Genomic DNA, 52256 nt, shown 5'->3' with positions numbered 1-52256 from the left:
TTTTCTTCTACCACTCAAACTGCAAACCTCCAGCAATCGTAGGCATCATGGAAGTCGTCAAAGAAGGTTATGTTGACCATACCGCTTTCGACCCCGACCAAAAGTATTACGACCCCAAAAGTAATCCTGATAATCCTCGCTGGTACATGGTTGACGTAAAACACGTTCGTGATTTGAAGCGGGAAATTCCATTGGATGAGTTAAAACAGTACCCAGAACTTGCTGACATGAAGCTAGTACAAAAAGGTAACAGACTTTCAATAATGCCGGTCACCAAGGAAGAATGGGACTTTATTTTAAGTATTGAAAAACAATAGGAGCCTCTATGACACAGGATGAATTAAAAAAATTAGTGGGTGAAGCCGCGCTGGAATATGTCGTCGAAGATTCCATTGTTGGCGTCGGTACGGGCTCAACCGTCAATTACTTTATTGATGCACTGGCCACCATGAAACATAAAATCAAAGGCGCTGTGTCCAGCTCAGAAGCCTCAACCGAGCGACTCAAGCAACATGGCATCGAAGTCTTTGAACTCAATGAAGTGGATAAAATTCCGGTCTATATTGATGGTGCGGATGAATCAAACCATCTACTGGAACTCATCAAAGGCGGTGGCGGCGCCTTAACCCGCGAAAAAATTATTGCCGCAGTTGCCGATCAGTTCATCTGTATTGCTGATGAATCTAAGCTGGTTCGTCGCTTGGGTGAATTCCCACTGCCCGTTGAAGTTATTCCGATGGCACGCAGTTATGTGGCTCGACAAATTGTCAAGCTTGGTGGTGACCCGGTTTACCGCACAGGCTTTGTCACCGATAACGGCAACGTCATTCTTGATGTGCATGGGCTAATCATTAATGAGCCAATTAAACTTGAGCGCATATTGAATAACATCGTCGGTGTTGTAACCAATGGTTTATTTGCTGAAAGAGCAGCCGATGTGTTGTTGCTTGGTAAAGACGGTAAAGTGGAAACAATTACGCGTTAGGGTATTTTTTTCGCCTTAAGGCGACCTACTTTTCTCTACCAAATCCCTATATTCCACAATAAACAGCGTCTACTTTGGACGCTGTTTATTTCCTCTAAAGCTTCATAATTTTTAATAAACTCTCAATCGCATATTCCCGTCGTTTATAGTCAAGTAAGTACAAACCTTTTAAACAGGTCGGTTGTTGGATGGCATTACTAAACGACTAATCCAACCCACTACAAATCTTCTTTGTGCTCCTTTCGCAATTTATCCACCCACTTAAAAAAATACATAAAAAGAATTAGTGGTAAGTAAATCCATAGAGTAACTTTTAAAATAGTCTCCCAAAAGGTAGTTATTGAGCTTTGCCTAAAACTAAGCTCAATCAAGCTAAAAAGTATGAACCAAACAATAGTGATACAAATAGCCCTTAACCATATTGGTTTTGTTTCGGCTAGTTTGCTGTTAACTAAAATTACAGCTAACCCTCCCCCAACAATACCTTCAAATATGCCTAGCATTTGTTAGTCCTATCTTTTCTATTATTTAAAAATTTTTGACAGCCACAAATTATGCCGTACGAGATTACCATCATTTAACCACTAACTTTGAATAAACTCTCAGAACCATATTTCCATTATGGGTATGATCGCTTCCTTTGTCACTTTGCCTTATACGCCTGATGTATGACGATATTCAGAATCCCCCGCAGCAACTGACCCAATCTAAATTTAAACCATGGTTCTGGCTTTTAATCCTGCCGCTATACCTGTTCGGCTGTCTTTGGGCTCTTGCAGGTTCCGTTGCTGGCTGGCAAGAATTGCTGCAACTATCCAATCTTTCAGTGTTTTCTCTGGTAGTTATTGTATTTGCCCTATGCATGTTGATCTGGCTGTCCTATAAATTAATTCAAGGATTTAACAAGCTGACAGAATGCTCACGTTATGAAGTGTATCTAGCCGAAGTCTTCGAAAATCGAGACCGGCAGCGACCAGCTCAAAATGCCATGCGACTGGATTATCTGAGAAAGTTACGAAAACAGAATAGCGAAGTTCGAGGCATTACAGAATCTGGCCAGAAGCAGTTATTAGTTCTGGCAATGGTTGGCTTGTTATTGATGTTAGTTGGGTGTGTTGGTCAGTTAGTGAGTCACTTGGTTTTTTCTTAGTTTTTGAGCCTTACGGCGACCTACTTTTAGAAATCAAGGTTATTTATCTCTAAAGTCATTGCAAAACGACCATAGCTGAAACGAGCACCACTTATCCCCCTAGATTGAGCTGAGTAGTAGTCAAGACACAGCAATTCAAATCGTGGATGATTTGAATAGTAAAATTCGGGCCAAGGATGGCTCGTATTTTACGGTGCGTTAAGTGGCTTGGCGGATACGAAGGGAGTTTCGCTTGCGAAACCTCAATCTCCGGGGTGGCCTTCTTTTGGTTCCTTTTCTTGGCCACGCAAGAAAAGGAACTCGCTGAGTAGCGAAAAAAATTATTGGATATTGTTTGAAGTGTCGGATGGCGTCGCCAGGCGATTTATCCGACCTACAAACACATAACCCTTAACTACTAATACTATATTTATCCATTAAGCTGTAGAGGGTTGGTCGAGTCAGGCCCAACAGTTTTGCGGCTTGGGAAATGTTGCCGTCAGATAGCACGATGGCGCGTTGAATGGCGCGGGTTTCGGCGGCTTCTCGAACCTGACGTAGGTTCAATGGCATTTCGCGTAACTGAGCTTCGTCAATCTGCAAGTCTTTGGCGGTAATTTGATTGCTGTCTGACATTACCACCGCACTTTTGATTTTATTCTCCAGCTCGCGAACATTGCCTGGCCAGCTGTAGGCTTCCATGGCCTGAACGGCATCTTTTGAGAAACCTCTGATATTGCGTGAGTACTGGCGGTTAAATTTTTCCAGTAGCGAGCGGGCAATCAACACCACATCACCGTTGCGTTTTGCCAGCGCTGGAATATTGAGTACAACCTCACTGAGTCGATAGAAAAGATCTTCTCTGAATTTGCCTTCATTGACCAGATCTTCAAGCGTATGATGGGTCGCTGCAATGATGCGTACGTCTACCGGGATCGATTCACGCCCGCCCACCCTTTCAACCACACGTTCCTGTAGGAAGCGAAGTAACTTGGCCTGCAGTGCCATTGGCATATCGCCAATTTCGTCGAGGAACAAAGTACCGCCATTGGCATATTCAATTTTACCCATGGTGGTTTTGTTAGCGCCTGTGAAAGCTCCCGCTTCGTAACCAAACAACTCGCTTTCAAGCAGGTTATCAGGGATAGCGGCACAGTTGATCGCTACCATGTTTTTGCTGCGGCGAGGGCTGATGTCATGAATGGCTCTGGCCAGTAATTCTTTGCCAGTTCCGCTATCACCCAGTAACAAAACGCTTACGTCAGTAGGAGCGACTTTTTCAATTTTCTGGCAAACGCCCATCATCTCCGGGCTGGTGGCAATGATGCCATGAAAGCTTTCTTTCTGTTGTTGGAAGTGACGACGATTGTCATCTTCTAACTTTGCAAGCTCAAATGCACGCTTGATAATCAGCGTCAATTCTTCCGGCTGAATCGGTTTCTGATAATAATCATAAGCACCGGCGTTAACCGCCTGCATGGCAATTTCACGCTGGTCATTACCGGTCACCACAATGACTTTACTGGTCGGTGATAAAGACAGGATCTCTTCTAGAAGCTCAAGCCCTACGCTGGCATTAGCAGGATCTGGCGGTAAGCCAAGGTCAAGGGTTATGACCTGTGGCTGGTAACGCCTTAATTCTACTAAAGCACTGTCGCGGTCTTCTGCAAGAATTACGTTATATTGATCGAATGACCACTTGAGCTGTTTCTGGAGCCCTTTGTCATCCTCAATAATTAATAAGTCGGGTTTATTTGTTTGTGCCATCCTGTCCTCTTTATTTTCTAATCGCCGGGCGTCAACGTCTGCAAAATGACTATGCAACGTGTTCCTTTCCCCAATTCACTTTGTATTATTAAATCACCACCAAAGCTTTGGAGCAAATAGCGGCATTGATAAACGCCAATGCCCATGCCTGCATTGCCCTTGGTTGTGGCAAATGGTTTAAACAGTTGCTTGCGTACAAAGTCCGCATCCATGCCTTTGCCCTTATCGACAATATGCCAGTGTAGCTCCTGACCGAGCTGGTCAAATCGGTGGTGAATTCTATCACTCTCGTTACTGGCATCAATCGCATTCTGATGTAGATGCTGAATGATATTAAGCAGTTGCTCCTGATTAGCATACACCTCTACTTCCGGAATATCTCCTATCAGATTAAGGCGGCTTGCTGCTTCTTTAAATTTGGCAAAAACCTCCGGAATATAAGCCTGTAAGACTTCTTTTTTCGGTAATTGCTTACGTTGCAGCTGTTCCAGCATCTTATTCAAACGCTGAGTCGCGCTGGCGACGGTTTCAAAGCTGTCATCGACAAATTCAGGGTTATCACGGTAGCGATGAGCATTATGGGTGATCAACTCCAGCTGGGCGGTCACATTTTTCAGGTCATGAACCACGAATGCCGATAACCGATTAAACGCATCAAACTGTTCGCGCTCATAAATTTGCGTGGTCGCTTCAAACAGCGCCAGATAACTGGCCATCTGCTGACCTGCAGCTTTGAGCAAGTCATGATCTTCCCAGTTCAGGCTCGGTTTAGAGTAGCTACTACGCAGCCCAACAACCGCTACCAATTCTTCGCCGCGACGTAAGGGGATAAAAATCTGATGCTGCTGAAAGAGCGGGGAGTGATGATCGAGCTTGAGCCCCTGATAGACATTTCGATTGTTCTGATACTCTTTGATATCCACGACCCAATTGGTACGCTCGATAAAATCAATCAGTTCGGTCGGCAACTGATAAGCCAGCTCATTATTCAATGGTGAGTTCAGTGGCGACTGCCAGTTGTCGGTATAAATAAAGAGATCGCCTCGACGGCTCCATAGCTTTCCGGCAGGGCTGCTGATGATATTGGCCAGTGCTTTAATCGATAGTTGGTAGAAATCGCCCTGTACATTAGCTTCATCCAGAGCACGGTTAAATCCCAGCCAGCTTTCACGATAATCATATTTATAGCTGGCGAACAGCTTGGTAATCATGATCTTAAGCTGACTGAGCAGTTTTTTCTTATAGGCCAGCCAGACAAAGGCAATAACCGCCAGGGCCAGTACTGCCGCTCCGATCAGTGGCTGCTGCCAAGCCACACCTATCAACATATAGCCAACCACCGCCAGCCAGCACAAAATGGCAAAGATATTGAGGCTGCTTTGCGGACGGTAGGTTTGTTGAATGTTTTCCAGATCCAGACGCGACTGGTCAATGCGCTGAATATGGACCAGACTGAATGCCATGGCGATGCTGGCAATAATGGCCCGCGACACATCCAGTGCTTCAGAATCAACATTCAGGCTAAGCATCAATATCAGCATCGATAGCAGATCCCAGATCAGAACAATGCCCAGCGCACCGCCCAGTGTGGAGATTTCCGCTCTTAAGGTTTCTGCAAACTCATTACCCGCCCGCTCCATCATCTGCATCATTAATAATAATATGAAGCCTGCTATTGCTGGATTGATAACTCGCTGCATATCACCTTCATAGAGAATGATAAAACTCCCCCAGCTAATAAAAGCGACCAGAATAGCCAGACTTAACAGCTTATGGTGATTGGCAAAATAGAATAAAAAGAAGGTTAAGGCGGCATAGATCCCAAATAAACGAACCCACTCAACCATCCAGTTATTGAGATCAAGGCCGGTCTCCACCAGTTCCAGACCGCTCCAGCCAATAAAAGTCATAGCCAGCAATAGAATAGGCCAGCCAAGCTTGGAGCCTCGCCAGCGCAATAGAACCGTCATGAACAACAAGCCTGCCAATACGATACAGGCGATAAATCCGGCCATTTTTCTGCTTACTTGAATTGTTTGAAGTCTATGGGTGTTATAAAAGAAAAAGGCCGAAAAAGCTACTTTTCGGCCTTAAAAATCAATTATCTATGGTGCGTTTTAAATAGCAGTCGCGGCCTGCTGTACTTCAACAAACTCGGTCAGAGTGGCCACTGACTCAAATACTTCGCCGGTCAGCTCATCATCAGATATTTCTATGCCGAAGTTTTCTTCAATTTGCATCAGAATAGAGACAATCGCCATTGAGTCAAACTCTGGCAAATTTCCCAGCAGCAAAGTATCAGCCGTCAGCTGATCGGCATCAATTGATAGCGTATCGCTTAGCAAAGCTATCATTTTATCGATGTTGGTCTGGTATGCCATTCGGCCAATCTCCTCAAGTCATGCTCTGACGCTCATTTCAGGCGCAGTATCGCTTCGTGCCGCACCTTCTGCGACGCAAGGCGGCAGATTGTAGCAAAAATGCCCCTTTTAGACACCTATTTTGCAACTGTGCATGATATTTATAGTGAATAACTATTAGCTACTTTTACAAGCTGATCGGATCTGTTTTAATAGACTTTCGTTGCCTATTTACCGCTGAACACATCAAGATGGCGAACACATCATTCGATAAACACCAACTGAAAGTTTTACTCCTCGAAGGAGTCCACCCTAAAGCAGAACAACTGTTCAGGCAAGATGGCTACCATCAGGTAGAGAGTCTTAAAACCGCCCTATCTGCCTCAGAGCTGAAAAGTGCGCTGCAAGACTGCCATTTCCTGGGTATTCGCTCGCGCTCACAGATTACTCCGGATGTGCTGGCCGAGGCCAATAAGCTAGTTGCCATTGGCTGTTTCTGCATCGGCACTAATCAGGTCAACCTTAATGCCGCCCAACACAAAGGCATCCCGGTTTTCAATGCCCCTTATTCCAATACACGCAGTGTAGCGGAGCTGGTACTTGGCGAAATTATTATGCTGTTACGCGGTATTCCAGCCAAGAATGCCGCTGCCCATCGTGGTCAGTGGCTGAAAACGGCCAGCAATTCGAATGAAGCACGTGGCAAGACCTTAGGCATCATAGGATATGGGCATATCGGAACACAGCTTGGCATTCTGGCCGAAGGCATTGGCATGCAGGTCAAGTTCTACGATATCGAAACCAAGTTAACGCTTGGCAACGCCAGTCAAGTTGCCGATTTACATCAGCTGTTAGCCGAATCCGATGTGGTGACTTTACATGTTCCAGAAACACCACAGACCAAAGGCATGATGGGTAAAGCCGAACTGGCGGCGATGAAATCCGGCAGCATCCTAATCAATGCTTCACGCGGTACGGTTGTTGATATTGACGCTCTGGCCGATGCACTTAGAGCAGAGCAGATTCTGGGAGCAGCCATTGATGTATTCCCGACCGAACCCAAATCAAACAGCGAAGAGTTTCAATCGCCCTTACGCGAATTTGACAATGTAATATTAACGCCCCATATCGGTGGCTCAACGCTGGAAGCGCAGGAAAATATCGCCATCGAAGTCACTGAAAAGATGATCAAGTACAGCAACAACGGCTCCACCGTCTCAGCAGTCAACTTCCCGCAGGTGGCATTACCGGAACATGTTAATACTCACCGGATTCTGCATATTCACCACAATAAACCCGGTATCCTGTCGCAAATCAATCAGATCCTGTCGCACAACGACATCAATATTTCGGCACAGTATCTACAAACCCAGGGTGATATTGGTTATGTAGTTACCGATATTGATCAAAGCTCCAGCCAGATAGCACTGGAGAAAATGCGCGAAATTGAAGGGACTATTCGAGCACGGGTGCTCTATTGATCTGAGTTTTGACCATAAAAAAGGCCAGCAAATGCTGGCCTTCTTATTTACGATGGAATTACTTAACGCGTGGGTCAAGCTTACCGGCTTTATAGTCTAACGCCATCTGCTCCATATTGATTGGCTTGATTTTGCCAGCGTTTCCGGCAGTACCAAAGGCTTCATAACGTGCTTTACAGATTGCCTGCATCGCATCTTGCGCTGCCTTGTTATATTTGCGTGGGTCAAATTCTTTCGGGTTGTGCTTCAAGAATTTACGCACTGCACCAGTAGCAGCCAGACGTAAGTCAGTATCAATGTTTACCTTACGAACGCCGTGTTTGATGCCTTCCTGAATTTCTTCAACCGGCACACCATAAGTTTCACCCAAGTCACCACCGTATTCATTGATGGTCGCCAACCAGTCTTGCGGCACTGATGAAGAGCCGTGCATAACAAGATGTGTGTCAGGAATACGGGCGTGAATTTCTTTGATTCGGTCAATCGCTAATACATCACCTGTTGGTGGGCGTGTGAACTTGTAAGCACCGTGCGATGTACCGATAGCGATAGCCAAAGCATCCACTTTGGTATCTTTCACGAACTGAGCAGCTTCTTCTGGGTCAGTTAGCAACTGGTCATGGCTTAATACACCTTCTGCGCCTGAGCCATCTTCTTCACCAGCCATGCCGGTTTCAAGTGAACCCAAGCAACCTAGCTCACCTTCTACAGAAACACCGCAGGCATGAGCCATCTCAGTGGCCAGCTTGGTTACGCGAACGTTGTACTCATAGCTTGCTGGTGTTTTCATGTCTTCTTCCAATGAGCCATCCATCATCACTGAGCTGAAACCCAGTTGAATTGATTGCTGACACACTGCCGGCGATGAACCATGATCCTGATGCATACAGATTGGAATATGCGGGAATTCTTCGGTTGCCGCCAAGATCAGGTGACGCAGGAAGTTTGAACCTGCGTATTTGCGAGCACCCGCAGAAGCCTGAATGATCACTGGGCTGTCAGTTTCATCCGCTGCCTGCATAACGGCACGCATCTGTTCAAGATTGTTTACGTTAAATGCCGGAATACCATAATCATGCTCTGCTGCATGATCGAGTAACTGACGTAATGTAATTAGAGCCATTTTCTTTCCCCTTAACTTTGTATCCTGTTCGACAGTCTTTAAAAGCTAGCCTTTCGCTCGCTCTTCTAAGATTGCCACTGCTGGTAATTCTTTGCCTTCCAGGAACTCCAGGAAAGCACCACCACCAGTTGAAATGTATGAAACCTTATCTGCAATACCATACTTATCGACCGCAGCTATGGTGTCGCCACCACCTGCAATTGAAAAGGCATCACTGTCAGCAATTGCTTTAGCAATCACTTCTGTGCCGTGACCAAACTGATCAAATTCGAAAACACCAACTGGGCCATTCCAGACAATAGTTTTCGCTTCTTTTAGGATCTTGGCAAGATGCTCGGCTGACTTTGGGCCAATATCGAAAATCATATCATCTTCTGCCACATCATTAACCGACTTAGTTTCCGCGGCTGCCGATTCTGCGAACTCTTTACCGGTTACCACGTCGACCGGCACCGGAATGTCGCCACCTTTCGATTGCGCTTGTTCGATTAGGCGTTTTGCTTCTGGAATTAAATCTTTTTCATACAAGGACTTGCCAACCGAATGTCCTGTTGCGGCGATAAAGGTATTAGCAATACCACCGCCGACAATCAACTGATCAACAATGCGTGATAGCGAGTCCAGTACGGTTAGCTTGGTCGAAACTTTTGAGCCACCAACAATCGCCACCATAGGACGGGCTGGATTATCCAGTGCTTTGCCTAAAGCTTCCAACTCACCGGCTAACAATGGGCCTGCGCAGGCAACTGGTGCAAACTTAGCAACTCCATGAGTGGATGCCTGAGCGCGATGAGCGGTTCCAAAAGCGTCATGCACAAATACATCGCACAAATCGGCGTACATTTTAGAAAGACGATCATCATTGGCTTTTTCGCCGACGTTACAACGAACGTTTTCGAATAAAACCACTTCGCCGTCATTAACCTCAACGCCATTTAAATATTCAGTAACCAGACGTACCGGAACATCCAAAACCTCGTTTAAGTAATCTGCCACGATTTGCATGGAATCGTTTTTAGTCAGCACACCTTCAGTCGGACGGCCACGGTGCGACATCACCATCAGCTTAGCACCTTTTTCCAGAGCCAGCTTGATGGTCGGCAAAGCCGCCTGAATACGAACATCACTGGTGATTTTGCCATCTTTCACCGGCACATTGAGATCTTCACGAATTAAAACACGCTTTCCCTGAAGATCCAGATCAGACATTTTCAACACATTCATAGTCTTAAACCATTCATGGTAAATTGGTTATCTGGGTAATGGTTCCCAGCCTTTAAAAACACAAACGGTGCGTCATGACGCACCCTACGAAACATTTCCAGTCAAACAGCGAACTGGATAGTGTAGCTCAGAAAATTGCTCCTGCATTTTCTGCACTCCTGCCATCCCTGGCAGTCGTTTTTCTTGTAAGACGCACTGCATACTTCGGACTTACATGAAACAGTGGTTAGTAAGCAATACGGCAAGTAGACCGCTAATCTAAGCTAGGATTTTTGGTTTTAGGCAACACCTTCAACCAAGTTATGCGCTGGATAGCTTAGATTTTTCTTGTAAGACGAGGCATGGCTAATTTTTTGAAAGCGACGCGTATTCAAATACGCCAGCTTGATAAAAATTAGCCATAACAAAGTATTACAAGAAAAAGATTGCTAGACAGACATCATCTTGATGGCAACGTCTAACATTCTGTTCGAGAAACCCCACTCATTATCGTACCAGGTAACTACTTTCACGAAGTTGCCTTCCTGTACACGAGTCAGGCCGGCATCGAAAGTTGATGATGCTGGGCTGTGGTTGAAGTCGATAGAAACCAGCGGCTCGTCGTTGTAGCACAATACATGGCCGTCTGCTGCTTTCTTAACGATTTCATTAATTTCTTCGGCTGAAGTATTACGACCGGCTTCGAAAGTTAAATCAACACACGATACGTTGATGGTTGGTACGCGCATAGCGAAACCATCCAGCTTGCCATTCAACTCCGGAAGCACTAAACCTACTGCTTTAGCAGCACCCGTTTTAGTTGGGATAATGCTTTGTGCTGCGGCACGCGCACGACGCAAGTCTGAATGCTGGTTATCAATCAAGCGCTGGTCGTTGGTATAAGCATGAATAGTGTTAACCAAACCTTTGTTGATGCCCACTGTGTCGTTAAGAACTTTAGCCAATGGCGCCAAACAGTTAGTGGTACAGGATGCGTTTGATACCACGCGGTGCTCTGGCTTAAGAATGTCATCATTGACACCGAATACAACGGTTGCATCAACGTCTGCCGCACCTGGTGCTGAGATAAGAACTTTCTTTGCGCCACCTTTGAAGTGCTTTGATGCACCAGCCTGATCTTTAAATACGCCAGTACATTCAAAAACTACGTCGACGTCCTGCTCGCCCCAAGGAATTAGCTCTGGGTTACGCTCGGCATACAACTTAATTTTATCGCCGTTAACGATCATGTATTCGCCATCGGTAGTAACGTCGGCATTAAAACGACCGTGAGTAGTATCATACTTTGTCAAATGAACGGTAGTTTCAGCTGGGTGTGAAGAGTTGATCGCTACCACTTGAATGCGATCACGGTAACCGTGCTCATAAATCGCACGAAGGGCGGTACGTCCGATACGACCATAACCATTAATTGCAACTTTAACTGTCATCTTTATCTCCAGAAATTACTCAGGCGTTTAATCTAAAAGTTCTTCGGCTACAGCAACCACATTGTCTACTGTAAACCCAAAATGTTTGAACAGGTCACCAGCTGGCGCAGACTCGCCAAAGCTGGTCATGCCAACGATGCGACCATCAAGGCCAACGTATTTGTACCAGTAGTCTGCAATACCCGCTTCAATAGCCACACGGCTCGGTACATCACTTGGCAGTACCGCTTCTTTATAGCTGGCATCCTGTGCTTCAAAGACATCGGTCGATGGCATCGAAACCACACGAACCTGCTTACCTTTTTCGCTTAATGCTTTTGCTGCCTGCACCGCCAGCTCAACTTCGGAACCGGTAGCGATGAAAATCAATTCTGGTTTGTCAACACAATCCACCAACACATAACCACCGCGTTCAACATTAGCTAATTGCTCGCTATCACGCTGCTGATGCTCAAGATTTTGACGGCTCAGACTCAATGCTGTTGGGCCATTACGACGTTCAATTGCTGCTTTCCAGGCCACTGCGGTTTCTACCGCATCGCATGGACGCCAAACCGACATGTTCGGCGTAGTGCGTAAATTCGCTAATTGCTCGATTGGCTGGTGCGTAGGGCCATCTTCGCCCAGACCGATTGAATCGTGCGTGAAGACGTAAATCGCCTGCTGCTTCATAAGCGCTGCCATACGAAGAGCATTGCGCGCGTATTCCATAAAAATCAGGAAGGTGCCGCCATAAGGCATCAAACCGCCATGTAGCGCCATGCCATTCATGATGGCGCACATACCAAATTCACGGACACCGTAATACACATAGTTACCGTTGGCGTCTTTGGCTTCGATGCCTTTAGAGTGGCTGTGAATGGTCAGGTTTGAACCTGCCAGGTCAGCCGAACCACCAACTAACTCAGGTAACAATGGTGCATAAGCGTTGATTGCCATTTGCGAGGCTTTACGTGAAGCGACCACCGGGCCTTCTTCCTGTAACTTAGCAATATAGGATTGCGCCTGTTCAGCAAAATCTACTGGCAGGCGACGGCTTAAACGACGCTCCAGCTCATTGGCCAGCTCTGGGTAAGCTTCTTTATAAGCAACAAATTTTTTGTTCCAGGCAGCTTCCTGCTGTTGACCAACTTCACGCGCACTCCATTCCTGCTGAATGATTTCAGGTACTTCAAATGCGGCATGCGGCCAATTGAGCTGCTTACGTGCCAGCTCAATTTCATCATCACCCAGTGGTGCACCATGACATTCTTCTTTGCCTTGTTTGTTCGGTGAGCCGAAACCAATAATGGTTTTGCAGCAAATCAGGGTTGGTCGTTCAGTGTTAGCACGCGCTTCTTCAATCGCTGCCTTGATGGCTTCCGGATCATGTCCATCAACCGCAGGAATGACCTGCCAGCCATAGGCTTCAAAACGTTTTGGCGTATCGTCAGAGAACCAGCCATCTACTTCACCGTCAATCGAAATGCCGTTGTCGTCATAAAACGCGATCAACTTGCCCAAACCTAAGGTGCCGGCCAATGAACAGACTTCATGCGAAATGCCTTCCATCATGCAACCATCCCCCATGAATACATAGGTGTAGTGATCAATGATGTTATGCTCGGGTTTATTAAACTCTGCTGCCAGTTTCTTTTCTGCAATCGCAAAGCCAACCGCATTGGCAATGCCTTGGCCTAATGGACCAGTGGTAGTTTCTACGCCAGGAGTGTAGCCATATTCTGGATGGCCAGGAGTTTTAGAATGCAGTTGACGGAAGTTCTTCAGATCATCAATTGAAATGTCATAGCCGGTGAGGTGTAGCAGCGAATAAACCAGCATGGAACCATGGCCATTCGACATCACAAAGCGGTCACGATTGACCCAGTCAGGGTTTGCAGGATTATGAACCAGATAGTCGTTCCAGAGGACTTCAGCGATATCAGCCATGCCCATGGGCGCTCCGGGGTGGCCGGATTTGGCTTTCTGGACAGCATCCATACTCAATGCGCGGATTGCGTTAGCAAGTTGAAAACGGGTAAGCATGTCGTTACCTGACAGTGACATGAGGTCTCCTCAAAAGGCAGCATTTTTTAGGCCGCATATTGTCGCAGACCCGCCCTGACCAATCAAATGATTTGCCTGTTTTTTACTCAGTTTTTTCCTCTAGAAGGCAATAAATTCGGGCTTTGTGGCTAAATTAATGCAAATCCGAGTTATGCATTAGTAGAATTAGTCCGATTCATTCTGGGTAATAAACTCGTCCAGATCAAAGTCTTTAATATTGAGCATGGTCTCAATATCCCAGGGCGGAACCGGGCGACTGAAGATGAAACCCTGAATTTCTTCACAGCCCATTTCGCGAAGAGCCTCCACCTGATTACGGTTTTCCACCCCTTCGGCTACGACCTTAATGTCCAGGTTATGAGCCAGAGTCACAATTGAAGCGACAAGATTACGATCGCGCTCAGAGTCCTCAAGATCCCAGACGAATGTCCGATCAACTTTCAAGGTATCAATAGGAAAGTCCTTGAGGTTACCTAACGATGAGTAACCCACCCCAAAGTCATCCAGTGCCAGACTGATACCCATCTCACGCAAGGTGCGCATCTGTTGGATTGACTGGGTCAAATCTTCCATCACCATGCCTTCGGTGATTTCAAACTCCAGCGCATCAGGTTCAATTTTAGCCAGATGTAGTGCATTCTTAACCGTTTCCCACAGATTTTCATGGTAGAACTGAACTGCGGACAGGTTAACCGCAACCTTGCCATGGAAAATGCCACGATTTTGCCAGTCACGAATCTGCAGACAGGTTTTCTCAATAACTCTTTGGCTGATCGGAATAATAAAACCCGCTTCCTCAGCCAGAGGAATGAACTCGTTCGGCAGCACCAGACCGCGACGTGGGTTACGCCAGCGTACCAGCGCTTCCATTCCGGTAATCTTGCCGGTTTGCAGGCTGACCTTGGGCTGGTAGAACATGACAAACTCATCTTTCTCAATCGCCTGGCGCAGCTCGCCCTCTAAGGTAATCCGCAGTTTAGCCTGTTCATTCATCTGGCGGGTATAGAACTGATAGGTGTTCTTGCCTTTCTTCTTGGCGTAATACATGGCGGTGTCGGCATTTTTGAGCAGCTCCTCGGCAGTCAGGCCATTTTCCGGATACATCACAATACCAATACTGGGCGACACCACCACTTCCGCTGTAGACAGCGGCAGTGGTTTGGCAAACTCATCCAGGATCGCCTGAGCGATCTTGGCGGGCTTGTTCCAGGTATCTACTTCCTGCAACAGCACAGTAAACTCGTCACCACCCAGACGCGCCACCACGCCGTGCTGTTCGCTGATTATTTCCTGCAGGATTTTTGCCACATAAATCAGTAGCTCGTCGCCAATGCCATGGCCTAAAGAATCATTGATTCGCTTAAAGTTATCAAGGTCAATAAATAATAATGCATGTTGATCGCCACGCTCAGAGTGCGCGATCAGATGCTGAAAATGATTTCTGAAGCTGGTGCGATTTTTTAGATCGGTCAGTTGATCGACCGTAGCTAACCGGCGCAGTTCTCTTTCCGCCTGCTTGCGGAAGGTAATGTCCGAGAAAACGCCGACATAATTGATCACATTGCCATCATTATCGCGCACTACATCGATATTAATTTCAATCGGATAGGTAGTATTATCTTTTCGCTTTGCTACCAGCTCACCGTACCAGCAGCCCTCATCGGCCAGTTCCTGACGTAACTCCATAAACTCTTCATCAGTGATCTCATGTAAGGCGCTGACGTTCATCAGCTTGCCCAGTACTTCCGACTCTTCGAAACCGGTAATTTTGGTGAAAGCCTTATTGACAGCGATATAGTGAAAGTTCTCATCCAGAATCCAGACACCATCCGAAATGTTATCGAACGACTTCACGATCATACTAAGCTGCTGCTCAGTGTTTTTCAGCTCGGTTATATTCTTCAGGGTGCCCGCCATCCGCAATGGCTTCTGGTTAGCATCGCGGCTCACCACCTTGCCGCGATCCAGCACCCAGATCCAACCACCCTGTTCATCGCTGATACGGTAGGTGCTTTCATAGTGCATGGACTTATCGGACAGATGCGCATTTAAAGCCTGTCGAACATAGGGCAGGTCATTTGGGTGGATATTCGAATTTGCCATTGAATACCCGCTTCGGACTCCATCTCGCGGAAAGTCATAAGGCCATTCATTGGAAAGGTGTAAAGCGCCTGATGGTATTTGCCAATCCCACAGCTCATCACCACTCCCCCATAGTGATAGCTTGAGACGCTCCTCACTTTGCGTCAGTTGTAGAGCTGCAGTTCTTCGCTCACGCACCCGCGCCCAGATCAGATAAGAGAAGGCCAAAATAATCAAGCCCAGCATAAACCCATACAGGGTGAAAGCCGAAGGACTCAGCCAGCCTGAGGTTTTTACCTTCACTTTTAGCTCCACCGGAGTTTCACTCCAGACACCATCTTTGTTTGATGCTTTGACCAGAAAACGATAATCGCCGGGCTGCAGGTTAGTGTAGGTGGCACGGCGTCCCTTGGCATCAGTTTCAATCCATTCCTTATCGTAGCCTTCGAGCATAAAGCGATAGCGGTTATTTTTTGGGTCAGCGTAATTCAGTCCAGAAAACTCAAAACTGATGCTGGTATCCTCGGGAAAGAATGTCACTTCGCTGGCGAGATTCGCTGGTTTGTTCAGGCGAGCTTTATGCTCATCGGCCACCAGTACCGGATTATTATTGATTAATATTTCGGTGATCACTGGCGTGGGAGGAATTTCATCTGCCTGATAAGCCTCGGCGCGGAAGTTGATGATGCCATTGATACCACCAAAATAGAGATTGCCATCTTGATCATGGGTGCTGGCGCCGGTATTAAATTCGAGGATTGGCTGATCTTCTGCCAGCGTGAACTGAGTCAGACTAAAATCAGTGGGTGAAACCCGAAACAGGCCTCGCCCGGTACCAACCCAAACATACTTGTTAGTATCCAGCTCCATGCTGTAAATACTGTCATGGATACCTGAACTGGTGCTATTAATGGTAGTAGCGATCTGACGAGTCAGATCAACGACCACCAGTCCATTACCGAAAGTACCAATCCATAAACGCTGAAACTGATCCAGCCCCAGGCTTAGTACAACGTCATTCGCTTCTTCCGGCACCTCTTTTATTAACTGGTTAAGGTTCTTAAAGCTGGTATTTTCAATATCAAAAAGATGAACGCCGCTTTCAGTCCCGATCCATAGATGGCGACCATCATCACTGGCAATTATCGTGTTAATCCGGTTGTTGCGGTGAAAGTCAGCATCGATCACACGATAGCGATTGACCTTGAAATTCTGATCAAGTCGCCACAGCCCCTCGGTTGTTCCTATCCATAAGTCGCCATCTTGATAATGTGCAGTCAGTAACTCAGCCGTATAGCTTTCATTCTCGAATACCTGCCGCAACTCCTGGTTTTTGATATTCAGCAACCAGACTGCATCAAATGTCATCACCCAGGCCTTGCCTGCACTGGCGGAGCCAATATAGTTAATGGTTTTATCTTTCAGTTCAGGCGGATCAATAATGGTAATTTTTTTCAGATCGAGTGGATCACGAGCATCCATCAAGGTAATTCCGTGCCCATCGCTGCCTATCAGCAGCTGGTCGTCTGCGGTGACGTGAAGAGCAAAAGTAAAGTCTGCTGCCAGCGAATCGAATGAATCCGGCTGAAAATAATTATGATTGAATAAAATTGCATTCGGGTTGATTTTATTCAGATAAGCAGAGGTACCGACCCACAGAATTCCGTTGCTGTCCTCATATAAGGAGTTAATGGTATTACTGCCGATCGAGCCTGGGCGGCCATAACGATAATGATTAGAACGGCCAGTTTGACGATTAATTGAATAAAGCCCCTCTTTTACCGTGCCGAGCCAGAGGTTGTCGTTTTGATCAAAAAAGACGGTGCTGGCCTGTAGATTGGCATCTCGTAGCCCAAGATCTGAATACAGGATTGGGGTAAAGGAATTATCATCAGGGCGATATTCGATGATACCCTGCTGGTAGGAGACCAGCCAGATATTGCCCTCTGGAGTTTCTTCAATATCACCGATGCCTCCCAGCTGACCGCCGGTGGTGGAGTTGATGATAAAGAACTGTTCACTATTCGGATTAAACTGCGCCAACTCTCCGCGAGTAGTGACTGCCCACACCCGCTGCTGACTGTCCACATAAATTTTACGAAGTTCACTGACCGTTGCCGTTACTCGACGGCTCAACATGATAGGGTAGGTTTTAAAGCCTTCAATAGCAGGGTCGTAATAAGAAGGGCCATTATAGGTCGCCACCCAGATACCGCCCTTATCATCTTTAGCCAGGCTGGTTACAAAATCATTGGCTAATGTGAAAGGCTCCAGCGGATTGTGGTGAAAGTTAATAATCTTGCCGGTCTGCTGCCGAAAAATATTCAGACCATTCTCAGTAGCAATCCAGATATCGCCATCATCAGCCACCAGCAGATCATGAATGGTCGGGTGGGAAAGATTGCTGTTCTGTTTCTGAAAGACTTTAATCTGGTAGCCGTCATAACGGTTAAGGCCATCTTCGGTTCCAATCCATAAAAAACCCTGCTCGTCTTCCACAACTGCAGTGATCACGCTTTGTGATAACTGGTCCTCAACGCCAATAGCATCCACAAGCTGTTGGTTAGCTTGTGACTGTTGGCTTAAAAAAATTGTCCCAATTAAACAGAAAAGAAAAAGAAATCGTGTCACCATTCATGGCCCTTTGCGACGTTATTTTCGCCTTTGTGCATTCCTACCCGGCAGGCTGTCCTCTAGTTTCGGTTAAAACGTCGCAAAAATCAAAATTCTTACGCCTGACAGCTAATTTTGCTTATATTATGATGGAGTTTTAACTTCATTCGACTGAACCAAGCAGGGAGAATTATGAAAAAGATTGCAGTGATTTTATCCGGCTGTGGCGTCTACGATGGCGCTGAAATCCATGAAAGCGTGCTGACCTTGTTAGCGCTGGAACAAAATGGTCTCGACTACCAGTGCTTCGCGCCAAATATTGAGCAGATGCATGTCATTAATCATCTGACCGGCGATGTTGCCGAGGGCGAGTCACGCAATGTGCTGGTTGAAGCTGCGCGCATTGCACGCGGCAATATCAAGGACCTGGCAGAAGCCAAAGAATCCGACTTTGATGCTGCTGTGCTGCCTGGTGGTTTTGGTGCAGCCAAGAACCTCTGCGATTTTGCGGTTAAAGGTAGTGATTGCACAGTAAATTCTGACGTGGAGCGATTTATCAAAGCCATGGCCGCAGCCAAAAAACCGGTTGGCTTTATCTGCATTGCACCAGCCATGATCCCAAGACTGTATGGCGAAGGCAGCAAGCTGACGATTGGTAATGACAAGGATACGGCTAATGCCATCGAAGCCATGGGCGGCGTGCACATGGCCTGTCCGGTGGAAGATATTGTCTACGATGAAGAACGCAACCTGGTGTCGACACCCGCTTATATGCTAGCCGGAAGTGTCTCGGAAGCTGCCAGCGGAATCAGTAAACTGGTCGCTAAACTTGCTAGCCTGCTGAAATAATCAGCAACTTAGTTTGTTTGCAAAAATTCTTGTATTGCATCCAATGATTCCAGTGCAGGGAAGCACTGCCGATTGCGACAACAATAAGCGACTGCCTTTTCTTGCAGCGGATATTTATCGGTTAATAAATCACTGTCAGCTTTAAGGCTAAATACCCAGCGATTGCCATATTGACCAGTGGTCAGATACTCCTGCCAGGCAACCGTCTGATGCAGGTTCCCGCGTAACACCCAGATTTCGGAGCCTTTATCAAAAGCTTGTAGCAGCCGCACTACCGATGGATACTGCAAAGGCGCCTTGATAGCCTCCTGACTGGCATCGGCTAAACTCTTCTCAATAAACTCCTGCCAGTCCAGCTTGCCGGTCAACTCAGAAACCAGCCACAATACTTCCAGTGCCTGACAGGCGCTATTAGGCATGGCATCATCGCTCCAGCTTTTATGACGTGTGATGACCGTTTCAGCGTCATTGGCCGTGTAGAAAAAGCCGCCGTTCTGCTTATCGGCGAATTGCACCCAGAGTCCATCGCACAATTGCAGCAACCACTGCCAGCCAGCCTCATCAAAATCAAAAGTCAGTCTCATCAATAATGCTTTGGCCAGATAGGCGTAATCATCTAGAAACCCCGGCTGATAAGCTACACCGTCACGATAGCATGCCATCAACTGCTTATCGTTCCATATTGTTTGCTCTAGTCCCTGCTGGGCATTTTTGGCCTGTTGCAAAATATTTTCGTTTCCCAGCTGACGGGCCGCACTGAAGAGCCCCTGCAGAAGTAATCCATTCCAGCTGGTCAACTGTTTATCGTCGAGAAAGGGTAAGGGTCGCGCATCACGCTGACTTTTAAGTTGTTGGCGCACAGACTCAATGACCAGTGGCAACTGTTTAGGATGAACCCCTGTTTTTTCTGACACTTCAGTCAATGAGCTGCGACAGATCAGATGCCACTTTCCTTCGAAATTGGCTTTGTCATCCATGCCATAATAGTGTCTGGCAACCGCCTGTTCATCACTACTCAAACCCTGTAAATCATCTTGCGCCCAGACGTAATAGGCTCCTTCTTCGCTATGCCCATCTTCATTCAAACTGTCGGCATCCAGCGCCGAGTAATAGGTCGCCTGTTCGCTCTGCATCTGTTCCGATAACCAGCTGATGCTTTGCTTAACGCACTGCATCCAGTCGCCGCAAGCATAATAATGACCCGCTTCAGACATCAGCCTGATCAGCTGCCCATTGTCATAGAGCATTTTTTCGAAGTGCGGAATATCCCAGCCTTCATCCACGCAGTAGCGGAAAAAACCACCGCCCAGATGATCGTAGAGACCATAGTCTGCAAAGGCGCCGAGGGTTTTCTGCAGCTGGTCGCTTAATGCTTTGTGTTGGCTTTTCTCATTCAATACCAGCTCAAACACAGTTTGCCAGATTGCTGCCTGCGGAAACTTGGGCGCGCCCTGAAAGCCACCAAAATCCTTATCGGCGCGTTTCAATACCTCATCAATAAAGGCAGTGCTCAACTCATCAGCCGTTACCTCAGACGACGCCTGCGAGCGACTGATTGAGCCAGAGACAAACTGCAACGCTTCCTGCAATTGGCCATTCTGTTGCCTGATTTCTTCGCGCTTTTGCGCAAAGACATGGGCAATATTCTTCAATAAGTCGGTGAATGCCGGCATACCGTATTTGGGCTGTTTCGGAAAATAGGTGCCGCTGAAAAAGGGCGTTAGAGTATGTGGGTCAAGAAAAGTGGTTAGTGGCCAACCGCCAGCCTGACGATTGAGAAGCTGGTGAGCCAATTGATAGGTCTTATCCAGATCCGGGCGCTCTTCGCGATCCAGCTTGATGTTAATAAAAAGCTCATTCATGACTGCAGCAGTTGCATCATCCTCAAATGACTCATGAGCCATGACATGACACCAATGACAGGATGAATAGCCCACCGACAATAGAATCGGCTTATCCAGCTGCCGTGCAAGCTCCAGTGTTTCTGCTGTCCATTGCTGCCAGTGCACAGGGTTATCCTGATGCTGCTGTAAATAAGGACTACTGGCATCCTGTAGATTATTCTTAAGCTCTGTCTGCTGTGTCATAAAGTTATGCAGCCATATCATAAAGTTGCTTGAACTGAACTTCAAAGCATGTCACTTTTAACCACACTCCTGCAACCACTTATGCCTAAGTTTGAGGATTTCTCATGGCCTTATCTTTTTTGCCGTTACTCGACTGGATTGCGCTGGTCTGGTTTTTAGTTTGCTGGGTCGGCTACACGCAATACGCTAGAATACAACATGGCAAACGGCCAACCATTGCCAACCAACTGGCTGCCAATCGGGAGCAATGGATTGAAAAGATGCTGAAACGCGACGTGAAAATTTCCGATATGACCGGACTTGGCATACTTCAGCGTAATGTTACTTTCTTTGCATCCACCACTATATTTATTATCGCAGGTTTGTTAACGGTTCTCGGCTCAACCCAGCAGGCTATCAACCTGTTATCCGCCCTGCCCTGGATAGAAATCGCCTCACGTGCGGCATGGGAAGTTAAAATTATTTTGCTGGTGATTTGTTTTGCTTATGCATTTTTCAAATTCACCTGGTCAATGCGCCAGTACAACTTTGCAGTGGTTCTGTTTGGCGCAGCGCCCGATCAATCCGGTGATCCGGAAGAGCATAAGCTTTTCATCAAACATACTAACTGGCTACTAAGCCGCGCCTCCAATTCCTTTAACTATGGACTGCGTGCCTACACATTCGCCATCGCTGTGCTCGGCTGGTTCTTCAATTCCTGGATTTTTATCCTCTGTTCAAGCATCGTCGTACTTGTTCTCTATCGACGCGAGTGTCGCTCAGCAACCCTCGACGCACTCTATAACGCCAGCCATCATAGCAATGAAAAAACCTTACCGGATTATTGGGGGTGATTTGTACTAACTCCTGCTCAGACATGCACTAACAACCCCTTTTTGATTGAGCTGAGTAGTAGCTAAGATATAGCAATTCAAAACAGGAAGTTTTGAATTGCACACGTAGACTGGAAAAAAAGGATTTACTAACACCAATCAATTAAGAGCAATACTAAATATTTGCTTCGTCATTCCCCAGCCTGACTGGGGAATCCAGATCTTTTAACGCTCTTTAGTAAATCACTGGATCCCGCGGTCAAGCCACGGGATGACGATATTTAGGTTTAACTGAATGAATTTAAAGAGTTGGTGCATTCCAACATTTAATTAGGCGAACGCAGTTCGCCCCTACAGACGACAGTTCTCGTACCTTACTACAAAGATTTCAGATAACGTAACACTTCTGCAAAACGGTCTACTTTCATGGTGTGATTGGCGTCGGTGGCAAACTGCCCTTTGATGACGACTGTTGGTGCATATTGAATCTGATACTTGGCAGCGAGTCGTTCAGCTCTTTGAACTTGTTGATAAAGCTCTTTATTTTCAAGTAATTCCGTTAAGACTTCCTCATCAACACCCATGACCAATAACTCTTCCTGCATGGCGTTGAAGTCAGTTACGTCTATGTCGCCACTATCAATTTTAGCGATCATGTCCGCTTTCTGCTGCTCACTGAGCTCCAGCAATTGCATGGTATAGTGCAATTTTGCCGCTGCTCGCCATTCAGGGCGCGCAATTAGCGGCACATACTCAAGCTCTTCCAGCTCAGCGGAAAGTTCCCGCTCAAGCGCTCGACAAGAGCTACAACCTAGCCAACTGAAATAGAGATTATCCTCTGTGTTTAACTGCTTTGAATCTGGTAACTCAATCCGCCAGTAATCCTGCCCCTGCTCAATTGCAGCGGCGCCTGGGATACTGGCAGCAGAAGCTATACTTAGTGCAAAAACCGATAATAAATATTTCATAAACATTCTCTGGATAGATATTGGTTCAACTCATAGACAACAGCTCAAGCAGCTAGTGCTACTCCAGACGCCATAAAAAAAGGCGACTGATGTCGCCTTTTTTACCCTGATTCAACAGGTGTTTGCAACTTTAAGCGGTCAAATTAGTGAAGACCCAACATAAAGTGTGCAACTGCTTCAATTTGTTGTTCAGACATGCGGTTTGCGATATCACGCATAACAGCATTATCATCATTAGCGCGTTTTGCCCAACTGAAATCTTTCAATTGCTTGATAGTATATTCTGGGTGTTGGCCAGAAACTGCTGGATAGCCAGCTAAGTCAAGACCTTGGCCAGTTGCTCCATGACAAGCGGCACAGGCTGCAACACCACGCTCTGCATCGCCCTGGAAATAGATTTTCTTTCCTAACTCCAGGAATTCTTTTTTTACAGCACCAAGCTGAGTTTCCTGACTGGCATAATAAGCCGCCAAGTCTGCAATATCCTGGTCGCTCAAGTTAGCAACCATTGGTGCCATTGACGGATCATAACGACCTTGTGACTGGTCTTTTGCACCAGCCTGAAAGTCTTTAATCTGCTTTTCAAGGTACTTTGCATTTTGACCTGCCAATTTTGGCCAAATTGCATTGGCACTATTACCATCTTTACCGTGACAAGCGGCACATGTAGTAGCCAGTTCCGCACCTTTGGCGGCATCACCTTCCTGCGCAGAAGCAGTGGCACCAAATAAGAATAATGCAACAATCACTAACTTTTTCATCAGGTTACCCGTATAGTTCTGTTAAATAGTCATCGCGCATGTGCAATGACGGAGAATTCGAAAAAAGTTCGATGAATTATAGGGAACTAACCAGTAAAATGCCAATATCTCTTATAAAAAATACGCCTTTATGAACTATCAGACTGCTAAATATCTACTTGGCGCTGCCAAACTCGCCCAACTGCCGCCCGACGAAGGGATTGAGGTGGCTTTTGCTGGCCGTTCTAACGCTGGCAAGTCCAGTGCGCTAAACACTCTGACCCAACAGAAAAGCCTCGCCCGAACCAGTAAAACGCCGGGCCGCACTCAACTGATTAATGTCTTTACTCTCGACGAAGATCGACGCCTGATTGACCTGCCGGGTTACGGTTATGCCAAGGTTCCCGAGGCCATGAAGCTACAATGGCAGGAAGAGCTATCACGTTATCTGCAGCAACGTAAGTGCCTGCGAGGATTGGTGCTATTAATGGATATTCGTCATTTCCTTAAGGATAGCGATCAGGACATGCTGGCCTGGGCCTCTGAAGTGGGACTGCCCGTACACTGCCTGCTCAGTAAAGCCGATAAACTCAAGCAAGGCGCAAAATCTAAGGCTGTCCTGCAGTGTAAGAAAGCCGTTAAGGAACTACACCCAACAGCAACCGTACAAGCCTTTTCTTCGCTTAAGCGTGAGGGTCTAGATCAACTCTACAAAATCCTTGATGAGTGGTATCAACCATCTGAAGAGTCCGAGGAACAGTCTCAATAAGCCTAAATCAGCAGGTTGCAGTATAAAAAATAAAAGGGGCTCGATAGCCCCTTTCTCATTGGTCGGATTAGAGTCATTAGAACCTAAAGGTTAAATCAAACTCTTTTCTGGCACTTAAATCGAAGTAATTAGTAGCTGACGCAGTGACTTTTGCACGCATGATACCACCTGCTCCACCGAGTCTGGCGCATACTTCATTTGCCTCCTTTAAGATTATAGTTGTACTAACCGCCTTTACTCTTGGCACTTCATCACCAGATCCTGGTAGCGGATAACGACGATCCAGATTCTCACCTAACTCAATAAAGCCGTACTCGCGCTCATTGCCATCCGAATCATACGTTCTTACACGGCACTTAAATTTCACATTAACCTGCACTGTCACATTCTTCACCCCTGACTGCAGATCCTCGGCAGTTGCCAGAAACGTATATCTGGTGTTGGGATTAACACCTCGAAACTCAGCTGTTTCCCCTTCTCGAAGGAAATCAACATTAACCGTTGTGCCATACGCTGCACTTAGATCGGTTGACGGCATTGATACTTTTATTGATGGAGGGCTATGTTCGCCGGCGTCAGGTAAACTCACGGTTTCACAACCGGCTAATATGAGTGTTGCTATAAAGGTGGGTAAATATATTTTCTTACTGATTTTCATTTTAAACTCCTTATAAGTTAATTAGGCTTCCTGCCCACCATGCATTCTATTGATTGGATTAATCATTTTAATAGAGCACTTTTCTCATATTGCTGTAAGTTATATCTGCTTTATTTTGCAAAGCACCACCGCCTCCGCTAGGATCAAACCACTAAGCCTTTGTTTATTCTAGCGAGGAAGCCCATGATCAGCCGTATTATCGCTATTCTTTTATTGGTAATAAGCTCCAATGCCATAGCCGCAGATCAACAACCAGAAAAAGAGCAACCGCCAAAAACCAACGCAACGCCTGCTCAGTATCCACCTTTAATCGAGCGATACATTCTTGATGAGCTGAAAAGCATTCGTCAGGACCAACAGGCCTTCAGAGCTGAAGTCGAACAAAAAGTTGCTCATGCACGCCTTGACGCATCAGACCGAGCTATCCGCTACACCACCGATACCCTTAACAATGTTTTTATCATTATTACCACCGCCGCATCGCTACTGGTACTCATGGGCTGGCGTTCGCTTCGCGATGTTCGCAGCAAGCTCAACGAAGTGGTCGAAACAAAAATCACCGAACTGACCAGCAAATATGAAGAACGGCTAAAGGATCTGGAAGACAAACTCAAACGTCGCTCGCAAGAAATCATTGAAGCTCAGGAAGACATCTCCAAAGCTAATGAAATTCATTCGATCTGGATGCGCGCTGGCCTCGAAACCAACATCCACCAGAAGATAAAGCTTTACGATGAACTACTGGCAATTAACCCAACCGATATCGAAGCCCTGATCTATAAAGCCGATGCCGCTTTTGAACTGGGTGAGTATGAATGGGCATTTAGTTTGGCGAATCGGGCTATCGATCAGGATGAAGATTATGGCCTGGCCTATTGGCAAAGAGCTTGTGCCAATGCCGCCAATGGCGCTGTGCAAGATGCTATTCAGGATATCAAAATCGCAGTGGAAAAGGCGCCGAAACTGGCAGAAGAAATTGAACGCGAGCCAGCGTTTGAAAGCCTACACGAACTGGAAGAGTTTAAGGATTTGCTTGCTTAATGGTAGTGATCAATACATGCTGATGTTCGCTACCAAATTTAGCCGTACAGTCAAGAGCCTATGTAACTAAGCCGACATACTCACTCAAGCAAAAAACCAATTTAAAGCAGTAATGTAATACAAACAAGCGCTTATAGAGCTACATGCCTGAGCAACCGTATATACTTTTCACCTTGCTAAAAATAGCGGGCGGTTCAGGAGTTATTGTAAGCCTCAATTATCGCCCTGCTACTCCAGAACTAAACCAATGCTAGTCGGCTTTCTTTGCAAATTTAGCCGACTTGTCTCCACACTAACGCTCAAGAAGACCTATCATGACCAAACCTTTCTTTAATTCAGCGATATTAGCTTCTCCTGGCCATCCGACTAGTTGATGTCGCAACTGACCATTGTAATAAAAGTAAAACGTGGGCGTTCCCCAGTAACCAATCTCCGGCCAGTCACTTTTTGCATGAGCGTACGCAAACGGGCTCAAGTTACTAGCCTGATTTGCCTCTAAGGTTTCGGCAAAGTAGAGCCTTCTTCCAGGAGGTATTAACCAAGATGACTTGTGCCGCATGATGTTAGATAAAACTGCATCGCTGGCGATGTCCCTTCGAGCATTTTGTGAGAAATGGCACAAGGGGTGACCAACCACAATAACGTAGCCTGCCGAAGGAAATCTATGCGAAATTATGCTCAATCCTTCATCTGTAACCTGCAGGATAGGCCTTCCATCGAGTTCGGTCTTCTCTAATTTACTGATCTTAGGCAAAGCAGGAAATGACAGCTCTTGATGGTCGAGTTCGAGCTCGTTGTATTCATCAAACAACCTTGACTGAACCATCATTTGACTTAGTTCAAACAATCTTGGTACTACTTGATGCTCCCCCTTTCGGGCAACAAGCTCCTCAACCAGTTTTTTGGCTAACCCAACCTGCTCTTTCTCGCCTGCATAAAAGTGGATGACGTTGACTATATTGAAGAGCTCCGTTATCTGCGCAACAGATAAATCTGCAACCGGCGTAGCATTGACAGCCGCCAACAAACATTGATCATAAAACTTTCTGAGTCTAAGGCCGCGTGTATCCGTCAATCTATCTGATTGGCTTTGCCTTTGCTTGCTTTCTTCTTCTAATATTTTTTCGATCTCGATATTTAAATCAGTAATATCCCTTTTCAGATTTATGTCACACTCTGTCGCCAACAGTGCTGTCGGAAAAAGAGTAAACATAGCAAGAATTAGAATAAACATCCTCATGGCATAAGCAGGGCACTCAAATACTGAGCACCCACCTCCCTATTTTTAACTTAAATCAACAGTTTTTTGTACAAGCTTTACCCGTACTCTCTTCACAGGAGGCCCTTTGGTAGCAATAATAATCCAGTAAAAAGTTTCCATCTGGAGATTTTGGATCTTTACTATATAAGATCGAATAATCAGCTTTTGTTTCCACTCTGGCTTTCTTAAAAGCTGACGTCATATGTTGTGCCCCAATCAAACTCAGTATCTTATGAATTTCACTAGGCGTTAGCTCAAGTTCTAAGTCTTTATAGTAAAATCCTGCAACACCTTCTTCTGTAAACACAACGCTATCAATAAAACGTTGTTTGGCAGCTGGGCTTAATGCATCCAAGGGAGACTCTTTCGCAGCCATATTGATGAGTTCGTTATAACTTTTCACTGGTGCCAATTCCCAGGCTAAATCCACTGCTGCAACGTCATTATTTGCTGCCTGGCCTCTTTGATCTTTCTTTTCTACCGCTCCAGCCATATTCGCCAGACCAAGAAAAACAAGCAATGTAGCCATTATTTTTTTCATCTATTTTCTCCTATCGTTAAATTTCATTAACTGTAATCACCGTCATCAGACGATGACCAATAAAAACTATATCAGCGCATTGAGCAGCGCAAACCAATTGCCAATGCAAATTTGAAAAATGTGAACTTAGCCGGGCTTATCTTTTTATGAAGACACCTTGCTACCTTAATCTATAAATTTTAACGCCTTTTAAGAAGCATTCCGGCATAAAAAAAGGGGTGGCCTGAGGGAACAAGGCACCACCCCAAATACGCAATCCGGCTTGGGGAGGCCGAACTGCAAGTCCCGCTGGAAGGAGGGAGTCGCGGGGAGCGCATTCGTTGCGCTCAATACAATAGACATTGGTTTAAGGTGTTTGTTGCAAGAAAAGTGTCAGCTTTTGTAAAGAGTGGTTAGAAATGTGAACAGGCTAACGATAGCCGTCTTTTGCTTAAAAGTAACTCACAGAAGCTACCGCGAGCGGTTCACATTTCTTGATTGTTTTACAGCGATTTCTCGCAATAAACTTTAGTGTGCTTCGTCCCAGTTGTCGCCCACGCCCACATCGGCAATCAAGGGAACTGATAATTCAGCAACACTCTCCATTAATTCTGGGATCTTCTTTTGAGCCAATTTTAACTGGCTTTCTTCAACTTCAAAAACCAGTTCATCGTGCACCTGCATGATCATCTTGATGCCTTTCACGTCCTTAAGCCATTTATCCACCTCCAGCATGGCCAGCTTGATAATATCTGCAGCACTGCCTTGCATTGGCGCATTAATCGCGGTGCGTTCGGCTGCTTTTCTGCGCATGCCGTTTTTTGAATGAATCTCCGGTAAATATAAGCGGCGACCATAAAGCGTTTCCACATAGCCTAAATCTGCGGCTTTCTGTCGAGTTGACTCCATATAGGTCTCTACACCTGGATAACGGGCAAAATAAGTGTTGATGTAATCTTGTGCCGTGTTTCTGTCGGTATCGATTTGTTTGGCCAAACCAAAAGCTGACATACCGTAAATCAGACCAAAATTGATCGCCTTGGCGTTACGACGTTGATTGGAAGTCACTTCTTCCAATGGCACATCAAATACTTCTGCAGCGGTCGCCGAGTGAACATCCAGTCCTTCTTCAAATGCTTTAAGCAAACCTTTGTCTTGCGACAGGTGTGCCATGATACGAAGCTCAATTTGTGAATAATCCGCCGCTAAAATTTTGCATCCTTTTGGCGCAATAAATGCGGTGCGAATACTGCGTCCTTCTTCTGTCTTGATCGGAATATTCTGTAGATTTGGATCAGTTGATGACAGTCTTCCTGTCGCTGCCACAGCCTGATGATAAGAGGTATGAACGCGACCGGTCTTATCATTAATCATTTGCGGTAGCTTATCGGTATAAGTCGATTTCAATTTGCTTAAACTTCTGTGTTCCAGAATTAACTTTGGCAGCGGATAATCTAACGCTAATTCCTGCAATACTTCTTCTGCAGTTGATGGCTGGCCTTTTGGCGTTTTCTTCAAAATCGGCAGACCCAGCTCTTCATAAAAAATAGTCTGTAATTGCTTGGGTGAGCCTAGATTAAACTCTTTACCCGCTATTTCAAATGCTTCTTTTTCAAGCTCCTTTAAACGTTTCTCAAATAAATGACTTTTTTCCAGCAGCAGTTTACCATCAACCAGAACACCATTACGCTCAACTTTGGATAAGACTCTTAAAAGTGGCATCTCAATGTGCTTGAAAACCTGAGTCGGTCCATCATTTTCTTTCAGTTCAGGCCATAATTTTTTATGCAAACGCATGGTAATGTCAGCATCTTCGGCTGCATATGGTGCTGCTTTTTCAATTTCAATTTGATCGAACGTTAGTTGATTTTTGCCTTTGCCCGCGATTTCTTCAAACTTAATGTTAACGTGATTTAGATGATGCAATGCAAGCGTATCCATATCATGACGACTGGCAACGCTATTCAGACAGTAGGACTCAAGCATGGTATCGAACTCTATGCCACCTAGTTCTATTCCATAGTTTGCCAGCACGCTCATATCGTACTTCAAATTCTGCCCGACCTTTTTATGCTTTTCTGATTCCAGAAGACCCTTTAGCTGCTTTAAAACCTCATCCCGGTCCAGCTGTGTTGGCGCACCCATATAAGCATGCGCTACAGGCAAGTAGGCTGCCTCACCAGTGTCCAGCGCAAATGACATCCCTACCAGCTCTGCTTCAATATAATTCAGGCTGGTAGTTTCGGTATCAAAGGCAAACAGGTCTGCTTCGCTTAATTTTTCTATCCATTTGTCCAGTTCTTTTTGCTCAAGGATAGTTTCATATTTTGAACGATCAACCAGAGCGATGGATGCACCGTCTTCATCGCTTGCGTCTATCGAACCAGGCTCGCCCAGCTCTTTTAATACATCCGTTAGCCAACGTTTAAACTCCATTTCGCCGTAAAGCTCTTTTAGTGCTTTTAAATCCGGACTATCAATAGTTAAATCTTCAGGCTGAAACTCTAAATCACAATCTAACTTTATCGTTGCGAGCTCATAAGAAAGCGGCAGTCTCTCAATTGCATCACGCAGGTTCTCACCAATCTTGCCACCAATTTCATCAGCATGTTCAATCACACCCTGCAAGCTATCGTATTGCTCCAACCATTTAACTGCGGTTTTTGGCCCGCACTTATCGACCCCGGGGATGTTATCGACTTTATCGCCTACCAATGCCAGATAGTCGATTATCTGCTCTGGCCTGACACCAAACTTTTCAACCACTCGGTCTTTATCGGTAATCGGATTGTTTTTATCCATGGTATTGATCAAAGTGACATGATCGCTGACCAGCTGAGCCATATCCTTGTCACCTGTGGATATCAGAGTTTCGCGACCTTCTTTACAGGCTTGCTTGGCCAATGTGCCAATCACATCATCAGCTTCAACGCCATCGATCACTAGTAGAGGTAGCCCCATTGCTTTTACAATTTCATGAATAGGTTCAATCTGTTGGCGTAAGTCTTCGGGCATGGGTGGACGGTTGGCTTTGTATTCCGGGTAGAGATCATTGCGGAATGTCTTACCCTTAGCATCAAACACCACCGCCATATATTCTGGCTGATACTCTTTAATCAGACTCTTCAGCATATTGATAACACCAAACACGGCACCTGTCATCATGCCCTTGGAGTTTGTCATTCGTTGTAATTGCGGTACATGATAGGCGCGGAACAGGTAGGAAGATCCGTCAACTAGGATAAATGGTGATTTTTTTTCAGACATTGAGATTTAACGATTAAGGTTAGATTTGCCTAGTGTAGCAAAAAATATCACTATCTCGCATGGTCTTTGCAGGATTAACTATTAAGGAAAAAACAAAGGCCGCAATTGCGGCCCTGTTCAGTATCATTACTTACTTTCTGGAATTTTGGCTACCAAACGCAATGACGTGCTCAACTCTTCCAGCTGTAGCCATGGCTTTAACCAGGCTTTGGCATGATAAACACCAGGACTGCCTGGCACTTCTTCTACTTCCACCTTAGCCTCAGCCAATGGGTATTTGGCACGAGATTCCTGACCAGCCGCCTCATCAGCATTGACATAGTTCAGGATCCAGCGGTTTAACCATGCCTCACAATCTTCCGGCTCCATGAAAGAACCGATCTTGTCGCGGGCCAATACTTTTAAGTAATGAGCAAAACGAGAAGTCGCCATGATATAAGGCAAACGTGATGAAATATCGGCGTTGGCAGTTGCATCAGGGCTATCATAGCGCTTTGGTCGCTGAGTGGTATTGGAGCCAAAGAACACCGCATAGTCTGTATTCTTATAATGGCACAATGGCAAGAAGCCCAGTTTGCTTAGTTCAGCTTCACGACGGTCAGTAATACCAACTTCCGTCGGACATTGCATATCCATATCACCATCATCACTCAGGAAGTTGTGCATGGGCAATGAAGTGACTTTACCGCCACCTTCCGCACCGCGAATGGCGGTACACCAGCCATGCTCGGTGAATGCCTGAGTCAACTTGCTGCCCAGAACATAAGATGCATTCATCCAGCAATAATCTTTATTATCCACGCTGTTGGCTACTTTAGTGTCACTATCAACTGGCAATTCTTCGAAGGCAAACTCTTCAATCGGGCGGGTTTGTTCACCATACGGAAGTCGTGCCAGCACACGTGGTGCAGTAAGGGTTACAAAACGTGAGTCTTCCGAGTCACGGAAGCCACGCCAGCGGGCATATTCCAGTGAGTCAAAAATTTTCTCAAGATCGCGCGGTTTTGATAATTCTGTCCAATCATTAAAGCCGAACATCTCAGGTGATGAGGCCGAGATGAAAGGAGCAAATGCTGCAGCAGCCACATTCGAAGTCAGCTCCAATGTCTCTATATCTTCTGGGTGATTAGTAAATTCATAATCACCAATCAAGGCACCAAACGGCTCACCACCAGCAGTACCGAACTCACTCTCATAAATTTTCTTGAACAGCTGGCTTTGATCAAACTCTACCGCTTTACTTAAATCTTTAAATAATTCGCGCTTTGGCAGGTTAATGACTTTTAGCTTCATGGACACTGAAGTATCAGTATTTTGCACCAAATACTGCAAACCACGCCATGAGCCTTCCAGCTTCTGGAAACGCTCATTGTGCATAATTTTTGATAACTGTGCTGACAGCGCTTCATCAATCTTATCGATAGCTTCTTTGAAAGTTACCGTCAGGTTTTTGTTCCAGGTGACAGTCCCCTTCATCGCTTCTGAAGTTAAAGCTCTTAACAACTCTTCAGCACGACTGGCTTCAGTTTGTTTGGTCGCTGCGATCGCCTGGCTTAGTATGTCCTGGCTCTGTTCGACTATCTGTTCCCTGGAGGAAATTTTTTCCATTTCAGTCATTATTCATTACCTCCCTTGTCTTCAATTTGCCCAAGTGCTTCGGCCAGAGCATTAAGGTCATCGCTGTTTTGCAATACCTTTTCCATTAAACCTTCAAGCTCTTCTGAGCGATCAATTTTAGTCATCAGGTCACGTAGCTTGTTACGCGTGTCCATCAACTTTTTCAACGGTTCTACCTGCTCAACGATTGCTGCAGGCTCAAAATCATCCATCGAATCAAACTTCAGATCGACGGCCATCTCTGAACCATCATTCTGTAAAGTGTTTTCCACTTTGATATTAAGACCCGGGGCCATATTGCGCATCACCTCATTGATATTGTCTTTATCAATTTGGATAAAGCGACGCTCTTTTAGCGGCTTCACTGGCTTGGTTGAGTCAGCACTAAAGTCACCCATCACACCAACAACAAAAGGCAGTTCTTTTTCCAGTACTGCACCGTCAGTTTCGACATCATAGGTAATATGGACTCGTGGTTTACGCACTTTTTTCAAACGGTCATGTATACTCGCCATGTGGTTCTCCTTTAGCTTTAGGGTTCAAATTTACTGGTTACTACCCACATCGATCCCTGTTAGTTTAAAATATTGCTCACGCGCACCTTCTTCTGGAATTAATTGCTGCAACAGTTCTGGAAGCGATAAATCGCTCCAACGAATACTCTGTTCCAACAGATAGGAAATAGGTGAGTGAGGTTCGGTTTTTCGGAAATATTCGGCTACCTGACGCAAAGTATTTACTGCCTGTTCGCGTCGATTAATCCCTTCTATCTGATAACTTGCTGTTTCTGCGCCGCTTTCATCGTGCTTCTGACTAACAGTGTCTTCAGTTACTGCCAGCTTGTCTTTAGCCAAGTATTCAACAGCCTGCAAGCACTCTCTTAGTGCATTTCTGATATTAGAAGTAGGTTGGGGCAATGACTCACAGACGCGATCAAATTCTTGAGTAAATGCTTCATAGGTTTCAAGTGCAGTCTGCAGATCACTGACCAGTTCCTGGTAGAAACTATCAGGAGTTAGCACTACGGATTTTTTAATCGACTCCAGAGGGATAGCGCCATTATCGATACGGCTCTGTTTTTTCTCCGCATCCAATCGCTCCAGCAGTATGGCCTGCTCATACTGCCAGACACACGCCGGCAGGTAGTCATCATTTTGGGTCAGTAGCACTGATTTAATGGGCGTTATCAGGGTTCCAGCGCCATCAAAGCCATTGAGACCTGACAAGGGAGAAACCCGGGTTTCGATGCCATCCTCATCTATAGCCGGATAAATTCCATCGTCCCAGAATCGACAGATTAATTCGCTTGCCAGTTGATAGCCACGAATAAAACCTTTGATGCCGTCAATACGTGTAGTAGCCTCAATAAACCAGGCTACTACCTCAAGATCTTTGGTTTCATTCTTTAAAGCATCTAAAGACAACTCTTTAAGCTGATACCAGTTTCCATCAACGGCTCCAGCTTCATCAACATCTGCTACGGCAATTCTTTCTGCTTTACGCGCAGAATTACGGGCATCTCTTAACTTGTAATAAATCGATTCAACACTGGTATCATTGCGCAGATCACGACCACAAGGTTGTTCCTCACTAATCGGTTCGATGTAAGCTTCAATATCCATTGATGGTACTCTCTTCGCCAGTTTGCCCACTTAGCGCAGGTATGGTTTGATCATTTGCCACAGTCCCTTCCACCCGCACAGAAATTGCGGTGATGTTATCCTGCGCTCCACGCACTAAAGCGGAATGAATGAGTGCTTTATTGATTTCATCCACATCTCCAGAACTGAAAAAGGCTGAAATTTCCTGATCAGAAAGTTCCTTATTTAGTCCATCACTGCACAGCATAAAAATATCACCATGCTGAATTTCACCGTCAATTCGATCCAGGTTCAGTGTTTGAGAAGCTCCTATCGCTCGCGTAATGACATTCGCCAAAGGGTGATCTTCCACCTCATCTTCTGCCAGCAAACCTGAATCAAGCATATCGTTTACCTGACTATGATCACGGGTTAACTGTTGTAATGTGTGGTTTCGATATCGATAGACGCGGCTATCCCCTGCCCACAATATGGTGAAGCGGTTTTCATGAATGATTAAAACCACAACGGTAGTGCCCATTACCGCCTGCTTGTCAAATTTCTGGAACGCCAGCTGTCTTAATTTCTGATTGGTAATACTTAAGACTTCTATCACGCGCTCGATAAATTCTTCGTTGTTGCCGGTTCTTCTTACAGTGGAAAGTTCATCGACAACCATACCGCTGGCAACATCACCGGCACTATGTCCCCCCATACCATCGGCAACGACCCATAATCCAATCTCAGGCTTTTCTATCTGATTATCTTCATTTACTTCTCGTACAGCACCAACATGCGTTGTTGCTGCCGATAGCCAACGGTAATCAATTGTTGTTTTATCCTGCTCAGCTTCAATCACAGCACTCTTCCATTGATAATTTTGCATCTTCAGTTATTAATTGACTTTGTTTGTCATCAAATGACCGCCACCCCGAGGCTTGCCAATTGCCATCCAGGGTTGCATGAATTCCACAAATTGGAGGTAGGTCATGGCACAGCAGAATAGTTGGCCCCATGTGCTCAGAACCTTTTGTCCACCAGATACTGGTATAGTCCCGGTCAGCCTCAGTTTCATGATAGAAAACATCCGGGGAGATAATTTCATCTTCATAACTGAAAAAGTCTGAACAGAGTCTATTGGCAATCTCCTGAGCTCGCTGCTCTAGTTCTTTCCCGCTGTTCTCAACCAGATCTGCGACTGAAACTTTTCCGCCGGCAAAGGAGCTTTGACTTAAAGTCTGTAGCCGCTCATCCAATTCATTAATCTCCAGTGAGTTGGTCAGCGTATCAAGCATCAGCTCTTCAATAGCCTCACACTGCGCCATATCCAATAAGGCCCCTTTTTCAAGTGTGCTAATGATCACCAGTGGATAATAACGACCAACTTTATCCAGACTTGGCATCATGCTGCCAAACAGCGTTGCATCAGATAGGGAATCTTTTATTATAAAACGCCAGATAGGGCTGGTAAGGTAGTAGTCAAGCCACTGCTGCTTGAACCTTTCTCGAGTCTCGGCAAGGCCTTCTTCTAACCACTGATCAAATCGATCCTGAATCGAATAAGGAATGTGGCGACTAACAAAATCACCACAACTTCTCATTTTTCCGAAACATCCGAATCGAGCCACATTCTTATTCATCATAAATCTGTCGGGCAGTTGAACCCCTCCAAATCTGAACCAAAGAATGGGTTGTTAACACTATGCGCCTGTAGTTCGAAGCTTGCATCAAATTCGCCATGCTTGAACTCCAACAAAAACTTATCGTATGCCAGTGTTTTTTTTAGTTTTGCTCTATCCAGCAGTCGGAACAAACTCCAGAAACCGGTAGTCCTTACGGTTTCAGTTTGTCCACCATCAGTTGGGGTAAAAGCAATCGAAGTTGCAACCTGCGGTTTAGGTCCTGGCCAGCGGGTGGGATAGGCGCGTAATGGACCATGGCGGTAAGACAAAATCTGGCCTTCAATATCAACCAGTACCTGTCCCGCGTTAACGCTAAGACTGGATGGCTTTAAGGTAAAGTTCACCGCAATATCCGTCCCATTTCTGACAAAAAAGCTTTCTCTGATGGCTTTTGCTTTTTCCAGCTGTCTTAAGGTGTAATTACTGATACCAATATCTTTATGCAGTCGCCAGCGGCCACGCGAGGTGTCAACAAATACACTTAGATGTTGGTTAAAGAAGCGATCAATGGTTCCGCCATAGGAGAAGAAGCTTCTGAAATCATCCAGAGTAATGTCTTTTCTGCTGCGCTTATTGACCGGGTATCTTCCTTCAATCGCGCGTCGACATTCTGATAGCACCTCTGTTTTCCATAAGTTATTGAGGTAAGAATAGGTTCCCGTATTGGTTAGCGTTTTACCGCTGTTCTCAACCTTGCCCAACCATTCGCTCATTGGTTGAGGTGTCACGCTGGCTTCTTTCTCCAGCTCACTGATAATGCTGGCAGCCTGTGGACTACTGGTTACTTCGTAGGTTTTTTCTTCAGCATTATTGGCGTTACTGATTGACTCAAGAAACACCTGCATATTTTTAAGTGCGCCCAGGCTCTGCTTTAAAGGGCTGTTACCGTTTGGCTCTCCTACATACTGAATAATGTCGTAAAATGCATCATTCACGACCTGCTCTGGTGCTGCATCAATATCAGCACTATCAGGGATCAATCGCTCAAATCGGTTGGCATTATTGGCGACACGGGAGGGAGCCGCGGTTTCAGCTATGTCTTTTGCCGCATCCATGTTGATGCCTTTATCTTTGGGACGGGCCAGCATGACGTTATCACGCACTGCCGAGTACAACCGTTCAATCGGGGCCTTGACACCGGTCAGCTCCTGTAGCATCAAAGCGCCTTCTTCCGGTGTTGAGAACTCTCTTACCGCCAGATCATTGATCAATTCTTTCCAGTAAAAGATGTAATCATTGAAATACTTCTCACGCACCTGATCCTGGATATCAAGTATCGACAGTTTATCCAGACTGCCGGCATTATCCGTCGGTAACACCCAGGAGTCTTTTGAAAGAATCTCACTGATTTTTTTGCTCTCACGCTTGAAGACAGCATGATAGCCAGCCTGCGTATACAGACCCGGCACGCCTTCACGCAATGATTTACCACTTTTTCTATAGAAGTAATTTTCCACCTGCTGCGACAAATAATCGCTTGGCTTAAACTCCGGCATTGCATTGAGGTAGTTATCGAGAATGCTGTTGTAAACACGGTCAACTAACGACACCTGGCTTAACTTTTCCTGTGCAAAGTTAACCAGCTTGCGATCCTGCTCAGGCAAGCTCATCTGCTCGCTCAGGAAGTAGCCTAAATGAGCTCTTAGATCATTGCGCAACTCCTCATTGATCTCACCAGGATAATCCCGACGCCATAAATGCTCAAATAAAGACGCGATATCCTTTTCTTCTTTATGCTGAGGCAGATAGAACATCAGGTAAATTCGTAGTAGCTCATACAAATAGTCATTATGTTGCTTAGCCTGAAGCATTTCCTTTTCCAGGCTGCTTTTCAGATAAGGTCCAAAGTAATTGGCCAAACCTTTGTTATAAACTTGCTGGGTAACACCACTAAATTTATCACCCTGATATAACCCAAAGCCTTCGCTTAATGCATTTTTATTTTCGATAATCTGGTTGGTGAATTTTTTTAACACATTCAGGCCACCATTCAATTCCAACAGGTTCGATTTGTCGGTAATACCACCGCTGCTTGCCAGGTTATATTCTGTGACCAGGGATGAAGTGCTAGTGATTAACTGCTTGTTATTCGCATAACTGTATGACCATAGATAACTGAAGGTGACCAGACAAAATCCCGCCACCCCGTAGCCAATTCGTTGGATCAGGCGCTGACGTTTCTGATAGGCAATATTAACGCCTACCAGCTTATCTTCTTTGAAGATGACATCTTTCAATAAACGTTTGATAAAATAACCTTTACCTTCCCCGTTACAGGTACTGACTCTTTCCGGTTTGAAGCCAAAGGTGTTTGAAATATCTCGCCCGATGCGGTTGATCGGCGTACCTTCTTGTGTCGCACTGGTTAGATAAACACCTCTTAACAGAATTGGCTCTTCGTAGCGATTTTGACTAAAGGCAATCTTGATAAAGTCATCAATATTTTTCTGGGCCAGACGTAACTGACGCGGGAAGCTATAGATTAGTGCTCGTCTTTGTTCGCTTTTTTCCTGCTGCAGTTTCTTTAATAACTTTCGTTCAATATTTTGTATCAGCTCTACAAAATATTTATTAAATTTATCAACCGCTTTATGGTGGGAAAAATCTTCTCCTACTTCAAAGGTTAAACCTAATACCTCTTCCCGTTCCTCACGAGAAATATCCTCAAACAGTTCATTAAACCCAGCCAACAAGTCACCCTTACTTAACACCAGGTATACTGGGATATTAATCCCCAGCTGCATCTTCAATTCCTGAACTCTTTTACGGATGGTTCCGGCCAACTCGTTTAACTCTGACTGAGATTGCTGTAGTAACTCAGCAATGCTGATGGTGACTATGGCACCATTAACAGGTCGCATAGGTCGAGTTTTTTTCAGCAGATTTAAAAAACCATGCCATGCTCTGGAGTCAACTTCCTGATAACTATCCTGCGTGGTATAACGTCCAGCTGTGTCCAGCAATATTGCATCATCGGTGAACCACCAGTCACAGTTGCGCGTACCGCCAACTCCTTTAATCGGACTAGCGCCAAACTCGTCTGCCAGTGGCAGGTTCAATCCAGAATTAATGATGCTAGTCGTTTTCCCGGCTCCAGGAGGACCAATTAGTAGGTACCAGGGTAGTTGATAGAGGTTCTTGCCTTTAAAATCACTTTTTTTCAGATACTGCAATGCATCTGACATTCTATTCTCTAGCACTGCAATTTCATCACCGGAAGACTCCTCTATATCCAGCTGTTCCTGATCCTCTTTTGAAATGTGCTGCATTAGTTTTTTATTTTTTCGGCCCGCCTGCTGTAACCTCCACATTTTGACTGTCAGCCAGACACAGGCAATTATCAGCAACAGACTAAGTCTTGCCGCTACGCTGCTCAATACCTCATAACCACCAATACTGATTAATGGACCACCGAACCAGACTACGGCTATAACAGCGAGGATCACAAGACTTATCAATGTCATTTTGTGGGTTATTACCCTACCAAACTTTTTTATTATTCCAGCCATACTAACGCTCGCTCACTTCCATTGTTGCCTGTTCATCCAATCCATTTTTGACCCATAACAAAATTTCCACACGTCGGTTCAGTGCTCTGTTCTGATCGCTATCGTTTGGCACTCTGGGTTCCGCAGCACCACGACCTTCTGCACTTACTCGACCAGCCAGATTTTGGTTCTGACTTAAAATACGTACCACCGAGTTTGCTCTTGCTAATGACAGTTCCCAGTTAGAATGGTATTTAGCCGTGAATATTTTTTGATCATCACTATGTCCGACTACCTGAATGTGGCCAGGTGTGCTGGTCGCAATCTGACCAATTTTTTCAATGATGGCGATACTGTTTTCATTCAGTTGCGCGCTCGCAGAGGAATACATCTGATTACTGGTCATAATGATTGCCACATGATCCAGATCTTCCACTACCTGCAATACCCCACGCTCTATTTCCGTATTTAACAGCTGTCTTAACCGCTCCGCATAATTGATGACGGTTTTACTTGTCTCCTGATTCACAGGTGCGTCAGGGACCAATCCGGCAATGTTGTTGTACACTGGCTCAGCCTGTCGACTTAGCTGATAGCTGTAATTTAGATAAACCCCAAGTAGAATAGCCACACTCAAAACAGCAACCGCCCACAGTGGAATTCGTCGCTGATTCTCTATCAGATCTGTAACATTTGAACGCCAATGGGGTGACAGCTCCTTGCTATGTTCCGGTTGTACTTTCTTCAGAACAGCAAACAACCTTTCTTTTTCCACTTCCAGCCTTTCAAATCCATTCTCCTGCACCCGATACTTGCCTTTAAACCCCAGTTGTAAACACAAGAAGAGCAACTCTAGTAGATATTGGTTGTTAAGCGGATTCTTGACTCTCTCATCGATAATCTTAAAAAATTGTTCTCCACCCCAGGTTTGCTTATAGAACACACTGAGCAGACTTTTAGTACTCCAGATACTGTTTGCGCCCCAGGGGGCATTCAAGACAATTTCATCCAGCAAGGAACAGATCGCATAACGCACTTCAGCAATGGTGTCTGCATCAGTTTCATCCTGACGTAGCTGCTGCTCAAATTCTTTTATGTGTGCCATACACTGTTTGTGCAGCATATTGATGTTACTGATCTGGGTCGCCTGCTTTAACTCTATGGCAAGACTGAGTAAGGTTGTGGCGGCATCGATAATTGGATTTACCCCAATCTTGAAAGCAGCTAACGGAATCTTGTGTCCACGGTTTAAATCTGGCTCCAGTGTCTGCTCATTACTGTCGATTGGTCGCTGTATCCCTCCCGGCCTTGGTACCAGAATTGTTCTATCCATATTTTTCATCTTTCTCTTTTGTTAATCCCTTGTTATCTATGGTTATGCTTCATTTTTAATTGCCCAAAGCTCCACATCCAGCCCCGGGAAATCTCCCGATACGTGAAAAGCAATACTTCTTGAATTGGTATTTTCTGCCCACAGTGGCGAACGCTGATCAATGGCAAAATAGCTATATTCTTTTTTTACCGGAACTTCACGCGGTGCTACTGATAATTCTGACAAGTTAATACCTGGGAGCTGTGCGTTTACCAATTGTCTGATATTGCTCAGGCTGCCTATTTTTATTTGCCGTGGTAACTGCTCTTTTAATTCACGAGTAGCCATTTCAGCTCTCGCTGCCAGCACAAAGCTGGCCTGCTTAAACAGCTCAACCTGATCAATATTTGCAACTTTGATACCGTAGCCTTTTTCTTCGAGGTTGATTTCATGGGCACTTTCATCCAGCACATGACTTAGATATTGTTTAATCGTGATCTCTACACGACTAAAGCATTGATCGACATTTTTATGCGTATAGGGCAGCTGCTTTGCTGGCTTTCGGCCCTGCCCATAGAAGGTTGCCAGCTCAGCTTCCAGATTGACCAGTTCCATATAGACTTCATAGGGCATCACCTGCTCCTGCTCCATCAACTGATGTAATCTGGCCAGGTTTTTATTCAGCAATTGCAGGATCAGGTAGTTATGAATGCTACTGGTGGTGCTGTTATCAACACCCAGAACCTTTGCTGCCAACTTTTCTCTTCTATGTTCAAGCAAGCTGATCAGGCTAAGCTGTCTACTGCGTAATACCTCACTGGCCTGAATATTTAAAACAACGGGTACAAAATCTTCCTCCAACTCAATGCTGCCATCCTGTTTTTGTTCTTTGATTCGAGCTATCGGTAAACACTCATAGCCTTGCTGACTTTTCCCCTCAACAATTAAGCAAAAGTTTTCCTCTGCAATTTCTAGAGTGGCATCACTATCTTCCCCTTCATTAATGCTGCTTACCTGCTTCAGCTCCTTGCGATAACGTTTGCTGGATTGACTGGCAAATTCCTGCGCTACCTGCTTTGAGTGATCGGTATTTTCTGCAATAGCCAGCATGATCCGCTTGTCATTAATTCCGTCCACTTCCGACAGATCCAGCATGGCGGGAAGCCTGTGCGTTTCTGGCATGCTGAAATAGGTGCCATCCTGCAAAATACCGCTGGCTGTTTTGATCCCAATTTTTCCCTGCAACAGACCCTCTTGATTTAACTTTAACTGACTAAAGCCAAAGCCATGTGGTGTCAGCGCCTGAGTCAGCCTTTTAATCTGATAATCGTTATATCGATCCTGCTGCTGAAAATGTTCTGGCGTCAGGAATAAACCTTGTGACCAGACAACCTTGTTGCTCATTCAATATCCCTATTGCTTGACGATTGCTTTACCTTCAATAAACAGCGCTAACTCATCCGACTGCTCGATGTTATGCACAACTTTCCACTGGCTGTTATCAATATCTTTAAAAGCCGCTACCAGCATCAAATATTTGGTGGTCGCGTCAGTAACCAGCAACTGTTCCAGCTTTTGACCCGGATTGACCTGGAATTCTTTCATGCTGGATACAGCGGTCTTGAAATCCGGTTCGGTTTGGTCATAAATACTGAAAAAATCCATACCTTCTACAGCCACTTCTTTTTTCAGCTCATACAGACGAAGTACAATTGGCGATGAGCGCCCTAATTCATCCTGATTGACCTGCTCAGCAACACTAATGATCAAATCAACTTCCTCACCCTTATTCCCTTTCAGTAAAGCGCAAGCACTGACATTGACCAGTAATATGGTTGCTACCAATAATCTTTTAATGATCGTTAATTGTTTCATTCGTATCCCCTATCGCACACCTAATGCGGTTAATTGAGCTTCATAAGCCTCGGCAAATTCTTCAGAAAACCGTTTTCCAGAACCCTGGCCAAGTTCCTCATTTACTTTCTTGTATTGTTCTTTGTACTTGTCCCAGCTCTTTGCTTTTTTAGCTACCGGAATCCATTTTTCAATACTGTTACTCTGCTGTTCATCGCTGACAAAGTGATCCGGGTTAAGCTGCGATAACACTGCATTCACGGCTCCTTCCGTTCCAGCCATCAATGCCAGCTCGTGACTGCTCATATCTTTAAAGCACTCCTGAATGGCCTGATCCCAACTTAAAAACCCAGGAATCCTTCGCGCAAATAAATTTCTGATCGCCTCATCCACATTGATCGAAAACTTCAAAGGGTTATTTTCCTGAGTACGAATGGTAGTTTGCATAACTCTGAATTCACTTTTCATGCTCGCTCTGGCGCGTAAAATATCGAGCATGCCCTGTAACGACAGTCGTAAGGCCGCACCTAACCGATGATAAAATTCAGGTTGATTATTCAACTGAATTTCTTCGGCACTTAGCCCAAGTCCTTTTAGCAATTCATTCAAGCAAACTTCTGCACCAGCACCAGCAGTAATCGGCTGGCTATTCGTTAATCCCGCCTGTGCTTGAGGCTGAGTCTGTGGTTGAGGTTGTGCCTGAACTTGAGACTGGGATTGAGATTGAGGTTGAGTTTGTAAATGCGGCTGCACCGCTTGCGCAGTATCAGCATTCGCTGCCAGCTGTGTTGTCGTTTGCTGACTCACCTGCGAATGTTCCACTACTTGCTGTTGCTGGTTTTGTACTTCAGCTGACTGCTGTCCCTTGCTTTGTATACTGACCAGGCCGGGATCCCAATCATCTGGAATTTGCTGAGCCGCGGCTTGGGCTGTAGCAGCACTAACTTCAGACGGAACTACTTCCGGTTGAGCTTGCTTCAGGCTGGGTGCGCTGTAACTTTCATTAAGCGGGTTCGTCATCTGCTGATGCTCAAAACCAGCTGCTCCGGTGTATACAGGCTCTGGTTCCAGCGGGCTTGAACTCCCAACAGGTGATGCCACTGGCTGCTGATCACGACTCAGCGACGAGTCATGACCGGTTACCTGGTTATCCTCTAAGGTGACTTCGATTTCATATTCACCAACCTGCAAATAATCTCCATCCTGTAACATCCGAGTCTGACCTTTACCTAATGGCTCAACTCCTCGATTGATGAAAAGTCCATTGGTAGAATAGTCAGTGATTGAATAGCTGCCCGCTTCAAAACTGATGACGGCATGGGTGCTCGATACGATTTTCTCCGGATCCGGCAATACCCAGTCAGCATCTGCCGAGCGGCCAATGACACCACCAATGCGGTCGAAAGTTTTTGTCGCAACCTGATCAGGTGCTAAACGGTGAAAACTGGTTATACGTAGTGTTAATTGCTTCATCCTCAATGACCTTTGTTCTTATCCCTTGTGACTTCCTGATGCACCCTGACTGCGCGCCCTTGATTCAGCGCAGGGTATCAATGCCTTACTTAAGCCAAATTAATATTCCATATATAACAATAAGTTATAACTAGTTTTTCTGCCCGAGCGAGCTTGTTGTACCGCCTTTGCAGGGCAGGAATGAAAAATCAGGAGCCGATGATAGTGGATTTTGTAGATAAATTAAACTACTTTTGGAATATTTGATAAATACTTCTCAGATATATTAAAGAATTGAAACCTGCTTCCAAATGGGGTAGATTAGCGCGCTTGAAATTGATTGGATCAGAGTTAGATTTGCATGGAACACTCACAGGACGACCAGCACAAAGAGCAGAATCAGGCTGACAGCCATTCACCAGAAACCAGCCCAAACGAAGGGCCAAGCAGCGAGTCGCTAGCCGAAGACAACGACAAAACGGTAGTACAGGACTTTAGCACCAATACCAGTAACGATTCCGTTGTTGACCAGCCCAAACTGGGGGATCTGCTCAGTGATCGCTACCGACTGGTTGAGCTGATCGGTACCGGCGGCATGAGCTATGTCTATAAAGCCATTGATACTTTTGCCGAGAAAGCTGGCGATAGTGAACCTTATGTTGCGGTAAAAATACTGAGTTCCGAGTTTTCCACTCACCCGGATGCAGTCACCATCATGCAACGCGAAGCCAAGAAAACGCGTCTGCTGGCTCACCCAAACATTGTTCAGATTCATGATTTTGTGCTGGATGACTCCCTCTGTTACATCGTCATGGAGTATCTGCAAGGCGAAACGCTCGATCAAATCATTAAACGCAGCAAACCCAATGGTCTTCCCCAAAATGGCGTTCTTAACATTCTCAAGCAAATCACTTCGGCGCTTGAGTTTGCTCATCAGCAGGGCATTTTGCACAGCGATCTCAAGCCCAGCAATATTTTCATCACTCAGCAGCAAAGGGTAAAGATTTTCGATTTCGGGGTCTCTCGCGGCCTCAAGCAGAAAGTGGATGAATACGCAGTCCAGCTACACTCCAATGAACCCGAATATGAAGTTGGCGGCTATACTCCTGCCTATGCCAGCCTCAACATGCTGAATCAGCAACCCCATGATGTTAAAGATGATATTTACGGTCTGGCCTGCATCACCTATGAAATGTTTACCAGCAAGCATCCTTATGCACGCAAGCCGGCGAACAAGGCTTTTGCTGAAAAAATGAATCCTGATAAAGTGTCCAAGCTAGCTTTGTTTAACTGGAAAGGCCTGGTAAAAGGCTTGCAACTGGAACACCATCAGCGCACCGAATCTGTACAGCAGTTTTATCAGGACTTAACGCGCACACTGTTCAAGCCGGTAGCTCTTGCCGCATCGGTTTTAATTCTTTCTGTGGTGGCGATCACTCTGTGGCAAAGCTCCAGTCAGATCATAACTGAGACTCAGGCACAATTAGCTCATTACCAGCAGCAGGAAGCCCAATACCAACAACTGCTGGCGCTGGCTGAAACCGATCTTGAGGCAACCCTTGAGAGCATTAACCAATTGCCAGACCTTCATCGAACTTCGCTGCTCAACATTTTGAATGATGATATCGTTCAACACTTTTCAGCTCAGTCAGAACAATTTCTACGCCCTACCGATACTGGCTATGCTGACTATCCAAACGCCCTGCAAACCCTTGCTGAGGCAGAGCAGTTTCTCAAGGACTCCCAGCAGCTTTCCAGCTTTAAGCAACAGGTACTGGATGCACAGAATCAGCTGGTTTCGACACTAGAGCAAAAGTTTAACCAGTTACTGGAACAGCAGGATTACAAAAAACGTGACACTGGCGATGACGTATATTCATTACAACAGACCCTGCTCACTATCGCTCCTGAGCATACTCCTAAAATTTCGGAACAATCTCAATCACTCTTTTTGACGGGCATTAAGCAGGCACTAGCCGAGCACAATGTGGCTGAGCTTAACCGCTACCAGCAAGTAGGTGATGTGATTTTTGTGGATAACCAGGAGTATCGGGCACTAAAACAGCAAAGCGAAGCATTTCTGTTTGCAGCCAAACAGATTGACCAGTACAACAAACAGGTTATTGAGCAGCCAGATACGCCATTTCCGACAAAAGCGGCCACAGTTTTCTATCAACAGCCGATTAATAAACTTAAGGCCAAAATCGAAGAGGCTTCTAATACTCGTGAACTTGAGCAGGTCGATGAAGAAGTGTTTGCTCTGGTAACGACGTTACCCAGTGACTTTGCATTGTCTCAGGATTTGCAGAATACACTGGCCAATGCCTATTTTAAGCGAGCAGATGAACTCAATGCCAGCCGCAGTTACCGTGCTGGTGCCAAGGCACTAAGTCGAGGCAGGCAAATTCTTAATGACATGAATCAGGTTGCATCTGATCAAAGTTAGGATGAACTATCCAATGTGAAAGGTACGCCTTTTCGACATTGAAAAGGCTTTCTTTTCATCATAATAAGCGGCTTCATTAATGAAACTGATGGTGCAGTTTTCCCCTTCATAGCACTCATCTTCCCCATTAAACAAATGAAAGATAGGTTCACCCGATTGCAATGTCTGAAAGTCGCGGTCCTGAATATTTTTATGCACCATGCCACAAATATTACCCAGCGGATCGGTCGGCAGGTACATGACTCCAAAGTATTCATAGATATCTATCGATTCCGAAGGCTGAGGTAGACTGTGCTGATTATAGTGTTCGATAAATTCTGCAATTAACTGCACCGCCTGTTCTGTTTTTTCAAACACTTCATGTTTGAGCTGACCTTGTGGCACAGGGCCGACTTCAACTAATACATGTCTATCAGCAACGGTCATCAAGAAATGATGGTCTTCCTGTTGCTCCAGAGTCACGGTGACATCATCCATGCGCTGCTGCACATAATCGACCAGCATCAGATGAAAGGTGTCGGTTTTAGTCAGCACCAGATTCACGCCCATCGGGGCGGTTGAGGTATGTAGATCAATAATCATATCCACACGGGCATCGCCTTTTGGGCCGACCTGATCATTAATTTCCTTTGCCCGTGCATTTTCATAACCGACCAACAGCGGATCTTTAATATCCGCCAATCTAAAACTGCGGTTTAGATCCCGATCCAGATAGCGGCGGTTTTGCTTAAAAGCTTCAGGATTGGCCAGCAGATATTCCACCTCAAAAGTTTTCGGCTGCAACAAATGAGGATATTCATGATACTTTTCCAGCAGGTAAATTCCGGTGTACTCATTACCATGAGTCCCGCCAACTATGGCTACTTTATTGACTATTTCCCTTTCCATTAGTCTTTCCTCTTTTGCTGTTTACGCCATTCCCAGGGTTCGACACGCTGACTCTCTGGCAAGGCCCACAACCCTTTTCTGGCTTCTCTAGCCGACTCTTCCAACTCTTTCAGTTTCTTGCTTTTGCTGTAGCGCCAGCGCCAGGCCATGCCTTCGCTGACCATAAGCTCATTGACCGACTGACCATCAACCACCAGATCCACCAGCATGCGTCCATACTGATCACGCTTATCACCGATCAACCTGATCGGTTTATTCATCACCAGCTCCTGCATAAATTCCCGCGATTTCTTGGCAAAGGGCTGTTCACGCTCTGGTGCATCAATATCCTTCAGTCGAATGGTAAAGCTGTTATTCCGTTCGCAACAGACAATCATACTATCACCATCCTGTACGAACTTGACCCGGTAATCTGCGTCAACAGACTCACAGCCCGTCAGTAGCAATACCAGTATCAAACATTGCAATCGCTTGATCATTTTACTCCCCCAAACCTTATATCAATACGCCGAATAGATCTTATGGCCAGCCAATTAACTCAAGGGCTTACCCAGTTTTGCTTTTGTTTTTGGTTTTGGCAAAGTAGCAATCGATGAAATCAGCAGGCCCGTTACTAATGATATACCAATAATAATCATATTAAAGGCCGTATCCAAACCGCCAATGATGTCGTGCTCCAACAGTGCAGTCAGGCTTTTAAAGCCAATACTGCCGGGAACCAGAATAATGAAGCCAGGCATCATAATGGTTGCCGTTGGCACCTGTTTAATACGATAGGCGAGGTTGGCAAACAGTCCGACTGACAATGCGCCAACAAAGGCGCCACTGGCCGGATCCATCAATTTTACCCCCCAGCGCGACACAAAGTAGGCGACACAGACCGCAGCAATGATCCACGGAAAGTGAGTCCAGCGGGTCTGGAACAGAACCACAAATGAAAACGAAGTGGCCAGAATGGCAATCCAGATGGTCCAGGTCGGTAGCACCTCCAACGCAGTGGTCACATCCGTTGGGAAAAGGTATTGACCGAGCTGACTTCCAATCGCTACGCCAAAGGTCATCTGGATGAAAATAACGCCAGCGCCTAATAACCGAGCCGTGCCTGACACCAGGTTCTGGGTTGCCAGTTCGGCCATGGCAATCGTCAGCATCATGCCAGGCACTAAAATAATAATGCCGGCGACGATGGGAATATAAGTCGAACCCAGCCCCAGCCACTTATTAAAACCCACAGAAATAACAGAAGCCATAAAGGCACATAGTGCCGGCATCAAATTAGCAACCGTTTCCGAACGAGTGCCACCAATATTGACCAGCAAGCCCACCGACAGACCAATCGCTGCTCCTGTAATGACTTCCAACAAACCTCCATTGAAAATCCTGGCAATCGAAGCTGACACCAACATAAAACAGATAATGGTCCAGTAACGATTATGCAGCGGCCGGGACTTGGTGATTTCGTTGAGCTGGTTGGCGCCTTCTTCGGTAGTCATGTCATCATTGATCACCGCATAGGCCACTTCCATGGTTCGGCTCAATTTATCGACGTCCACCTCTCCTGCATTGGAGCGGATCACATAAGTCTGCGGCTTATCTTCTTCCAGCATAAAGGTCATGGTAATGCTGGTGGGGACGGCAATACATTGCAAGCCATAACCCAGCTGTTCTGCCACGTTGGTCAGCAAGCGCTCCAGTTCATAGCTGGGCACGCCGTAGGTATGTAAGGCTTTGACCAGACGCAACATAAACCCCACCGGCTCATGACGATTCGGAAAATGAGGTACTTTATCCAGCCGACGCTCGGCAATGGACTCTGGAATTTGCTCGGTTAACTTGTCACTCATAGGGTCATTCTTCTTGGTTACAAACGGATGCTGAGCACGGCCTAATGCTTCAATGCTACCTGTTTTTGATCACTATTTGTAACATTAATCGGTTATTCTTGTATTGCCTATAAGTTATAAGGTCTTTAGGATATATACCCTCTGTAAGAGGAGTCAAAACACATGAGCAAATCCATTAAACACATACTACTGATTGTCGCCCTGCTTGGCATGGCGCTGGTAGGTGTTGCTCATGCTAAAGCTCCCGATCATGAGACCAGCGATTGTGCGATCTGTCTCCATCAGACTTTTAAAGACAGTCACAGCAGTTCGCCACAACTTTTCGTGCCGTCTCCTTCCCTGATTGCGGAGCAATCCTTAGCCTGGCCAACACCTGTTGTACAATCCATTCCACGAACGGGTTACCTTGGCCGTGCCCCTCCCGTTTCAGCTTAATTTCTCAATTTTTTCGTTTTTTATTTGTTTATTAACTGAATAGACAAAGGTCTATTTGCATGAGGAATCATAAGCATGAAATATTCTGCTATCGCATTACTGCTATCCGCAGCATTAAGCCAACAGGCCCAAGCTGCTGACAACTCAACACTTTCTGGCGTCCTTCAGGATAACGAAGGAAACCCTGTCTCCAATGTTGAAATTTTTATCTCATCTACCAACCAGTCAGTCACCACCGACGAAAATGGTCGATTCGAGTTTACTGATCTGGAAACTGGCCGCTATATTCTTGATATTAAAGGTGGCAAACAAGGCCACTTCAACAAAGCCATCCAGCATACCGGTGAAAGCCTTACCGTAACCATCGATTATGATGACGTGCAAACTCTTGTTGTCACTGGTAATCCCCTGGAGCATACCGTTCTTGAGATGGCTGCGCCGGCGGTCATTATCAGCGGTGATGAGCTGACTCAGAAACGTGGCAGCAATATCGGCGAAACTCTGGCCGAAGTTCCTGGTGTCAACCTATCCAGCTTTGGCGCGGGTGCTGGCCGCCCAGTTATTCGCGGTCAACAGGGCAACCGTGTCACCGTACTCAGCAATAATAGCTCGACTCAGGATGCATCCAACGCCAGTCCCGACCACTGGATAGCAGCCGAGCCATTACTTGCAAAACGCGTCGAAATTCTAAAAGGACCAGCAACTCTGCTTTATGGCGGCGGTGCGGTTGGCGGTGCGGTCAATGTAGTGGATAACCGTATCCCAACTCAATTACCGGACGGTATTGAAGGTGGCGTTGAAGTTCGCCTCGGCGATTCTGCGACAGGTGAGCGCAGTACCGTAGGCACTTTTTCAACCGCCAACGGTGGCCTGGCCTTTAACATTGATGCTTTCAAATCAGAAACTGATGAGCTGAAAATTCCTGGTTTTGCCGAGTCTTATTACCTGCGCGAACTTGAAGAAGCAGAAGGCGAAGCAGGACATGACGAAGAAGCGTCAGGTGTCCTTGAAAATAGTGACACCGACAGCAGGGGCGGTAGTGTTGGCTTCTCCTATATTTCGGATGCAGGCTATTGGGGCATGTCTTATTCAGATTATGAGCGCAATTATGGACTGCCAGGGCATGCCGAACATCATGACGAAGGTGAAACCGAAGAGGTGCATGCCGAGGAAGCTATACGTTTAGATCTTCGCCAACAGCGCTGGGATATGAAAGGTCGTTGGAATGATCCATTTGACGGTTTTAGAAGCTTAAATCTGCAATTTGCCAGCACTGATTATAAGCACCAGGAAATTGAAGGTACCGAAATTGGCACAACTTTCTTAAATGATGCCCAAGAAACTCGATTAGAGCTTGTTCACGATTCCTGGAGTGGCTGGCAGGGTGCTTTTGGTTTGCAATATTCGGACAGCGATTTTGTGACCATCGGTGATGAAGCCTATATTCCGGCCTCCAACACTGAAAAGCTTGGTTTATTCTGGCTAGAGGAATACGAAATAGGCCACTGGCATACCGAACTTGGCGCACGTTATGACAAACAGACCATTACCACCGACCTTTTCGGCCAACGAGATGATAATGCCTTCAGTGTCGCCTTCGGCAATCTGTGGCACCTCGATGAACATTGGACTTTGCCCATCAACATCACTCGTGCCCAAAGACTGGCTGCAGTCGAAGAACTCTATTCCAATGCAGGCAATACCGAAGAAACCTATGTTCCGCATCTGGCAACAGCCAGCATCGAAGTGGGTAATCCTAATCTGGGTAAAGAAACCGCCAACAATATCGACATTGGTATTCGCTACAATTCTGATGGTGTGAGTGCTTCGGTTTCGGTATTCCATAACCGTATTGACGACTACATCTACCTCGCTCATCAGGAACACGAGCCGGCTCCGGGAGAAGTGCACGAACATGAAGAATTCCCAGTGTTCGTTTACAGTCAGGCCGATGCTGTGTTTGAAGGGGCTGAGGCTGAAATCAACTGGACTTTTGCCAGTGATGGGCTCGCAGTCTGGAAAACTGGTTTATTTGGTGACTATACCAATGCTGAGCTCAAGAGTGGTCCTTATCTGCCACGCACTCCAGCCAAACGCCTTGGCGGCTCAATCGGCCTTGATTACGATATGTTCACCAGTAATTTGTCCGCAACTAAAGTCTTTGACCAAGACCATTTGGCAGAAGATGAATTGCCAACCGATGGTTATACTTTGATCAATCTTGATCTCGGTTATAACGTCTTTTTCGATGACTCAGAGCTGTTCCTGTTTTTACGCGGACAAAATCTGGCTGATGAAGAAATCCGCGATCACTCTTCATTCCTGAAGGATCGAGCCCCACGTGCTGGCCGCTCATTGACCGCAGGATTCCGCTGGACCTTTTAACTATTTGCTTTTCAGCAATAAATACACCTAAACTTAGAGCCTCAATTGAGGCTCTTTTTTT

At 45.8% G+C, this 52256-nt stretch carries 39 protein-coding genes; 11 read left to right on the top strand and 28 right to left on the bottom strand.

From position 1 onward, the window contains the following. From HUJ19_RS04430 to HUJ19_RS04420, 3 genes are all read left to right on the top strand, one after another. On the top strand, window positions 1-317 hold a 317-nt coding region (locus HUJ19_RS04430), incomplete at its 5' end, for an EVE domain-containing protein (protein WP_290622487.1). Window positions 318-325: 8 nt separating this feature from the next. Continuing rightward, window positions 326-985, top strand: coding sequence for a ribose-5-phosphate isomerase RpiA (gene rpiA, locus HUJ19_RS04425; protein WP_290622485.1), 660 nt, complete (start codon window positions 326-328; stop codon window positions 983-985). Between the two features lie 640 nt (window positions 986-1625). Next, entirely contained in the window at window positions 1626-2135 is a 510-nt protein-coding gene (locus tag HUJ19_RS04420; RefSeq protein WP_290622484.1) for a hypothetical protein, read from the top strand. A gap of 390 nt (window positions 2136-2525) precedes the next feature. On the opposite strand, the gene prsR is transcribed toward HUJ19_RS04420, so the two are convergent. The 3 genes from prsR to HUJ19_RS04405 all read right to left on the bottom strand — a co-directional run bounded on the left by prsR (window position 2526) and on the right by HUJ19_RS04405 (window position 6262). After that, entirely contained in the window at window positions 2526-3881 is a 1356-nt protein-coding gene (gene prsR / locus HUJ19_RS04415; protein WP_290622483.1) for a PEP-CTERM-box response regulator transcription factor, read from the bottom strand. 17 nt (window positions 3882-3898) lie between these two features. Next, window positions 3899-5896: an XrtA/PEP-CTERM system histidine kinase PrsK gene (prsK, locus tag HUJ19_RS04410; RefSeq protein WP_290622482.1), complete on the bottom strand. Its 1998-nt coding sequence runs from the start codon at window positions 5894-5896 to the stop codon at window positions 3899-3901. 102 nt (window positions 5897-5998) lie between these two features. Beyond that, window positions 5999-6262, bottom strand: coding sequence for an acyl carrier protein (locus tag HUJ19_RS04405; RefSeq protein WP_290622480.1), 264 nt, complete (start codon window positions 6260-6262; stop codon window positions 5999-6001). A 230-nt stretch (window positions 6263-6492) separates the two neighbouring features. On the opposite strand from HUJ19_RS04405, the gene serA reads away from it, so the two are divergent. Continuing rightward, window positions 6493-7722 (top strand): phosphoglycerate dehydrogenase, encoded by a 1230-nt coding sequence (gene serA, locus HUJ19_RS04400; protein ID WP_290622479.1) that lies wholly within the window; start codon window positions 6493-6495, stop codon window positions 7720-7722. 58 nt (window positions 7723-7780) lie between these two features. On the opposite strand, the gene fba is transcribed toward serA, so the two are convergent. From fba to HUJ19_RS04375, 5 genes are all read right to left on the bottom strand, one after another. Next, the gene (fba, locus tag HUJ19_RS04395; protein WP_290622478.1) at window positions 7781-8845 is read right to left on the bottom strand and encodes a class II fructose-bisphosphate aldolase; all 1065 of its coding nucleotides are present in this window, start codon (window positions 8843-8845) and stop codon (window positions 7781-7783) included. Between the two features lie 45 nt (window positions 8846-8890). Beyond that, complete coding sequence (locus HUJ19_RS04390) at window positions 8891-10069, bottom strand: phosphoglycerate kinase (protein WP_290622476.1); 1179 nt, start codon at window positions 10067-10069, stop codon at window positions 8891-8893. A gap of 428 nt (window positions 10070-10497) precedes the next feature. Then, on the bottom strand, window positions 10498-11499 hold the full coding sequence (gene gap, locus HUJ19_RS04385) for a type I glyceraldehyde-3-phosphate dehydrogenase (protein ID WP_290622475.1): 1002 nt from the start codon (window positions 11497-11499) through the stop codon (window positions 10498-10500). Window positions 11500-11526: 27 nt separating this feature from the next. Then, entirely contained in the window at window positions 11527-13524 is a 1998-nt protein-coding gene (tkt, locus tag HUJ19_RS04380; RefSeq protein ID WP_290622488.1) for a transketolase, read from the bottom strand. Window positions 13525-13710: 186 nt separating this feature from the next. Beyond that, the gene (locus tag HUJ19_RS04375; RefSeq protein WP_290622474.1) at window positions 13711-18261 is read right to left on the bottom strand and encodes an EAL domain-containing protein; all 4551 of its coding nucleotides are present in this window, start codon (window positions 18259-18261) and stop codon (window positions 13711-13713) included. Between the two features lie 171 nt (window positions 18262-18432). On the opposite strand from HUJ19_RS04375, the gene elbB reads away from it, so the two are divergent. Further along, a complete protein-coding gene (elbB, locus tag HUJ19_RS04370; protein WP_290622473.1) occupies window positions 18433-19089 on the top strand; it encodes an isoprenoid biosynthesis glyoxalase ElbB in 657 nt (218 codons plus the stop codon). 8 nt (window positions 19090-19097) lie between these two features. On the opposite strand, the gene HUJ19_RS04365 is transcribed toward elbB, so the two are convergent. Beyond that, window positions 19098-21176, bottom strand: coding sequence for a thioredoxin domain-containing protein (locus HUJ19_RS04365; protein ID WP_290622472.1), 2079 nt, complete (start codon window positions 21174-21176; stop codon window positions 19098-19100). A gap of 104 nt (window positions 21177-21280) precedes the next feature. Between HUJ19_RS04365 and HUJ19_RS04360 the strand changes: the two genes are divergently transcribed. Next, window positions 21281-22009 (top strand): DUF599 domain-containing protein, encoded by a 729-nt coding sequence (locus HUJ19_RS04360; protein ID WP_290622471.1) that lies wholly within the window; start codon window positions 21281-21283, stop codon window positions 22007-22009. A gap of 356 nt (window positions 22010-22365) precedes the next feature. On the opposite strand, the gene HUJ19_RS04355 is transcribed toward HUJ19_RS04360, so the two are convergent. Together HUJ19_RS04355 and HUJ19_RS04350 are read right to left on the bottom strand one after the other, a co-directional pair. After that, a complete protein-coding gene (locus HUJ19_RS04355) occupies window positions 22366-22956 on the bottom strand; it encodes a DsbA family protein (RefSeq protein WP_290622470.1) in 591 nt (196 codons plus the stop codon). Between the two features lie 143 nt (window positions 22957-23099). Then, window positions 23100-23717 carry a c-type cytochrome gene (locus HUJ19_RS04350; RefSeq protein WP_290622469.1) on the bottom strand — a complete coding sequence of 206 codons (618 nt, stop codon included), beginning with the start codon at window positions 23715-23717 and terminating at the stop codon, window positions 23100-23102. A gap of 130 nt (window positions 23718-23847) precedes the next feature. Between HUJ19_RS04350 and yihA the strand changes: the two genes are divergently transcribed. Beyond that, on the top strand, window positions 23848-24465 hold the full coding sequence (gene yihA / locus HUJ19_RS04345) for a ribosome biogenesis GTP-binding protein YihA/YsxC (protein WP_290622468.1): 618 nt from the start codon (window positions 23848-23850) through the stop codon (window positions 24463-24465). Window positions 24466-24541: 76 nt separating this feature from the next. Here yihA and HUJ19_RS04340 read toward each other — a convergent pair whose 3' ends face one another. Beyond that, on the bottom strand, window positions 24542-25123 hold the full coding sequence (locus HUJ19_RS04340) for a hypothetical protein (protein WP_290622467.1): 582 nt from the start codon (window positions 25121-25123) through the stop codon (window positions 24542-24544). 183 nt (window positions 25124-25306) lie between these two features. Between HUJ19_RS04340 and HUJ19_RS04335 the strand changes: the two genes are divergently transcribed. After that, a complete protein-coding gene (locus HUJ19_RS04335) occupies window positions 25307-26164 on the top strand; it encodes a tetratricopeptide repeat protein (protein ID WP_290622466.1) in 858 nt (285 codons plus the stop codon). A gap of 292 nt (window positions 26165-26456) precedes the next feature. On the opposite strand, the gene HUJ19_RS04330 is transcribed toward HUJ19_RS04335, so the two are convergent. The 13 genes from HUJ19_RS04330 to tagH all read right to left on the bottom strand — a co-directional run bounded on the left by HUJ19_RS04330 (window position 26457) and on the right by tagH (window position 44218). Then, window positions 26457-27398: a hypothetical protein gene (locus HUJ19_RS04330; protein WP_290622465.1), complete on the bottom strand. Its 942-nt coding sequence runs from the start codon at window positions 27396-27398 to the stop codon at window positions 26457-26459. 61 nt (window positions 27399-27459) lie between these two features. Then, window positions 27460-27966: a hypothetical protein gene (locus HUJ19_RS04325; RefSeq protein WP_290622464.1), complete on the bottom strand. Its 507-nt coding sequence runs from the start codon at window positions 27964-27966 to the stop codon at window positions 27460-27462. 507 nt (window positions 27967-28473) lie between these two features. Beyond that, on the bottom strand, window positions 28474-31212 hold the full coding sequence (gene polA / locus HUJ19_RS04320) for a DNA polymerase I (protein ID WP_290622463.1): 2739 nt from the start codon (window positions 31210-31212) through the stop codon (window positions 28474-28476). A gap of 126 nt (window positions 31213-31338) precedes the next feature. Continuing rightward, window positions 31339-32820 carry a type VI secretion system contractile sheath large subunit gene (gene tssC, locus HUJ19_RS04315; RefSeq protein WP_367273967.1) on the bottom strand — a complete coding sequence of 494 codons (1482 nt, stop codon included), beginning with the start codon at window positions 32818-32820 and terminating at the stop codon, window positions 31339-31341. An 8-nt stretch (window positions 32821-32828) separates the two neighbouring features. Continuing rightward, entirely contained in the window at window positions 32829-33344 is a 516-nt protein-coding gene (gene tssB, locus HUJ19_RS04310) for a type VI secretion system contractile sheath small subunit (protein WP_290622461.1), read from the bottom strand. A gap of 30 nt (window positions 33345-33374) precedes the next feature. Then, window positions 33375-34451: a type VI secretion system protein TssA gene (tssA, locus tag HUJ19_RS04305; protein WP_290622460.1), complete on the bottom strand. Its 1077-nt coding sequence runs from the start codon at window positions 34449-34451 to the stop codon at window positions 33375-33377. Continuing rightward, window positions 34441-35295 carry a protein phosphatase 2C domain-containing protein gene (locus tag HUJ19_RS04300; protein ID WP_290622458.1) on the bottom strand — a complete coding sequence of 285 codons (855 nt, stop codon included), beginning with the start codon at window positions 35293-35295 and terminating at the stop codon, window positions 34441-34443. Before HUJ19_RS04300 ends, tssA begins: the two co-directional genes overlap by 11 nt. Further along, complete coding sequence (gene tagF, locus HUJ19_RS04295; protein ID WP_290622457.1) at window positions 35261-36052, bottom strand: type VI secretion system-associated protein TagF; 792 nt, start codon at window positions 36050-36052, stop codon at window positions 35261-35263. Before tagF ends, HUJ19_RS04300 begins: the two co-directional genes overlap by 35 nt. After that, a complete protein-coding gene (gene tssM, locus HUJ19_RS04290) occupies window positions 36049-39555 on the bottom strand; it encodes a type VI secretion system membrane subunit TssM (RefSeq protein ID WP_290622455.1) in 3507 nt (1168 codons plus the stop codon). Before tssM ends, tagF begins: the two co-directional genes overlap by 4 nt. Before the next feature lie 46 nt (window positions 39556-39601). Further along, entirely contained in the window at window positions 39602-40912 is a 1311-nt protein-coding gene (gene icmH / locus HUJ19_RS04285) for a type IVB secretion system protein IcmH/DotU (protein WP_290622454.1), read from the bottom strand. 42 nt (window positions 40913-40954) lie between these two features. Further along, window positions 40955-42295: a type VI secretion system baseplate subunit TssK gene (gene tssK / locus HUJ19_RS04280; RefSeq protein WP_290622453.1), complete on the bottom strand. Its 1341-nt coding sequence runs from the start codon at window positions 42293-42295 to the stop codon at window positions 40955-40957. A gap of 9 nt (window positions 42296-42304) precedes the next feature. Further along, window positions 42305-42766: a type VI secretion system lipoprotein TssJ gene (gene tssJ / locus HUJ19_RS04275; RefSeq protein WP_290622451.1), complete on the bottom strand. Its 462-nt coding sequence runs from the start codon at window positions 42764-42766 to the stop codon at window positions 42305-42307. Window positions 42767-42775: 9 nt separating this feature from the next. Continuing rightward, complete coding sequence (gene tagH / locus HUJ19_RS04270) at window positions 42776-44218, bottom strand: type VI secretion system-associated FHA domain protein TagH (RefSeq protein WP_290622450.1); 1443 nt, start codon at window positions 44216-44218, stop codon at window positions 42776-42778. A gap of 340 nt (window positions 44219-44558) precedes the next feature. Here tagH and HUJ19_RS04265 point away from each other — a divergent pair, with 340 nt between their 5' ends. Further along, entirely contained in the window at window positions 44559-46643 is a 2085-nt protein-coding gene (locus tag HUJ19_RS04265; protein ID WP_290622449.1) for a serine/threonine-protein kinase, read from the top strand. A 6-nt stretch (window positions 46644-46649) separates the two neighbouring features. On the opposite strand, the gene HUJ19_RS04260 is transcribed toward HUJ19_RS04265, so the two are convergent. The 3 genes from HUJ19_RS04260 to HUJ19_RS04250 are packed head-to-tail and all read right to left on the bottom strand — an operon-like array spanning window position 46650 to window position 49375. Beyond that, window positions 46650-47531: an aspartoacylase gene (locus HUJ19_RS04260; RefSeq protein ID WP_290622448.1), complete on the bottom strand. Its 882-nt coding sequence runs from the start codon at window positions 47529-47531 to the stop codon at window positions 46650-46652. Then, a complete protein-coding gene (locus HUJ19_RS04255) occupies window positions 47531-48010 on the bottom strand; it encodes a thermonuclease family protein (protein WP_290622447.1) in 480 nt (159 codons plus the stop codon). Before HUJ19_RS04255 ends, HUJ19_RS04260 begins: the two co-directional genes overlap by 1 nt. A 54-nt stretch (window positions 48011-48064) precedes the next feature. Beyond that, window positions 48065-49375, bottom strand: a complete 1311-nt coding sequence (locus tag HUJ19_RS04250) for a threonine/serine exporter family protein (protein WP_290622446.1) — start codon at window positions 49373-49375, stop codon at window positions 48065-48067. Window positions 49376-49537: 162 nt separating this feature from the next. On the opposite strand from HUJ19_RS04250, the gene HUJ19_RS04245 reads away from it, so the two are divergent. Beyond that, on the top strand, window positions 49538-49810 hold the full coding sequence (locus tag HUJ19_RS04245; RefSeq protein WP_290622445.1) for a hypothetical protein: 273 nt from the start codon (window positions 49538-49540) through the stop codon (window positions 49808-49810). A gap of 75 nt (window positions 49811-49885) precedes the next feature. Beyond that, entirely contained in the window at window positions 49886-52195 is a 2310-nt protein-coding gene (locus HUJ19_RS04240; protein ID WP_290622444.1) for a TonB-dependent receptor, read from the top strand. The last annotated feature ends 61 nt before the right edge of the window (window positions 52196-52256 follow it).

Origin of the sequence: Kangiella sp. (assembly GCF_014762745.1) — a bacterium.
Classification (GTDB): Bacteria; Pseudomonadota; Gammaproteobacteria; order Enterobacterales; family Kangiellaceae; genus Kangiella.
Note: the sequence above shows the minus strand (reverse complement) of the source record. Positions and strands in the feature narration are given on the sequence as shown.

Bases quoted from the DNA above. Each gene is read 5' to 3' on its own strand.
- tssM (WP_290622455.1), bottom strand. From the start codon at position 39,555: ATGACATTGATAAGTCTTGTGATCCTCGCTGTTATAGCCGTAGTCTGG.
- HUJ19_RS04375 (WP_290622474.1), bottom strand. From the start codon at position 18,261: ATGGTGACACGATTTCTTTTTCTTTTCTGTTTAATTGGGACAATTTTT.
- HUJ19_RS04350 (WP_290622469.1), bottom strand. From the start codon at position 23,717: ATGAAAAAGTTAGTGATTGTTGCATTATTCTTATTTGGTGCCACTGCT.
- HUJ19_RS04365 (WP_290622472.1), bottom strand. From the start codon at position 21,176: ATGACACAGCAGACAGAGCTTAAGAATAATCTACAGGATGCCAGTAGT.
- HUJ19_RS04250 (WP_290622446.1), bottom strand. From the start codon at position 49,375: ATGAGTGACAAGTTAACCGAGCAAATTCCAGAGTCCATTGCCGAGCGT.
- tssA (WP_290622460.1), bottom strand. From the start codon at position 34,451: ATGGATATTGAAGCTTACATCGAACCGATTAGTGAGGAACAACCTTGT.
- HUJ19_RS04255 (WP_290622447.1), bottom strand. From the start codon at position 48,010: ATGATCAAGCGATTGCAATGTTTGATACTGGTATTGCTACTGACGGGC.
- tssJ (WP_290622451.1), bottom strand. From the start codon at position 42,766: ATGAAACAATTAACGATCATTAAAAGATTATTGGTAGCAACCATATTA.
- polA (WP_290622463.1), bottom strand. From the start codon at position 31,212: ATGTCTGAAAAAAAATCACCATTTATCCTAGTTGACGGATCTTCCTAC.
- HUJ19_RS04325 (WP_290622464.1), bottom strand. From the start codon at position 27,966: ATGAAAAAAATAATGGCTACATTGCTTGTTTTTCTTGGTCTGGCGAAT.
- HUJ19_RS04265 (WP_290622449.1), top strand. From the start codon at position 44,559: ATGGAACACTCACAGGACGACCAGCACAAAGAGCAGAATCAGGCTGAC.
- tagF (WP_290622457.1), bottom strand. From the start codon at position 36,052: ATGATGAATAAGAATGTGGCTCGATTCGGATGTTTCGGAAAAATGAGA.
- tssC (WP_367273967.1), bottom strand. From the start codon at position 32,820: ATGGAAAAAATTTCCTCCAGGGAACAGATAGTCGAACAGAGCCAGGAC.
- tssB (WP_290622461.1), bottom strand. From the start codon at position 33,344: ATGGCGAGTATACATGACCGTTTGAAAAAAGTGCGTAAACCACGAGTC.
- HUJ19_RS04340 (WP_290622467.1), bottom strand. From the start codon at position 25,123: ATGAAAATCAGTAAGAAAATATATTTACCCACCTTTATAGCAACACTC.
- HUJ19_RS04390 (WP_290622476.1), bottom strand. From the start codon at position 10,069: ATGAATGTGTTGAAAATGTCTGATCTGGATCTTCAGGGAAAGCGTGTT.
- HUJ19_RS04240 (WP_290622444.1), top strand. From the start codon at position 49,886: ATGAAATATTCTGCTATCGCATTACTGCTATCCGCAGCATTAAGCCAA.
- fba (WP_290622478.1), bottom strand. From the start codon at position 8,845: ATGGCTCTAATTACATTACGTCAGTTACTCGATCATGCAGCAGAGCAT.
- HUJ19_RS04335 (WP_290622466.1), top strand. From the start codon at position 25,307: ATGATCAGCCGTATTATCGCTATTCTTTTATTGGTAATAAGCTCCAAT.
- tssK (WP_290622453.1), bottom strand. From the start codon at position 42,295: ATGAGCAACAAGGTTGTCTGGTCACAAGGTTTATTCCTGACGCCAGAA.
- HUJ19_RS04360 (WP_290622471.1), top strand. From the start codon at position 21,281: ATGGCCTTATCTTTTTTGCCGTTACTCGACTGGATTGCGCTGGTCTGG.
- prsR (WP_290622483.1), bottom strand. From the start codon at position 3,881: ATGGCACAAACAAATAAACCCGACTTATTAATTATTGAGGATGACAAA.
- elbB (WP_290622473.1), top strand. From the start codon at position 18,433: ATGAAAAAGATTGCAGTGATTTTATCCGGCTGTGGCGTCTACGATGGC.
- rpiA (WP_290622485.1), top strand. From the start codon at position 326: ATGACACAGGATGAATTAAAAAAATTAGTGGGTGAAGCCGCGCTGGAA.
- icmH (WP_290622454.1), bottom strand. From the start codon at position 40,912: ATGGATAGAACAATTCTGGTACCAAGGCCGGGAGGGATACAGCGACCA.
- HUJ19_RS04260 (WP_290622448.1), bottom strand. From the start codon at position 47,531: ATGGAAAGGGAAATAGTCAATAAAGTAGCCATAGTTGGCGGGACTCAT.
- tagH (WP_290622450.1), bottom strand. From the start codon at position 44,218: ATGAAGCAATTAACACTACGTATAACCAGTTTTCACCGTTTAGCACCT.
- HUJ19_RS04330 (WP_290622465.1), bottom strand. From the start codon at position 27,398: ATGTTTATTCTAATTCTTGCTATGTTTACTCTTTTTCCGACAGCACTG.
- HUJ19_RS04405 (WP_290622480.1), bottom strand. From the start codon at position 6,262: ATGGCATACCAGACCAACATCGATAAAATGATAGCTTTGCTAAGCGAT.
- HUJ19_RS04245 (WP_290622445.1), top strand. From the start codon at position 49,538: ATGAGCAAATCCATTAAACACATACTACTGATTGTCGCCCTGCTTGGC.
- HUJ19_RS04300 (WP_290622458.1), bottom strand. From the start codon at position 35,295: ATGCAAAATTATCAATGGAAGAGTGCTGTGATTGAAGCTGAGCAGGAT.
- prsK (WP_290622482.1), bottom strand. From the start codon at position 5,896: ATGGCCGGATTTATCGCCTGTATCGTATTGGCAGGCTTGTTGTTCATG.
- tkt (WP_290622488.1), bottom strand. From the start codon at position 13,524: ATGCTTACCCGTTTTCAACTTGCTAACGCAATCCGCGCATTGAGTATG.
- gap (WP_290622475.1), bottom strand. From the start codon at position 11,499: ATGACAGTTAAAGTTGCAATTAATGGTTATGGTCGTATCGGACGTACC.
- serA (WP_290622479.1), top strand. From the start codon at position 6,493: ATGGCGAACACATCATTCGATAAACACCAACTGAAAGTTTTACTCCTC.
- HUJ19_RS04355 (WP_290622470.1), bottom strand. From the start codon at position 22,956: ATGAAATATTTATTATCGGTTTTTGCACTAAGTATAGCTTCTGCTGCC.
- yihA (WP_290622468.1), top strand. From the start codon at position 23,848: ATGAACTATCAGACTGCTAAATATCTACTTGGCGCTGCCAAACTCGCC.